We start from the raw sequence: 57671 nt of genomic DNA, 5'->3' as shown, positions 1-57671 counted from the left end.
GGGACAGGTCGAGAGAGAAATACTGGTTTTCCAGACGCAGCGGAATAGCCGCAGGCACATGACGAAGCGCCCTGAGCGGGATCCCTTGCCGGGACTGGTTCACCAGGCTGGTGACAAAATCCGGGCTGCCCACCCGGCACTGGAGCGGGAACTGCTCCTGCAGCTGGGCCACCGGGATCGACGAGCGGACCGAGAGGTAGTAATCGGCCCCTTCGCGCAGGCGGGGATCCTGCAGACGGGCCAGCCACTGACGCAGACGTTTGTCATGCGTAAGATCAATGGCGACCACCCGCGACGGCAGGCTGGCTTCCAGAAGGTCACTCAGCAGTTCAAACAGCGGTGGGAACACTGCGTTAAGCTGGTGATGCTGGTACGCCGGGATGTCGCTGACAAGATGGTCAAGGGAGAACGTCAGGAGACTGCCCGCCAGGCGCGCCAGCTCCGGATACAGGCGTTCTACCGGACTCTGCAACTGACGCTCAAACTGTCCAAGCAGCGGTTCTGCGCTGTTCAGCGCATTCAGCAGCCAGAACAGGGAGACATCCGCCACCGCAAAATCGGCCATCCGTTCGTTGCTCTCACGGCGCATGGCCATCAGGCGCGTCAGGCGGGCGCGAAGCTGAATCATCAGCTGTTCCAGCTGGGTCACCAGCCAGCGACTGCTTTGCACAGTCAGCAGTGGGGGAAGAAACGTCTCATCCAGCGTCCAGGCACCCTGCGAGTCCTGCTGCAGCCGCGCAACCGGACAGGTCAGGTAATCGCTGTTGTCCTGATGTGCAAAGCGCAGGCTCAGCTCTGACTGCAACACGGCGATTTGGCGGGTGTCATCGCCAAACTGATTACGCACGTCATGCCAGCGCTGACGGTAACGCACCGGACGTTCCGCCACCGCATCCGGTGCCAGGCAGTTACCCCCGTTGGCGCGCAGCAGCGGCAGGGCCAGAAGCACTACCGTTTCACGGGATTCGCCGTCCAGCAACAGTGCGGACGGCAGCGCATCAGCATTGTGGGTATCAACCAGCGTGCCGTCCTGAAACCGCAGATGCAGCTTGCGGGCATGCAGGCGGCCCAGCTTCAGCGCATCCGGTTCAAAGGTGGCCTCAATGACTCCCCAGGGATGATTGAGGCCCATCTGCGCAATGCATTCCGCAGACCAGGCCGCATACGCGGCCTGTTGCTGGAAGTGCTGGGGCGAGATCATGATCCCCCTGCCCCATAACGGTTGTTCCGTTTTCATCGGCTTCCTGCCTTAATTACGATTTCGCCTTCGGCATCTGCGAGACCAGAGACAGATTCACGTCCATGCCTTCCACCTGGAAGTGAGGGATCGCGAAGAGTCTGACGCGGAAGAAGCCCGGGTTATCTTCGATATCCTCGACCACCACTTTCGCATCACGCAGCGGATGGGAGGCCTGCAGCTCGTCGCCCGGATCGGTCATTTCGGTGACCAGGCTGCGCACCCAGGTGTTGAGCTCCAGCTCCAGCAGTCGGCGGTCTTTGGTGGTACCGATGTTTTCCCGCTGGATGAGTTTCAGGTAATGCGCAATGCGGGACAGGAGGAAGATGTAAGGCAGACGGGTATTAATCCGGCTGTTGGCGGTGGCATCCGCGGTTTCATACAGCGCCGGTTTCTGGGTGGAGTTCGCCGAGAAGAAGCAGGCGTAATCGCGGTTTTTGTAGTACGACAGCGGGATAAAACCGAGGTTAGCGAACTCAAATTCGCGGGTTTCCGGGATCATCACCTCCGACGGGATTTTCACCTGATTGCCGGTGCCGAGGTCGTAAAGGTGGATCGGCAGATCCTGTACCGCGCCACCGGCCTGTGGGCCGCGGATCTGGACGCACCAGCCGTTATTGATAAAGCTACGCACCATATTGGCCGCGAAGGCAAACGAGGCGTTAGTCCACAGATATTTGTCGTGTTCCGGGCCTTTAACCTCTTCGACATAGTTAAAGCTGCGCACCGGCACCGTGTCCGGGCCATATGGCAGACGTCCGAGCACGCGGGGCATCACCAGGCCGATATAGCGGGAGTCATCGGTATCGCGGAAGGATTTCCATTTGATGTATTCGGCGCGGTCAAAGTAATTGCCGATATCTTTGATGGCAGCGACCTCTTCCATCGACTCTTTGAGGAAGAATTTGGGTCCGGCAGAACCGATAAACGGCATGTGGGCCGCCGCGGCGACTTTGGAGACATTGCGCAGCAGCGCCACGTCCTGCGCCGAGGCATCAAACTCATACGCGGAGATCAGCGCCCCAATCGGCTCGCCGCCCGGGGTGTCGTATTCATCAATATAGGTGTGTTTATACAGACCGCTTTGGATTATCTCTGGCGCGTCTTCAAAGTCCTGGCGCAGGGCCTCTTTGGACAGATCCAGCAGCTCAATTTTGACGTTCTGGCGAAAATCGGTTTTATCCACCAGCGACTTCACGCCGCGCCACAGGGACTCGACGGCCTGGAAATCGTCGTGGTGCATGACGGCATCCAGCTGGCGGCTAATCTGGAAATCCAGCTCCGCGATATGGTGATCAATCAGATTTTTGTCAAGCTTATCGACTTTAGCGCCCGCTTTACTCAGGCATTCCAGGAACACCTGCATTCCGGCGGTCAGACGCTCATCGGCCGTCGCATCCGACATCGCCTGCGCATCCTGCCAGATATCCAGCGCGCTCAGGGACGAGACCGGGTTCAGATTGATTTTCTCAAACAGGGAGGCATACACACCGCCTGCTTCAGGACGTTCCAGCACTACGCTTTCGCCGCCAGCGGCATTTTCATTTTGTACAGACATCAGCATCTTCTCTCGTTAATCCGTTAAATATCGCAACCGTCAGGGATGTTTTGGCGCAAGGGCAGAGAGCTCGCTGCGCAGTTCAGCGCTCAGCGCCGGGTCGAGGAGGATTTTTTCCAGCTCTTTACGGAAGGCCTGGTTATCCAGCAGGTTGGCCTTCAGATCGCGGAGCAGGTTGCGCATGGCAAGCATGGCTTTAAGCTGGGGAATTTGGCGGGCGACCTGTTCCGGGGTGAAATCCTGCATGTCGCGGAAGGTCAGATTCACGGCCTCTTCGCTACCGTCATTGGCAAGGGTGTTGTCGACAGACAGTTTTAAGGAAGGAGAGAAGTCGGCCAGCACACTGTTAAAGTTATGCTTATTAACGTTGACCTTTTCACGCTCTGACACCGGGCGTTGTTCAGCACCATTGCTGTAATCCCCGACCATCACCAGCTTGAGGGGCAATTCAATTTTCTTCTGTGCGCCGCCCGTATGCAGACTGAGCTGAATATTAACGCGGGCTTTGGGGATCTCGGACTGATAGGAGTTAGACATGGCTGTCCCTGTTCTATGGAATAGAGAAAAACGGTCAGTACCCGCGAGAAATTAATAAGAATGGCTTGGTTGCCAGAACAACATCCCTGCTTACGCCATACGGCGTAAATCACTATCCGGGGTCAAAAGCGAGCGCATTCCATTTATCAGCAAGCATGACGTAGTATTTATAGGCCCCTATATAATTTCGAATAAGAGCCTGATAAAACGAGTATAAAAATGTCACAAAGGCGGAAGGAAATAAAAATATGTAACATAAATTTACAACAACATATTTTACGTCGTTGCTGTTACGTTTTTACCCATAAGATATTCCTTATATTATTGTGTGTAACCCTTACAGAGACAGGCGGGAGGGGATATTTATTTTCTTGCGCGGAAGAAAGATTACAGCATAAAAAACACTTCAAATTATTTAGTCCGAATTTGGACACTGGATGTAATTGATAATTGTATTTTAATAACAAATGAAAAATACCCAATCAATTTAAAAAAAGAATATTAGAACGTAATAAAAATTATTCTGCGTTTGCCTACACATACGCCCTTGTAAAAAAAAGCCCCCTATACCGTGGGTAAAGGGGGCTTCGTAAGCAGAATTTACGATGCCGCAATAAACAGATCGCGCAGCTGATGCAGCTGGTCGCGGATCTGCGCCGCCTCCTCGAACTCCAGATTCTGGGCATGCTGCATCATCTGTCCTTCCAGTTCGTGGATTTTCTGCTGCAGCGCTTTTGGCGTCAGCACAATGGTATCGGCCTCAACCGGTGAGCGTGATTTGCCGCGACCTTTCGCCTTGGTTTTGGCGATGTTCTGCCCCAGCGCCAGGATATCCACCACCTTCTTGTTCAGACCCTGCGGTGTGATGCCGTGCTCTTCGTTGTACTGCTGTTGCTTCTCACGACGCCGCTCGGTCTCACCGATCGCTTTGGCCATTGAGGCAGTAATTCTGTCGCCGTAGAGAATCGCTTTGCCGTTGATGTTTCGCGCGGCACGCCCAATGGTCTGAATAAGCGAACGCTCAGAGCGCAGGAAGCCCTCTTTATCGGCATCCAGAATCGCCACCAGCGAGACTTCCGGCATATCCAGCCCTTCACGCAGCAGGTTGATGCCCACCAGCACGTCGAACTCGCCAAGGCGCAAATCGCGGATGATCTCCATGCGCTCGACGGTATCGATATCCGAGTGCAGGTAACGCACCCGCTCACCGTGCTCTTCGAGGTACTCGGTCAGGTCTTCAGCCATGCGTTTGGTGAGAGTGGTAACCAGCACACGCTCGTTGATCGCCGCCCGAATGCGGATCTCCGAGAGCAGGTCGTCCACCTGCGTCGCCACCGGGCGCACCTCAATAATCGGATCCAGCAGACCGGTCGGACGCACTACCTGGTCCACCACGTCGTCGCCCGATTTCTCCAGCTCGTAGTTGCCCGGCGTCGCCGACACATAGATGGTTTGCGGCACCAGCGCCTCAAACTCTTCAAACTTCATCGGTCGGTTATCCAGCGCGGACGGCAGGCGGAAGCCGTACTCCACCAGCGTCTCTTTGCGCGCGCGGTCGCCACGGTACATGCCGCCGATTTGCGGCACGGTGACGTGCGATTCGTCGATCACCAGCAGGCCGTCGGCCGGAAGGTAGTCAAACAGCGTCGGAGGTGCCTCGCCGGGACCGCGGCCCGAGAGATAGCGGGAGTAGTTTTCGATACCCGAGCAGTAGCCCAGCTCGTTCATCATCTCGAGATCAAACTGGGTGCGCTGACTGAGGCGCTGCTCTTCCAGCAGCTTGTTATTTTCCAGCAGATTCTTACGTCGATCCGCCAGTTCGACCTTGATATCTTCCATCGCCTGCACGATGCGCTCGCGCGGAGTGACGTAGTGCGTTTTCGGGTAGATGGTGTAGCGCTGAATGGTCGACTCGATATGACCCGTCAGCGGATCGAACAGCGACAGCCGCTCCACCTCTTCGTCAAACAGTTCGATGCGCAGCGCGACGTCATCGGATTCGGCCGGGAAGACGTCGATCACTTCGCCGCGCACGCGGAACGTCCCGCGCTGGAACGCCTGATCGTTGCGGGTGTACTGCAGCTCGGCCAGCCGACGCACGATGGCGCGCTGATCGATAATCATCCCCTGAGTCAGGTGCAGCATCATCTTCAGGTAGAGGTCAGGATCGCCCAGCCCGTAGATAGCTGAAACGGAGGCTACCACCACCACGTCGCGACGTTCCAGCAGCGCTTTGGTCGCCGACAGACGCATCTGCTCGATATGCTCGTTCACCGAGGCGTCTTTTTCGATAAAGGTATCGGAGCTGGGAACGTAGGCTTCCGGCTGATAGTAGTCGTAGTAGGAGACAAAGTACTCCACCGCGTTATCCGGGAAAAACTCTTTCATCTCGCCGTAGAGCTGCGCCGCCAGCGTTTTATTAGGTGCCAGCACCATGGTCGGCCGTTGCAAATCGGCGATAACGTTGGCGACGGTAAAGGTTTTACCCGAACCGGTCACCCCCAGCAGTGTCTGGTGTGCGAGTCCATCCTCCAGCCCTTCTTTCAGGCGGCGAATCGCTTCAGGCTGATCGCCGGAAGGACGGAAAGCGGAATTCAGTTTGAACGGTTTACTCATGAACGACGACCTGATGATGGTTTATACGGCAGGTGAGTAATTTTACTCTCGATGGCTATTTTTGCCAGTAATTTATACTGGATGAAATTACAGTATCATACACCCATATTACTGCGGCTTACGGCATGAAACGCGCAAAGCTGCGCAAAATTTCGGCGGTGACCAGATAAAATTCCACAGCGGTACGGTTATCCCCAGAACTTTTCCATTTTTAACATTTGTCAAGCCGTTCCGCTTCACTTTTGCCGGTCCACTTGACAGTTTGATGACAGTGATTGATTTTATTTAACGCATTGATATTTAATAAGTATTTTCAAAAGACGCGTTTCGCAGCAATTCAGGCGCAGGCCGCGTCTTCTCTCGCTTACCTTGTGTTTTCTAACTCTAATGCACATGGTTATCCACAGGAATAGTGGATAACTGCTTCCAGCCCATGCCACTCGTGACTCGGCTAATTCCCGGTTTTTCCGCACAGCGCGACGGTAAAAAATATTTATTAGCTATTTTTGGCATTTGACCGCTGTAATGAGGATAACAAAGTGATGCGATCTTAGTCACATTTTCCTGTTGAGAGAGCTGCACCAAACCCGCCCGTCTGGCACTGACACAGTGCATTATTCTGTTAACCCTCCCCCTGACTTTCAGGTGTATTCCGAAAAAACAGCCTTTAACTGCCACTTTCAGGACGGTGGCAAGGGTCTTGCAACACAGGATGTCTGTTACCCGAAAAGGAGCAACACCATGCTGAGCCTGCGCGCTATTAACCAGTATTACGGAAATCAACACACGCTGTGGAATGTTGACCTCGACCTTCCTCCCGGCGTCTGCACCGGCATCGTCGGTCTGCCCGGAATGGGGAAAACCACGCTGATGAACTGCATCGCGGGCCTGCTGCCTATTGCCAGCGGCACCATGGTCTGGCACGAAGCCGGGGCATCGCCCTTCCCTCTGCTGTCCGGCGGCTCAGAGGCGCGCACAGGCCCGGGAATTGGCTATGTTTCACAGGATCGGCGGATCTTTTCTCAACTCACCGTAGAGGAGAATCTGCACATCGCGAGGCGGGCAAAAGGCGAGACGAGTGGGTCGATGAACAGCGATATTTTTGAGTTCTTTCCTGAGCTTTACCCGCTGCGCCAGCGGCGCGCGTCGGGCATCAGCGATGACCTGCAGTATCAGCTGGCGCTGGCTAACGCGCTGGTCACCCGCCCGCGCCTGCTGATTCTGGACGAGCCCAGCCGCGGCCCCGACCCGCTGTTGACCGCCAGGCTGGCAATGCTGCTGGCCAGGCTTACCCGCGAGCTGGGGCTGTCGGTGCTACTGGCCGAGCAGCAGCTGGGGTTGATTCGCCGGGTGGCGGAGCGCTTTTGCCTGCTCTGGCGCGGGCGTAGCGTGGCCCAGGGCCATGTAAGCGAGCTTAACGATCCGCTTATTGAACACTGGATGGGGACGGCGTCACCAGCGGGTTAAGCGTGAGGTAGCGCCCCACCGCCGTGGTATCGGCATCGTCGCCCAGCCACGGAATTTCACCCAGCAGCGGTGCCGCCAGCACGCGTCTGAGCGTCGCCATGTATTCTGCGTGGCGTTTGCCAGGCGCCACCACGACATTCGCCACCCAGCCCACCAGCGGCAGCCCCGCCTGGCGGATCGCCTGCGCGGTCAGCATTGCATGATTGATACAGCCCAGCTTCACCCCCACCACCAGGATCACCGGCAGGTGCTCGGCAATCGCCCAGTCGGCGAAGGTCAGCTCCTCTGACAGCGGCGTAAACCAGCCGCCCGCGCCCTCTACCAGCACCCAGTCAGCACGGCTTTCCAGCGCCCGCAGCCCTGCGGAAAGGGTGCTAAACGCAATCGGGCGCTGCTCGTCGGCGCTGATGATATGCGGCGAGGTCGGCTCGGCGAAGGTGTAGGGATTCACCGCCTGATAGCTCAGCGCCACGCTGCTGTTGCGCAGGAGCGCCAGCGCGTCGCTGTTGCGTAGCCCCTCGGGCGTCATTTCACTGCCCGAGGCCACCGGCTTGTAGCCCGCGGTTTTCAGACCCAGAGCATTTGCTGCCTGCAGCAGTGCGCTGCTGGCGACGGTTTTACCGACCTCGGTGTCGGTGCCGGTCACAAAATAACGTTCAGTCACGTTCAATTATCCCATGAAAGAGTTGGTAAGAGAGCGGGAATTGCCCCGCCTGCTGCGGCCAGGCCAGCGCCAGCTGCTGTAGCTGGCCGCGCGTTAACGGCTTATCGCCCCGCCCGCCATGCAGATGGGTGGCGCCAATGCCTTTCAACGAACGCATCGCGCTCAGCGCATCGTCGAACAGCAGGGTCACGGTCTGAATAACACAGCGGTAGCGCCAGCCGGACAAGGCATCGGTCACCTGCTGCCCGGTCAGAAAACGGTTCACATGCGGCTGGGTATCGACTGCTCGCCAGGCCTGATTCAGCTCCGGCAGCGAGCCGCTCAGCAGCGTGGTAAATGCGACCTTACCGCCCGGCTGCGCTACCCGGTACAGCTCCGCCAGCGCCTGCGGCAGGCTGGCGCACCACTGCACCGCCAGATGACTCCAGACCAGGTCGAACTGGCTGTCGGCCAGCGGAATGGCTTCGATATCCGCCAGCAGGTAATCATCCGCCACCTGGTGATTGCGCGCCTGATCCAGCATCTGGGCAGAGATATCCATCGCCACCACATGGCTCCCGGCGTTACGCCACGCGAGGCTGTTGCCACCCGGCCCGCAGCCCGCATCCAGCACGCGGGCAAAATCATCCTCAGCCAACAGCGACCGCAGTCCTTCGGCGCTTTGCCGCTGCAGCCCGTCGTGGCGAGAATAGCTTTGCGCCGCCCGGCCAAATGCGGCGGCAATGGCCTGTTTATTCACTTGCGGCATGCAGCGCCTCCAGTAACGCGGTGATATCGGCCGGTTGATGCGCCGCAGTCAGGGTCAGGCGCAGGCGGGCGGTGCCCATCGGAACGGTTGGCGGACGAATGGCGGTCACCCAGATCCCCTGCTGTCTGAGGGTATTCGCCATCTGCAGAGCGCGATCGTTTTCACCGACGATCAGCGGCTGAATGGCGCTCTGCGAGGCGGTGATTTGCAGCGGCAGTCCGCTGACGCCCGCGCGGAACTGGCCGATGAGGGAGGCCAGCCGCTGACGCCGGTCGTCGCCGTCATCGCTGCGAATCACGTTAAACGCCGCCAGCAAGGCCACTGCCTGGGCAGGCGGCATGCTGGTGCTGTAGATCAGATGGCGGGCAAACTGCAGCAGGTAGTCAGCAACCGACGCGCTGCACAGCACCGCAGCCCCGCTGACGCCCACCCCTTTGCCAAAAGTCACCACCAGCATCTCGGGTTTTACCCCCAGGCTGGCGGCGGTGCCGCGCCCCTCTGGCCCGGTGACGCCGATCCCGTGAGCATCGTCCACCAGCAGCCAGCTGGCGTTACGCTGCGCCGCCGTATGAAGTTCCCCCAGCGGGGCGCTGTCGCCGTCCATGCTGAAAATCCCTTCGGTGACCACCAGCTGCTGTCCTTCGCAGGGTTTATCCAGCAGTGCGGCAAGCTGGGCGGCATCGTTATGGGCAAAGCGCCTGAGCTGAGCCGGGCTATGACTGGCGGCTTCCAGCAGCGAAGCATGGCTTAAGCGGTCAGCGACGATGCGATCGTCTTTGCCGGTCAGCGCGGCAATCAGGGCCTGGTTGGCGGCAAAGCCGGAGATAAACAGCAGCGCGCGATCATAGCCGAGCCAGCCCGCCAGATGGTCTTCCAGCGCCTGATGGGCGGTGGTGTAGCCGCTGACGTGGCCGGAGCCGCCGCTGCCCACGCCATACTGCTCCGCGCCCTGCTGCCAGGCGCGGACAACGTCGGGATGCTGGCTTAAGCCCAGATAGTCATTGCTGGAGAAATTCGCGTAACGCTGCTGCCCACGGGTCAGAAAGCGCCCGGCACCGTTCGCCACCGTGGTGCGCACGCGCAGGGCATCTGCCGCCCGGCGCGCGTCGAGGGCGGCATCAATGCGTTGCTGCCAGGTCATACCGTCGCCGCGTTGTAGAACTGGTCGGTATCGGCGTTAAAAAGCTGCTGTTCGAGCTGGTGCTGCTGCTCGTTATCACCGGTCTGCACCGCCGTCTGCTGCGGGTTAAGCCCCAGCTTGCGGAACAGCTGGACGTCTTTGTCCTCTTCCGGGTTCGGGGTGGTCAGCAGTTTGCAGCCATAGAAAATAGAGTTGGCCCCGGCCATAAAGCACATCGCCTGAGTCTGCTCGTTCATCTGCTCACGCCCGGCGGAGAGGCGCACGAAAGAGGTCGGCATCATCACGCGTGCCACCGCAATGGTGCGGATAAAATCAAAGGCGTCGACGTCGTCGTTGTCCGCCAGCGGAGTGCCCTTCACCTTCACCAGCATGTTGATCGGCACACTCTCCGGTGGGGTGGGCAAGTTTGCCAGCTGCAGCAGCAGGCCCGCGCGATCGGTGACCGTTTCGCCTAAGCCCACAATCCCACCCGAGCATACTTTGATGCCCGCATCGCGCACTTTACCCAGCGTATCCAGACGCTCCTGATAGGTACGGGTGGTGATAATGTTGCCGTAGAATTCCGGCGAGGTGTCGAGGTTGTGGTTGTAGTAGTCCAGACCCGCCGAGGCCAGGCGCTGGGCCTGATCGTCGTCCAGCGTGCCGAGGGTCATACAGGCTTCGAGGCCCATAGCTTTAACGCCCTGCACCATCTGCTCAAGATACGGCATGTCGCGCTCGTGCGGGTTTTTCCACGCCGCACCCATGCAGAAACGGGTCGATCCGGCATTTTTCGCCTGGCGGGCCGAGTCGAGCACCTGCTCCACTTCCATCAGACGCTCGGATTCGAGGCCGGTTTTGTAGCGCGCGCTCTGCGGGCAATATTTGCAGTCTTCCGGGCAGGCCCCGGTCTTGATTGACAGCAAGGTGCTGACCTGGACGTGCTGCGGATCGAAGTGCTGACGGTGCACCTGCTGGGCTTCAAACAGCAGTTCCAGCAGAGGTTTTTCGAATAATGCAGTGACTTGCGACATTGACCAGCGTGTCTGGTGAGCCATGGGGCGTCTCCAAAAGGGTTTAGTTCAGGATGGGTTCGGTTTATACTCGTAAACCTAAATGTTTTCAAAATGGTTTACAAGTCGATTATGACAACGGACGATCTCGCTTTCGATCAGCGCCACATCTGGCACCCTTACACCTCCATGAGCCAGCCCCTGCCCGTTTATCCGGTCACCGGGGCGCAGGGCTGCGAGCTGACGTTGGCCAGCGGCGAACAGCTGGTGGACGGTATGTCCTCGTGGTGGGCGACCATTCACGGCTACAACCATCCGCGGCTCAACGCAGCGATGAAAGCGCAGATTGACCGCATGTCGCACGTGATGTTTGGCGGGATCACCCATCCTCCTGCGGTGGATCTCTGCCGTCGTCTGGTGGCCATGACCCCCGAGGCGCTGGAGTGCGTATTCCTTGCCGATTCCGGCTCGGTGGCGGTAGAAGTGGCGATGAAAATGGCGCTGCAGTACTGGCACGCCAAGGGTGAGAGCCGCCAGCGTTTTCTCACCTTCCGCAACGGCTACCACGGCGACACCTTTGGCGCGATGTCGGTGTGCGATCCCGACAACTCAATGCACAGCCTGTGGAAGGGCTACCTGCCGGAAAACCTGTTTGCCCCGACCCCGCTGAGCCGCTTCGACGGCGCGTGGGATGAAACGGATATGGTCGGCTTCGCCCGCCTGATGGCCGCCCATCGTCACGAGATTGCGGCAGTGATCCTCGAACCCATCGTGCAGGGTGCGGGCGGCATGCGAATGTACCATCCTGAGTGGCTCAAGCGCATCCGTAAGATGTGCGACCGGGAAGGGATCCTGTTGATTGCCGACGAGATTGCCACCGGCTTTGGCCGTACCGGCAAGCTGTTCGCCTGCGAGCATGCGGGCATCACCCCGGACATTCTGTGCCTCGGTAAAGCCCTGACCGGCGGCACCATGACGCTGTCCGCGACCCTCACCACCCGCCGGGTAGCAGAGACCATCAGCAACGGCGAGGCGGGCTGCTTTATGCACGGCCCAACGTTTATGGGCAACCCGCTGGCCTGTGCGGTGGCCAGCGAAAGCCTGGCCATCCTCGAAAGCGGCGAGTGGCAGACTCAGGTTGCCGCCATCGAAGCCCAGCTGACGCAGGATCTGGCGGCAGCGCGTGAATCTGAGTATGTCGCGGACGTGCGGGTGCTGGGAGCCATCGGGGTGGTTGAAACCCGTCATCCGGTGAATATGGCCGCGCTGCAGCGCTTCTTTGTGGCACGCGGCGTATGGGTGCGTCCGTTTGGTAAGCTGATCTATCTGATGCCGCCGTATCTGATAAGCCCCGAGCAGCTCAGCAAGCTGACCGCCGCGGTTGTAAACGCGGTGAATCATCCTGAACACTTTGTGATTTAAGCCCGCGTCTTCCGTTATGGAGTACACTTTTTGCAGGACTTATTACGGAGAAACAGTATGCGACTCTTCAGTCAGGATCTGCGCGACGGGGATAAACTCCCGGCGCGCCACGTGTTCAACGGCATGGGGTACGAGGGGGATAACATCTCTCCGCATCTGGCGTGGGACGAGGTGCCCTCCGGCACCAAAAGCTTTGTTGTGACCTGCTACGACCCGGACGCGCCTACCGGCTCCGGCTGGTGGCACTGGATTGTCGCCAACCTGCCCGCCGATACCCGCGTGCTGCCGCAGGGCTCGGGTTCATCGCTGGTCGAACTGCCGGATGGCGCGGTACAAACCCGAACCGATTTTGGCAAAGCGGGCTATGGCGGCGCGGCACCACCGAAAGGCGATACCCACCGTTATATCTTCACAGTGCACGCGCTGGACGTTGACAGAATTGAGGTCGATGAAGGGGCGAGCGGCGCGATGGTGGGTTTTAACGTCCATTTCCACACCCTGGGCAGCGCGTCGATAACCGCGTTGTACAGCTAGAAACAGACCCGGCAAGCCGCGCTCGCCGGGTATTTTTTTACAGGAAGGCCGGTAACAATCCCACCAGGCTGCCCTGATCCAGCAAGCCGATTGCCGCATCGATATCCGGGGCAAAGAAGCGGTCATCATCATAATGCGCCACCTGTTCGCGCAGCGTATGACGCGCCTGCTCCAGCAGCGGGCTTGAGGTCAGACCGTCGCGCAGATCCGCGCCCTGACACGCCGCCAGCCACTCGACCGCCAGCACGCCACGGGTATTGCCCGCCATCTCCCACAGGCGACGGCCCGCCGCGGGTGCCATCGAGACATGGTCTTCCTGGTTCGCCGATGTTGGCAGGCTGTCGACGCTGTGCGGATGCGACAGGGCTTTATTCTCGCTTGCCAGCGCGGCTGCGGTCACCTGGGCAATCATAAAGCCGGAGTTCACCCCGCCGTTGCGCACCAGGAACGGCGGCAGCTGCGACATGTGTTTATCCATCATCAACGCAATGCGCCGTTCGGACAGAGCACCGATTTCAGCAATCGCCAGCGCCAGATTATCCGCCGCCATCGCCACCGGCTCAGCATGGAAGTTGCCCCCGGAAACCACTTCATTTTCTGCCGCAAACACCAGCGGGTTATCAGAAACCGCATTGGATTCCACCAGCAGCACGTCTGCTGCCTGGCGCAGCTGCGTCAGGCAGGCCCCCATCACCTGCGGCTGACAGCGCAGGGAGTACGGATCCTGCACTTTGTCGCAGTTGTGATGTGATTCAGCAATGGCGCTGGTTTCGGTCAGGACATGGCGGTACAGCGCCGCGGCGTCGATCTGCCCGCGCTGCCCGCGCACTTCATGAATACGGGCATCGAACGGACGACGGGAGCCAAGCACCGCTTCGGTCGTGAGCGCCCCGCAGACCACCGCCGAGGCAAACAGATCTTCGGCTTCAAACAGACCGCGCAGCGCAAACGCCGTTGACGCCTGAGTGCCATTCAGCAGCGCCAGCCCCTCTTTCGCTGCCAGCGTCACCGGCGAGAGACCGGCTTTTTGCAATGCGGTTTCCGCCGGGAGCCATTCGCCGCGATAGCGGGCTTTACCTTCGCCGAGCAGGGTCAGGGACATATGCGCCAGCGGGGCCAGATCGCCGGATGCGCCGACCGAACCTTTGGCGGGGATCCACGGGTATACGCCCGCATTGACCAGCGCGATCAGCGCCTGAATCACGCTCAGGCGGATCCCGGAGAAACCGCGCGCCAGGCTGTTGATTTTCAGCACCATCATCAGGCGTACGATGTCGTCGTCCAGCGGCTGGCCGACGCCCGCAGCATGGGACAGCACCAGCGAGCGCTGCAGGTTTTCCAGATCGTGCGTGGCGATACGCGTTTGCGCCAGCAGGCCAAACCCGGTGTTGATCCCGTAGGCGGTGCGACCTTCGGCGACAATCGCTTCGACGCAGGCAACGCTTGCGTTAATCGCCCCGTGGGCCGCGTCATCGAGCGTAATCTGCAGCGGATGGCGCCATACCTGACGGAGCTGCGCCAGCGTCAGGGTACCGGGGGTAAGGGTTAAGGCATTCATCAGTGCTTTCCTTGTGTGGCGGCGATCATCGGCAGGTTCAGGCCCTGCTCTTTCGCACAGTCGATAGCGATGTCATATCCGGCGTCCGCATGGCGCATCACGCCTGTTGCCGGGTCGTTGTGCAGCACGCGGGCAATGCGCGCGGCGGCTTCATCGGTGCCGTCGCAGACAATCACCATCCCGGCATGCTGGGAGAAGCCCATCCCGACGCCGCCGCCGTGGTGCAGCGAGACCCAGGTCGCGCCGCTGGCGGTATTCAACAGGGCATTGAGCAACGGCCAGTCAGAGACCGCGTCAGAGCCGTCACGCATCGCTTCGGTTTCGCGGTTGGGGCTGGCCACTGAGCCAGAATCAAGGTGATCGCGACCGATGACAATCGGCGCGGACACTTCGCCGCGGCGCACCATTTCGTTAAAGGCCAGGCCCAGCTTCTGCCGCCACTCCAGCCCCACCCAGCAGATACGCGCCGGTAAGCCCTGGAAGTTAATGCGCTCGCGGGCCATGTCCAGCCAGTGATGCAGGTGTTCATCATCGGCGACAATCTCTTTCACTTTGGCGTCGGTTTTATAGATATCTTCCGGGTCGCCGGAGAGCGCCACCCAGCGGAATGGGCCGATACCGCGACAGAACAGCGGCCGGATATAGGCGGGTACAAAACCCGGGAAATCAAAAGCGTTGGCAACGCCCATCTCTTTCGCCATCTGGCGAATGTTGTTGCCGTAGTCAAAGGTCGGCACGCCAAGCTTGCTGAACGCCAGCATCGCGCTGACGTGGTCGGCCATGGAACGTTTAGCCGCCAGCACGGTGCCTTCAGGATCCTGCTGCGCTTTCTGCTGATACTCTTCCCAGCTCCAGCCTTTTGGCAGATAGCCGTGAAGCGGATCGTGAGCGCTGGTCTGGTCGGTGACCAGATCAGGGCGCACGCCGCGCGCCACCAGTTCCGGGACGATATCCGCCGCGTTACCGCACAGGGCAATCGAGACCGCTTTGCCTTCAGCGGTGTATTTTTGAATTCTGGCCAGCGCGTCGTCCAGGCTGTCGGCCTGCTCATCCACGTAGCGGGTGCGCAGACGGAAATCGATCCGGCTCTGCTGGCATTCAATATTCAGGGAGCAGGCGCCCGCGAGGGTGGCCGCCAGCGGCTGCGCGCCGCCCATCCCACCTAAGCCCGCGGTGAGCACCCAACGCCCCTTCAGGGAGCCCTTATAGTGCTGACGCCCGGCTTCGACGAAGGTTTCGTAGGTGCCCTGCACGATGCCCTGGCTACCGATGTAGATCCAGCTCCCGGCCGTCATCTGGCCGTACATCGCCAGCCCCTTCGCATCCAGCTCGTTAAAGTGTTCCCAGGTTGCCCAGTGCGGCACCAGGTTGGAGTTGGCGATCAGCACGCGCGGGGCATTTTTATGGGTTTTAAACACGCCGACAGGCTTACCGGATTGCACCAGCAGGGTCTCGTCGTTTTCCAGTTCAGTGAGCGCGGCAACCATCGCGTCATAGCACTCCCAGTTGCGCGCCGCCCGGCCAATGCCGCCGTACACCACCAGCTCGTGAGGATTCTCCGCCACGTCGGGATCGAGGTTGTTCATTAACATCCGCAGCGGCGCTTCGGTCAGCCAACTTTTGGCGTTAAGCGTGGTGCCGCGAGGGGCGCGGATCTCTTGCTGGCGATACTTACCTGACGACATGGTGTGCTCCTGAGAGGGGACAGAATATACAGTAAGATATACTTGTATAGACAAGTGCACACAAGGCTGAATTTAACAATTAAGATACATTTTTATTATATTGCGTCAGCAATCACGCTTTTGACTTATGACATGAAGTGGCCCTGTAGCCGGTAGCGATTGCCAGGGAACAGCAGTCTGGCGTGGGAAACAATGTACGAAGCTGACCAGGTACGGCGATGGATCAGCAGGCAGGGATCGTGCTCTTTAATGCGCAGCAGCTCGCACTCCTGCGGGGTGGCACGTACAGCCTCGACGATGTGCTCCCCTTCTGTGAGCGGCGCAACCAGCGACAGCCAGGCATGCGGGGTGGTGACGGTGTAGTCCTGGAGTAGGTAATCCGGCACCAGCGCGGCATTGACGCAGCGATCCTCTATCTGCACCGGGATGTCGTTTTCAAAGTGCAACATCAGGGAGTGGAAGATCAGCGTGCCCTCTTTAACATTCAGCGCCACCGCCTGCGCCGGGCTGGCCTGCGTCTCCTCGAGGAGCAGCACCTCGCAGCGGTGTTGATGGTTGCGGGAGGCGATCTCATCAGCGATGCTGCGAATTTCAAACAGCGCCGACTGCCCCTTCGGCTCGGCGACAAAAGTGCCGACCCCCTGCAGACGCACCAGCAGCCCTTCATCGGTGAGTTCACGCAGCGCGCGGTTGATGGTCATCCGGCTAAAGCCAAACTGCGCCACCAGCTCCGCCTCGGACGGGATACGATCGTGGGCACGCCAGACGCCGGTGGCAATCTGATGACTGATCGCCTGCTTCACCTTTTCATAAAAAGGCGCGGGCGTGTTGGCCTGCTGCTGTGGCGTGCGTGAGAACATAGCAATTCCTTAAGCCGAAAAAAAGTCGATTATATACCCTAAATAATTCGAGTTGCAGGAAGGCGGCGACGCAGCGAATCCCCAGGAGCTTACTTCAGTAAGTGACTGGGGTGAGTGAGGAAAGCCAACGCGCATGCAACTTGAAGTATGACGGGTATATAGGGATTACGCCCACCAGTGAGCTATTTGCCACGCCAGCCGCGCGGCGAGCTTCGCCCCCTGGCCGTCACGGTCGAAGCGGGGGTTAAACTCCACCAGATCCACCGCCTGCAGTTTGCCGCTGCGACAGACCTGTTCGATCGCTTGCAGCAGCTCCCGGGCGGGCACGCCCAGCGCGGCAGGGGCCGAGACGGCGGGCATTTCAGCAGCGGGCAGCACGTCAAGGTCAAGGGTCAGATAGACCCGATCCGCGCTTTCCAGCAGCGCCTCAAGCGTTGCCCGCGCCTGCTGGTGGAAATCGAGGTCTTCCACTATCGTCACCCGCAGACGGGCGGCTTCATCCCACAACGCCTGGGTATTCGCCGCGCGGCTGACACCCAGACAGGCATAGTGAAAATCACGCTGCAGCGCCGCGCAGTAGTGGGACAGCTGGCGAAACGGCGTACCGGATGTCGCCCGACTGGCGCTACGCAGGTCAAGATGCGCATCAAGATTAATGATTACCACCTGCTCGCCGGGGAAAGCGTCCAGCACACCGCGCCCGTGTGCCCAGGCGGTTTCATGCCCGCCCCCGAGAACCAGACTCTGCATCCCCGCCTGCAGACAGGCAGTGACCGTCTCGCTCAGCGCCTGCTGCGCCGCTTCCAGTGCATCACCTTCTACGCTGATGTTACCCATATCCAGCAGACGTTCATGCCCTTGATGGCTCGCCATATTTGCCAGCGCGCCACGTATAACATCGGGGGCTTGCGCCGCCCCCGGTCGGCCCTGATTGCGCTTGACCCCTTCATCGCTGGCAAAGCCAATCAGGGCGATCCCGCTGCTGGCAGGACGTTGCGTGTCACGTTGTTCCACGGTCTGAAACAGACGCAGGGCATTACTGGCCTCTGCGCGATCGTCCCGCCCCTGCCAGATATCCGCTGAAACCGGCTGCCATAAACTCATTGAATGCGTCCTCTGAATACGCGCTGATAAAGCGGGTTACGGCCCGGCTCATACACCATCTCGACCGGGCTTCTGGCATCCCAGACAGCAAGGTCGGCGACAAATCCGGCTTTCAGCTGCCCGTGCGTCTCGCCGCGCCCCAGCGCCTTCGCCGCATGTCGCGTGACCCCCGCCCAGGCCTCTTCCGGGGTTAAGCCAAACTGCACGCAGGCCATGTTCATCGCCAGATGCAAACTGGCAAACGGGCTGGTGCCGGGGTTGTAATCGGTGGCGACCGCCATCGGCACGCCCTGTTGACGCAGTCTGTCGACCGGCGGGCGCTGACGCTCCTGTAAAAAATAGAATGCGCCGGGAAGTAATACGGCAACGGTGCCGCTGTGCGCCATTGCCGCGACGCCCGCGTCATCGAGATACTCAATATGATCCGCCGACAGCCCGCGATAGCGACTGACCAGCGCGGTGCCGCCGAGGTTGGACAGCTGTTCGACATGGCCCTTAATGGGGATCCCCAGTGCCTGCGCAGCCTGGAAGACCCGCTCGCTTTGCGCGAGGGTAAATCCGACGTTTTCGCAGAACACGTCAACGGCCTCGAACAGCCGCTTTTCCCACAGCGCTGGCAGCATGTGCTGGCAAACATGATCGACATACGCATCGGGATCGTTACGGTACTCGCGCGGCACGGCATGCGCGGCCAGCAGCGTCGGGCTGATTTCCACCGGGTTGGTCTGGGCCAGACGCTGCGCCACGCGCAGCATCTTTTCTTCTGCCTCGTCGTTCAGACCGTAGCCCGATTTGATTTCAACCGTGGTCACCCCTTCACGCATCAGGCGTTCAAGCCGCCGCTGCGCCAGCTGTTCAAGCTGGTCAGCGGTGCTGTCCCGGGTGGCGCTGACGGTGGCGTTAATCCCGCCACCCTGGGCGCTGATTGTCTGATAAGAAACCCCTTTCAGCCGCTGCTCCCATTCGGCCGCGCGATCGCCACCGAACACCAGATGGGTGTGACAGTCGATTAAACCCGGCGTCACCAGGCGCCCTTCCAGATCGATTGCGCGCGGCAGGTCTGCGGTCAGATCGGGTTCGGGGACAATCGCCAGAATCGTCTCGCCGCGCACAATTAAGGCCCTGTTTTCCAGCAGGCCATACGGTGTGCCGTGGCTGGGATCGAGGGTCGCGAGGCGCAGGTTACGCCAGATTACGTCATCGGGATGAAGTTGCAGCATCGGGCTTTCACTTGTCATGGGTTGTATAGACATTTATTTTGATTCTCTGCGCCCTGTCAATCGCCTTTACCAAAAATGTTAGTTATTTGTGACAACTTTCCCGCTAAGCGTGGGAATAAAAAGTAACTTTTTGCCTTTATCATCTTCCCGTTTCGCTCAACTTAGTATAAAAAAGCAGGCTATTTCAGTTCTCCCCCTATTGATTTGCTTAGCAGGAGCTTTCCCTTGAATACTTCCAGGATTTCCCGTCTGGCGCTGGCACTCGCTTTTGGCGTGACGTTGTCGGCGTGCAGCTCTACTCCGCCGGATCAACTGCCTTCTGAGCAAGTTGCACCAGGCACAGCCTCACGACCAATCCTGACTGCCGATGAAGCTAAAAACTTCCAGCAGGCGCGCTACTTTACGGCGATGGATCCGAACGCAACGCCGTGGAGCCCCTATGCCATTCGTCTGCCTGCCCAGCCTGACTTCGTGGTCGGCGCGGCCGGGGGCCAGGGCGTAACCCATACCTCCATTCAGGCGGCGGTTGACGCTGCCATTGCGAAGCACAGCAGCACTCGCCAGTACATCGCCATTTTACCGGGCGAATATCAGGGTACTGTATATGTGCCTGCCGCATCCGGCAGCGTGACGCTGTACGGCACGGGCGAAAAACCGCTGGACGTTAAAATTGGCCTGGCGCTTGATTCCGAAATGGACACCGCCACCTGGCGTCGCCTGGTTAACCCGGCAGGCCGCTACATGCCTGGCAAACCGGCCTGGTACATGTTCGATCGCTGCCAGAGCAAACACAGCGCCACCGTTGGCGTGATGTGCTCTGCCGTCGTCTGGTCCCAGAACAACGGTCTGCAGCTGCAGAACCTGACCATTGAAAACAACCTCGGCGACAGCGTGGACGCGGGCAACCACCAGGCAGTGGCACTGCGCAGCGATGGCGACCAGGTGCAGATCGACAAGGTCAATATTCTGGGCCGTCAGAACACCTTCTTCGTGACCAACAGCGGCGTAGAGAACGCCCTGAAAACCAACCGCATCACCCGTACGCTGGTGACTAACAGCTACATTGAAGGCGATGTGGATATCGTTTCCGGGCGCGGCGCGGTGGTATTTGATAATACCGACTTCCGCGTGATGAATTCCCGCACCCAGCAGGAAGGCTACGTATTCGCCCCGGCAACGCTGTCGAACATGTTCTACGGCTTCCTGGCCGTGAACAGTCGCTTCACCGCTGCAGGTGACGGCGTGGCGCAATTGGGCCGCTCGCTGGATGCAGACCCGGCCTCTAACGGCCAGGTGGTGATCCGCGACAGTGTGATCAATGAAGGCTTTAACATGGCGAAACCCTGGGGCAATGCGGCGATTTCTCAACGTCCGTATGCGGGGAATACCGGTGCGGTAGATGATAAAGGCAACGTGCAGCGCAACCTGAACGACGCTAAATTCAACCGCATGTGGGAATACAACAACCGCGGTGTGGGCAGCAAAGTGATCGCGGAACCGAAGCAGTAAGAATGCGTTTCGTAAGCCGGGTAAGCCAACACCACCCGGCATAAAAAAACCTCGCATTTGCGAGGTTTTTTATTTCATCTGCCTTAGAGCGCGTTAACCACAACCCACATTGGCCCCTGGCCGACAGCGTAACGGCCCTTCTCTTCCAGCAGTCCCTGCTCGCCGTTAATCTCGTAGAGCGCGATATGATGGGATTTTTGCCCCGCCGCAATCAGGAATTTACCGCTGTGATCGATGTTAAAGCCGCGCGGCTGCGTCTCGGTCGGCTGGAAGCCTTCAATCGCCAGCACGCTACCGTCTTCGGAGATGCTAAACACCGTGATCAGGCTGGAAGTGCGGTCACAGGCATACAGATGACGCCCGTAAGGGGTGATATGAATATCCGCCCCCCAGCGCGTGTCGGCGAAATCAGCCGGCATCATATCCAGCGTCTGTACGCACTCAATCTTGCCGTTCGGCGCTTTCAGCGCCCAGACGTCCACCGAGCAGTTCAGCTCGTTCACCACGTAGGCGTACTGCTGATTCGGGTGGAAGACCATATGACGCGGGCCTGCGCCTTCAACGGTGGTGATTTCTGCCGGGTTTTGCGCCTCCAGCTTGCCGTCATCGCCGAGGGTGAACAGGCAGATACGATCCTGCTTCAGCGCCGGAACCCACAGGGTGCGGTTGTCCGGGGAGATGTTCGCCGAGTGGCACCCTTCCAGACCTTCAACTACGTCAACGGTCTCAACCGGAATGCCCTCTTCCAGACGGGTAACGCTCACGCAGCCAGAATTGTAAGAGCCGCTAAAGATAAAGCGCCCCTGCAGGTCGGTGGAGATATGGGTCGGGCTGCCAGGCAGCGCCGCTTCGGCGGTAAAGGTCAGCGCGCCATCTTCAGGGGAGATACGGTAAGCCAGCACGCGGAAGTCCGGACGCACACCCACGTACAGGAAACGTTTATCCGGGCTGATTACCATCGGCTGAACCTGGCCGGGCACATCGACGGCCTGAACCAGGGTGAGTGTACCTTCGGGATTCAGACGCCAGACGTGGATCTGCTGGCTTTCAGGACTGGCGGTATAAACGGTTTGTTTCATGAATGCTCCTTTCCTTACTGCGCGTAAAAGTAATGTACCAGGATAGTCTGATTTAACGGTGAATGCTGAATTATAACCCGGTATTTTGCAGCGACTGCCTCGCGGTGTACCATCTGTCATCCCCGAAATATCAACATTAACCGGAATATCAAATGACCTCGCGTGTGATCGCTCTGGATTTAGACGGTACGCTGTTAACCCCGCAAAAAACCTTGCTCCCCTCTTCGCTTGCTGCACTGAAACGTGCCCAGGAAGCGGGATATCAACTCCTCATCGTAACGGGTCGACATCACGTTGCTATTCATCCTTTTTATCAGGCACTGGCGTTAGATACACCTGCAATTTGTTGTAATGGCACCTATTTGTATGATTATGCAGCAAAAAAGGTTCTGCAGGCCGACCCTTTACCGGTACCCCAGGCGCTGCAGCTGATTGAGTTGCTCGATCAACACGCGATCCACGGTCTGATGTACGTTGATGACGCCATGGTGTACGAGCGCCCGACCGGCCACGTTATCCGCACCAGCAACTGGGCACAATCATTGCCCGAAGCACAGCGTCCGGTGTTTACCCAGGTGCCTTCGCTGGCGCAGGCGGCTCAGGAGGTTAACGCCATCTGGAAATTTGCGCTGACTGACGAAGACACCGTGAAGCTAAACGACTTCGCAAAACACGTTGAGCAGACGCTGGGCCTGGCGTGCGAATGGTCATGGCACGATCAGGTGGATATCGCCCGCACCGGCAACAGCAAAGGCAAACGCCTGATGCAGTATGTGGAATCCATTGGCGGGTCGATGAAGGATGTGATTGCTTTTGGCGATAACTTTAACGATATCAGCATGCTCGAAGCCGCCGGAACCGGCGTGGCAATGGGCAATGCGGATGACGCCGTCAAAGCCCGCGCCAACCTGGTGATTGGCGACAACACCACGGACAGTATTGCCCAGTACATCTATACCCATCTGCTGTAATCAGGTGGTGATCGACACGCTCTTGATCTGCGCATAGAGCCACAGGCCAGGTTTGATCCCAAGTTCATCCCTGGCCCACGGGCTGATGCGCGCCCACAGCGTGCGGCTGCCAATTTCCAGCTGGACTTCAACCTGGCCGTTATCGTCGTAGCACTGGGCCACTTTGGCGCGCAGAATATTACGGATGCTGCTTTGCAGCGGCGGCTGTAGCACCAGCGACACGTCCGAGGCCTGAATACGAATACGCAAGCCAGCCTGCAGCGGTTTATCCAGCTTGTTGACCCAGACGTGCTGATCGCCAATGGCCAGCGCGGTCATCGCGTAGTGCGGATGGTGCTCCAGCACGCTCACTTTCAGAATGCTGCTCTGCTGCTCCTGCGGGAGCCACGGATGCATTACGCTGCTGCCCCACACCTCTTCCAGATCGCCAAACGCTTTTACGCTGCCGTTTTCCAGCACCAGCACTTTATCGGCCAGATGCAAAATCTCATCCAGCGAGTGGCTGACGTACAGCATCGGGATATTGATCTCGCGTGCCAGTCGCTGCAGATAGGGCAGCAGTTCGCGCTTGCGCGGAATATCGAGGGAGGCCAACGGCTCATCCAACAGCAGCAGTTCTGGCGCGGTCAGCAGCGCTCGCCCAATTGCCACGCGCTGCTTTTCACCACCCGAGAGCGACGACGGCAGCCGGTTCAGCAGCGGTTCAATGCCCAGCAGCGCAATCAGCTTATCAAACTGCCCGGCCATGCTTTTTGCCATGCCGTAACGCAGGTTGCCCAGCACCTTATAGTGCGGGAACAGCCTGGCATCCTGGAACACATAGCCAATTCGGCGTTTTTCCGGTGCCAGGCAGGTGCGTTTTTCAACATCGTTCAGCACCCGGCCATTGAGCACGATTCGCCCTGACTGCGGTTTGGTCAACCCGCTGATGGCGTTGATCAACGAGGTTTTGCCCGCGCCGGAGACGCCAAAAATGGCGGTGATACCGCTGGCGGGTAGCGTTTCGTTGATGGTCAGGCTGTGATCGCCTAACGTCTGGGTAAAATTCAGCTCCAGCATGGTCAGTTCCCCATCCGTTCACGGCTAATACGCGCCAGCCATTCGGATATCAGCAGCGAGACCAGCGCCAGCACAATGGAAATAATACACAAGCGCGCCGCCGCCCCTTCGCCGCCCGGGGTCTGGATCAGGGTATACATCGCCGACGGGATGGTGCGGGTTTCGCCAGGGATATTGGACACAAACGTGATGGTCGCGCCAAACTCGCCCAGCGAGCGGGCAAACGCCAGCACCGTGCCAACGATAATGCCCGGCAGTGTCAGGGGAAGGGTGATGGTGAGAAAGACGCGCCAGCGCCCGGCCCCTAACGTGCGGGCCGCCTGCTCAAGCTTGAGGTCAACCGCCTCCAGCGCCAGGCGGATCGCCCGCACCATCAGCGGGAACGACATCACTGCCGCCGCCAGCACCGCACCGCGCCAGCTAAAGGCAAAACTCAGCCCGAACCACTCATACAGCTTTTCGCCGATAAAGCCGCGTCGCCCCATGGCGATCAGCAGCAAATAGCCGACCACCACCGGCGGTAACACCAGCGGCAGATGCAGCACACTGTCGAGGAGGGCTTTACCTGGAAACTTACAGCGAACCAGTAGCCAGGCGAAGAAGATCCCAAAGGGCAAACTACACGCAACCGCGAGGGAAGAGACTTTCAGGCTCAGCAGCACGGCCTGCCATTCGGGATCGGTCAATATCATTCGTGAGTCGTAAATCCATAACGTTTAAAGATGGCAGACGCCTGCGGCCCCTTCAGATAATCGTAAAAGGCGCTGACGGTTGCGTTTTTATGTCCATCAATGATGGCAACAGGGTATTCCACTTTCTTATGCGAGTCTTCAGGGAAGGTACTCACCACTTTGACCGCTTTATCGGCAACCGCATCGGAGCCGTAGACGATCCCAAGCGGTGCTTCACTGCGCGCCACCAGCGCCAGGGCACCGCGCACGTCTTCCGCCGGGGCCAGTTTCGGCGACAGCGTTTCCCACGCCCCCAGTTTTTGCAGCGCTTCTTTTGCATAAATCCCGGCCGGGACATGATCCGGGTCACCCACCGCCAGACGCCCGTCTTTCAGCAGGCGGGTCCAGTCAGTTTTATTCGTAATGACAAATTCAGCTTGTGCGCTGGCCTTTGGCGCCACCACCACCAGGCTATTGCCGAGCAGGGTTTTACGGCTTGTGGTGTCGATCGCTTTTTTATCGATGGCGTAATCCATCCACTTCTGATCGGCAGAGATAAACAGGTCGGCAGGTGCCCCGGCTTCAATCTGACGCGCCAGCGTAGAGGAAGACGCAAACGACGACACCACGTCGACGTTCTTCTCTTTCTTATACACTGCCGCAATATCCTGCATCGCGTTGGTCAGAGAGGCTGCCGCAAAAACGGTGATTTTGCCTTCATCCGCCAGTGCCTGCCCGGTCAGGCTGAGCATCAGCGTTGCGCCTGCAATCAGCTTTAATCCTGTACGTGTCATCTGTAACTCCTGTGAGTGTCGTTATATACGAAGGAATATAACGACAACTGTAGGGTTTTCCCAGCGTTAAATCGTACCGATTAATGAGTAAATCTGTTTGATGCCGTAAATAATATCGGCGAGAAGGCGGGAAACTTGAGAGCAAAACGCCCGGTCAGACCGGGCGTTTTTTCAGGAAATCAATGCTGCTTTTTCGGCTGTTTTCTGTGGCCAATATTGGAAAAGATGTTGAACACCTCACCCAGGCCGTAAATGGCACCGAGGATGATAGCCATCACCACTGGCACCATGATCACGGCGAATACCAGACTTTTCAGCAACTCTAACATGGCTTTCTCCAGACAATGTGAATTCATTATTCTAACCGGAAAAGCGAGAAATACATCCCCTTTTGTGCGGTACAGTTTGCGCATATAACGAATTACGTCACAATAAGCCTTTTGCCAGGACATTGTTATGCAGGCCGAAATTCTCCTCACCCTTCGTCTTCAGCAAAAATTGTTCGCCGATCCTCGCCGCATCGCCCTGCTCAAACAGATCGCGCAAACCGGCTCCATTAGCCAGGGGGCGAAAAACGCGGGCATTAGCTATAAAAGCGCGTGGGATGCCATCAACGAGATGAACATCCTGAGCGAACAGCCGCTGGTCGATCGCGCCACCGGCGGCAAAGGCGGCGGCGGTGCCGTGCTGACGCGCTACGGGCAGCGACTGATCCAGCTGTACGACCTGCTGGGACAAATCCAGCAAAAAGCGTTTGATGTCTTAAGCGATGACGACGCCCTGCCGCTGGACAGCCTGCTGGCCGCGATCTCCCGCTTCTCATTACAAACCAGCGCCCGCAACCAGTGGTTCGGCACCGTCACCGCCCGGGACGGAAACCTGGTGCAGCAGCATGTGGATATTCTGCTCGCCGACGGCGAAACGCGCCTGAAAGCGGCGATTACCGCCCAGAGCGGCGAACGTCTGGGGTTAGATGAAGGCAAAGAGGTACTGGTGCTGCTGAAAGCGCCGTGGGTCAGTATCACCCGGGATGCTGAAGCGGCCCAGCAGGCCGATAACCAGCTGCGCGGCGTGATCAACCATATTGGCCACGGCGAGGAGCAGTGCGAAGTGCTGATGACCCTGCCCGACGGCCAGACGCTCTGCGCCACCGTTCCGCTCTCGCAGGCGGCGGGCTTAGAAGAAGGTGCTGATGCAACCGCATATTTTAATGCCGACCGGGTGATTATCGCCACGTTATGCTAAGCGGATTGACATTGGCGCTGACAGTGCGTATCCCTGAGGCTTATCGCTGCAAAATATGGGATACGTTATGTCATCATTGCAAATTTCGCAAGGCACGTTTCGTCTTAGCGACACCCGAACCCTTTCTCTTGCCGATTTCACCCTCAATGCGGGCGAAAGCTGGGCTTTCGTTGGCAGCAACGGCAGCGGCAAATCCGCGCTGGCACGCGCCCTGGCCGGCGAGCTGACCCTGCTGAAGGGTGAACGCCGCAGCACCTTTGCCCGTCTGACCCGCCTCTCCTTTGAACAGCTGCAAAAGCTGGTCAGCGATGAGTGGCAGCGCAATAACACCGATCTGCTCAGCCCGGGTGAAGAGGATACGGGCCGCACCGCATCAGAGATTATCCAGGACGAGATCAAAGACGAGGCCCGCTGCCGCCAGCTGGCAGAGCAGTTTGGCATCACCAGCCTGCTGGACAGACGTTTCAAATATCTTTCGACGGGCGAAACCCGCAAAACCCTGCTCTGCCAGGCGCTGATGAGCGCACCGGAGCTGCTGATCCTCGATGAACCCTTTGATGGCCTCGACGTAAAATCACGCGGACAGCTGGCTGACCTGTTGGCCTCGCTCAACCAGCAGGGTTATACCCTGGTGCTGGTGCTCAACCGCTTTGATGAAATTCCGGATTTTGTTCAGCATGCTGGCGTGCTTGTGGACTGCGCCCTGACGGCGGTCGGCGAAAAAACAGCCCTGCTAAAGCAGGCTTTAATTGCCCAGCTGGCACACAGCGAAAAACTGCACGGCGTCGCCCTGCCGGAACCGGATGCCCCCTCTGCGCGGCACGGTTTGCCGGAAGGTGCGCCGCGGATTGTGCTCAACAATGGCGTGGTGTCGTATAACGATCGTCCGATCCTCGACGACTTAAGCTGGACGGTCAATCCCGGTGAGCACTGGCAGATTGTCGGCCCGAACGGGGCCGGGAAATCCACCCTGCTCAGCCTGATAACCGGCGATCACCCCCAGGGTTACAGCAACGATTTGACCCTGTTTGGCCGCCGACGCGGCAGCGGTGAAACCATCTGGGACATCAAAAAACATATCGGCTATGTCAGCAGCAGCCTGCACCTCGACTACCGGGTCAGCACCACCCTGCGCAACGTGATCCTCTCGGGCTACTTCGACTCGATTGGTATTTATCAGGCGGTGTCGGATAAGCAGCACAAGCTGGCACAGCAGTGGCTGGATATTCTCGGGATGGATAACCGGGTCGCTGATGCACCGTTCAGCAGCCTGTCCTGGGGCCAGCAGCGGCTGGCACTGATCGTCCGCGCGCTGGTCAAACACCCCACGCTATTGATCCTCGACGAGCCGTTGCAGGGGCTGGATCCGCTCAATCGCCAGCTGATCCGCCGCTTTGTCGACATCCTGATCAGCGAGGGGGAAACACAGCTGCTGTTTGTCTCCCATCATGCGGAAGATGCCCCCGCCTGTATCACCCACCGGCTGGAATTTATCGCCGACGGCGAGACCTACCGCTACCAGACAGGCCCCTTGTAAACCGCGCCGAGGGTAATGCCCTCGCGCTTTTCAGATAACCTGCAACAGCGCACCGCTATCCGTTTGATTTACAATCCTTCATAACCCGCTGGAATGCGCTTTTGCGCGCAGTGTAAGCGATTCCACTAATTTATCCCATGTCACACTTTTTCGCTCTCTGGTATGCTAGGATTATCTCATACCACAAGCCCAATGGAGCGAAATATGCGAGTTCTGGTAACAGGTGGTAGCGGTTACATAGGAAGTCATACCTGTGTGCAACTGCTGCAAAACGGTCACGACGTCATCATTCTCGATAATCTGTGCAACAGTAAACGTAGCGTGCTGCCGGTCATGGAGCGCCTTGCCGGTAAGCAACCCACCTTTATCGAAGGCGATATTCGTAACGAAGCGCTGATGGCGGAGATCCTTCACGATCACGCGATCGACACGGTGATCCACTTTGCCGGACTGAAAGCGGTCGGTGAATCGGTCGCCAAACCGCTGGAATATTACGACAACAACGTTAACGGCACGCTGCGCTTAATCTCCGCCATGCGCGCGGCGGGCGTGAAGAACTTTATCTTCAGCTCCTCTGCAACCGTGTACGGCGACCAGCCGCAAATTCCGTATGCCGAAAGCTTCCCGACCGGCACGCCGCAAAGTCCGTATGGCAAAAGCAAACTGATGGTGGAACAGATTCTGGCAGACCTGCAAAAAGCGCAGCCAGACTGGAGCATCGCCCTGCTGCGTTACTTCAATCCGGTAGGCGCACATCCATCAGGCGACATGGGTGAAGATCCGCAGGGCATCCCGAACAACCTGATGCCGTACATCGCCCAGGTGGCCGTGGGTCGTCGCGACTCGCTGGCGGTATTCGGTAATGACTATCCGACCCCGGACGGCACCGGCGTGCGCGACTATATTCATGTGATGGATCTCGCTGAAGGCCACGTGGCGGCGATGCAGCAGCTGGCGGATAAACCGGGCGTCCATATTTACAACCTCGGCGCGGGCGTTGGCAGCAGCGTGCTGGATGTGGTCAAGGCGTTCAGTACCGCCTGCGGCAAACCGGTGGCGTATCACTTTGCCCCACGCCGCGACGGCGACCTGCCCGCCTACTGGGCCGACGCCAGCAAAGCCGAGAAAGAGCTGAACTGGCGCGTCTCCCGCACGCTGGATGAAATGGCACAGGACACCTGGCGCTGGCAGTCACGCCACCCGCAGGGCTACCCGGATTAAGGATCTGTGATGACTCAATTTAACCCCGTCGATCACCCGCATCGTCGTTTTAACCCGTTAACCGGGCAATGGATCCTGGTCTCTCCGCACCGGGCCAAACGTCCGTGGCAAGGGGCGCAGGAGACACCGGCAAAACAGACCCTGCCGCAGCACGATCCGGACTGCTTCCTCTGTCCGGGCAATACCCGCGTCACCGGGGATATCAATCCCGATTACAAAGGCACGTACGTTTTCACCAACGACTTTGCCGCGCTGATGACCGATACCCCCGACGCACCCCAAAGCGGCGATCCGTTGATGCGCTGCGAAAGCGCGCGCGGCACCAGCCGGGTGATCTGTTTTTCGCCGGACCACAGTAAAACGCTGCCGGAACTGAGCGTCGAGGCCCTGACCGAGGTGGTTAAAACCTGGCAGGAGCAGACCGCCGAACTCGGGCAAACCTACCCGTGGATCCAGGTGTTTGAAAACAAAGGTGCAGCGATGGGCTGTTCCAACCCGCATCCGCACGGGCAGGTGTGGGCCAACAGCTTCCTGCCGAATGAAGCCGAGCGCGAAGATCGCCTCCAGCAGGCGCATTACGCCGAGCACGGTACGCCGCTGCTGGTGGATTATGCCCAGCGCGAGCTGGCGGACGGCAGCCGCACCGTAGTGGAAACCGAGCACTGGCTCGCGGTAGTGCCTTACTGGGCGGCGTGGCCGTTCGAAACCCTGCTGCTGCCGAAAGCCCACGTGCTGCGCATCACCGATCTGAGTGAGGCCCAGCGAAGCGATTTGGCGCTGGCGCTGAAAAAACTGACCAGTCGTTACGACAACCTGTTCCAGTGCTCTTTCCCCTATTCCATGGGCTGGCACGGCGCACCGTTTAACGGCGAAGAGAATCAGCACTGGCAGCTGCATGCCCACTTTTATCCGCCGCTGCTGCGCTCTGCGACCGTACGCAAGTTTATGGTCGGCTATGAGATGCTGGCAGAGACCCAGCGCGACCTGACGGCAGAACAGGCCGCTGAGCGCCTGCGTGCAGTGAGCGATGTTCATTTTCGCGAATCCGGAGAATAACAATGAGTCTGAAAGATAAAACCCACGCCCTGTTTGCTGAAAAATTCGGCTACCCTGCCACTCACGCCATTCAGGCTCCCGGCCGCGTGAACCTGATCGGGGAACACACCGACTACAACGACGGTTTTGTCCTGCCCTGCGCCATCGATTACCAGACGGTGATAGGCTGTGCGAAGCGCGATGACCGCAAGGTCCGGGTGATCGCCGCCGATTACGACAACCAGATCGATGAATTTTCGCTGGATGCGCCGATTGTTGCTCACGATTCTCAGCAGTGGTCAAACTACGTGCGCGGCGTGGTGAAGCATCTGCAGAAGCGTAATAAAAACTTTGGCGGCGCGGATCTGGTGATCAGCGGTAACGTCCCACAAGGCGCGGGTTTAAGCTCGTCCGCCTCGCTGGAAGTGGCGGTCGGTACCGTCTTCCAGCAGCTGTATCATCTGCCGCTGGACGGGGCGCAAATCGCCCTCAATGGCCAGGAAGCAGAAAACCAGTTCGTCGGCTGTAACTGCGGCATTATGGATCAGCTGATCTCCGCGCTCGGTAAAAAAGGCCATGCGCTGCTGATCGACTGCCGCTCGCTGGGCACCAAAGCGGTTTCCCTGCCTAAAGGCGCTGCGGTTATTATTATCAACAGTAATTTCAAACGTACGCTGGTGGGCAGTGAGTACAACACCCGCCGCGAGCAGTGCGAAACCGGGGCGCGCTTCTTCCAGCAAACCGCCCTGCGCGACGTGTCGCTCAACGAGTTCAATAAAGTCGCCCATGAGCTGGATCCGGTGGTGGCAAAACGCGTGCGTCACGTCCTGACCGAGAACGCCCGTACCGTTGAAGCCGCTGCGGCGCTGGAAAAAGGCGATCTGCTGCGAATGGGTGAACTGATGGCGCAGTCCCATGCCTCGATGCGGGATGACTTCGAAATTACCGTGCCACAGATCGACACCCTGGTAGAGATTGTGAAAGCCGCAATTGGCGAGCAGGGCGGCGTGCGCATGACCGGCGGCGGCTTCGGTGGCTGCATCGTCGCGCTGGTGCCGGAAGCGTTAGTCCCGGTTGTTCAGCAGGCTGTTGAACAGCAGTACGAAGCCAAAACCGGCATCAAAGAGACGTTCTACGTCTGCAATGCCTCACAAGGAGCGGGCCAGTGCTAAGAGAAACCCCCACCCTCGCCCCGGATGGTCTGCCGTATCGCCTGTTAACCCTGCGCAACCGCGCGGGGATGGTGGTCACGGTGATGGACTGGGGCGCCACGCTGCTTTCAGCACGCGTCCCGATGAATGACGGCAGCGTGCGCGAAACGCTGCTCGGCTGCGCTTCCCCGGAACAGTACGTTGAGCAAACGGCATTCCTGGGGGCCTCTGTGGGTCGCTACGCCAACCGGATCGCCAAAAGCTGTTTCGAGCTGGATGGCGTGCGTTACCCCCTGCTGCCAAGCCAGGGCGAAAACCAGCTCCATGGCGGGCCAGAAGGCTTTGATAAACGCCGCTGGCGCATCGTGCAGCAAAACAATGGCGAAGCGCTGCTGGCGCTCGACTCACCCGACGGCGATCAGGGTTTTCCGGGCAACTGCGCAGTGAGCGTGCATTACCGTTTAACGGAAGACAACCGCGTCGCCATTGAGTATCGCGCCACGGTGGACAAGCCTTGCCCGGTCAACCTGACCAATCACGCCTACTTCAACCTCGACGGCGACTGCAGCGACGTTCGCAATCACAAGCTGCAACTGCTGGCACAAGCCTATTTACCTGTCGATGAGATGGGGATCCCGCAGGATGGACTGAAGGCAGTTGCCGATACCAGCTTTGATTTCCGCACCCCCAAAGTTATCGCCCAGGATTTCCTGGCTGATGCCGATCAGCGCAAAGTGAAAGGTTACGATCATGCCTTCCTGCTCGACGCGCAGGGCGACGTGAGTCAGCCTGCTGCGCATCTGTGGTCGGCCGATGACAAGCTGCAGATGACGGTGTATACCACCGCCCCTGCTCTGCAATTCTATTCAGGTAACTACCTTGGCGGCACCCCGGCGCGTGAGCAAGGGGAATACAGTGAATGGCAGGGTCTGGCGCTGGAAAGTGAGTTTTTACCGGACAGCCCGAACCATGCCGAGTGGCCGCAGCCGGACTGCGTTTTACGCCCGGGGGAAGTCTACGTGAGCGTTACGGAATACCACTTTATTGCGCAATAAAATCGGGCCCTCCATCTGGAGGGCTTTTTTTACCCATCTTGCTGAAAATAGCGCCATTCACGGACAAAATCACAACCCCTCATTCACAAGCATCTTACACTGCGACACTATTTTCGCTATGGTTAGGGTTAAGCGTTGCCCGCGGCACGGCTGCGGCAATATAATGAGAATTGTTATCATTCAAATAATGCTTGATTTGGAGGAGTAAGATATGGCTGTAACTAAGCTGGTTCTGGTGCGTCATGGCGAAAGCCAGTGGAACAACGAAAACCGTTTTACCGGTTGGTATGATGTTGACCTGTCCGAGAAAGGCGTAGGTGAAGCGAAAGCAGCAGGCAAACTGCTGAAAGATGAAGGCTTCAGCTTCGATTTTGCTTATACCTCCGTGCTGAAACGTGCCATCCACACCCTGTGGAACGTTCTTGACGAACTGGATCAGGCCTGGCTGCCGGTTGAGAAATCCTGGAAACTGAACGAGCGTCACTACGGTGCACTGCAGGGTCTGAACAAAGCCGAAACTGCAGAGAAATACGGTGACGAGCAGGTTAAGCAGTGGCGTCGTGGTTTTGCGATCACCCCACCAGAGCTGACCAAAGATGACGAGCGTTTCCCAGGCCACGACCCGCGTTACGCATCACTGACTGACGCAGAGCTGCCAACCACTGAGAGCCTGGCGCTGACTATCGATCGCGTTGTGCCTTACTGGGAAGAAACCATTCTGCCACGCCTGAAAAGCGGTGAGCGCGTGATCATCGCTGCTCACGGTAACTCCCTGCGTGCGCTGGTGAAGTACCTGGACAAAATGGGCGAAGACGAAATCCTCGAGCTGAACATCCCAACCGGCGTACCGCTGGTGTATGAGTTCGACGAAAACTTCAACCCAATCAAGCGCTACTATCTGGGTAACGCGGACGAGATCGCGGCGAAAGCGGCGGCCGTTGCAAACCAGGGTAAAGCCAAGTAATAAAAAAGCCCGGTCGCGATGACCGGGCCTTAAGTACGCGATGCCGGATAACCTCCGGCATTTTTTTAGCCGCGACGGGCTTTTACCGCGCTCGCCAGCTGACGCAGTACCGTTTCAGTATCGTCCCAGCCGATGCAGGCATCGGTCACGCTTTTACCGTAAACCAGCGGCTCGCTGCCTTCCAGATTCTGATTACCTTCCACCAGATGGCTTTCGATCATCACGCCGATAATCGCCTTTTCGCCGCCCGCAATCTGCTGGCAAACGTCAGACCCAACGTCCATCTGCTTTTTGTACTGCTTGCTGGAGTTGGCGTGGCTGAAGTCGATCATCACCTGCGGAGCAAGACCGGCGTTATCCAGACCCGCCTTCACTTCTGCGACGTGTGCTGCACTGTAGTTCGGCTCTTTACCGCCGCGCAGGATGATATGGCAATCGCCATTCCCGCTGGTGTTCACAATCGCGGAGTGACCCCATTTGGTCACGGAGAGGAAGCAGTGCGGCGCCCCGGCGGCGTTAATGGCGTCGATAGCCACTTTGATGGTGCCGTCGGTACCGTTCTTGAAGCCAACCGGACAGGAAAGGCCGGACGCCAGCTCGCGGTGCACCTGGGATTCAGTGGTACGCGCGCCAATGGCACCCCAGCTCATCAGGTCTGCCATGTACTGCGGGGTGATCATGTCGAGGAACTCACCCGCCGCCGGCAGGCCGCTGTCGTTAATATCCAGCAGCAGCTTACGCGCGATACGCAGGCCATCGTTGATCTGGAAGCTGTTATCCATATGCGGATCGTTAATCAGCCCTTTCCAGCCCACGGTGGTGCGCGGCTTTTCAAAGTAGACGCGCATGACAATTTCCAGCTCATCCTTCAGCGTCTCACGCAGCGTCAGCAAGCGCGTCGCGTACTCTTTTGCCGCAAGTGGATCGTGAATCGAGCACGGACCGATCACCACTAACAGACGATCGTCATTTCCTTTCAGGATCTTGTGGATCGCTTTACGGGCATGGGACACGGTGTTAGCAGCATTTTCGGTGGCGGGAAACTTCTCAAGGAGCGCTACAGGGGGTAATAACTCATTGATCTCTTTGATACGTAAATCGTCATTCTGATAATTCATCTTCTTTCCAGCGTTGGCATACTTTTATAGTTGAATGCAATGCTTTCAATCTAACTGCTCAGTCAGGAAGTGTAAACGCCCTTTTACACTGCAGGCAGATAAATCCTGGAATTCACTTAAAAAACCCCACAAAGTAGCGAAAAACGAGATCCGCCCTAAACTTTTTAACTGTATACACTGCATTTATTTATTTTATCGCGATTCCATACTGACCTAAGTTTGGATCGCGGCATCTTTGACCACTGAGCAGCATGTCGATTTCGCATATGCACTGTGGAAACAAGTTATCCAGAACATAACGACCAGAACAGGAGCAGCATGATGAAAATGACTAAACTCACCACCCTTTTCCTGACAGCAACCCTTACCCTGGCGAGCGGCGCTGCGCTGGCGGCCGATCAGACACAAGGTTCTGAAAACGGCAATGGTCAGGCTAATGCCGCCGCAGATGCCGGCGCATTAGCACCTGATGCACACCAGAACCTCGCCCCGAACAATGTTGATAACAGCCAGATCAACACCGGCAGCGGTACGGGGACCGGCACGAGCACTGGCGGGACCATGCTTCATCCGAATGGCACCAACTCCACCATGGATAACCATGACGGCATGACCAAAGATGAAGTGCATAAAAACTCGATGTGTAAGGACGGTAAATGTCCGGACATGAACAACAAAGTCGATAACACCAGTACCGATGCCGAACGTAAAACGGATGGCACCTCCCAGTAATGACGGGTGAATAAGTGACAAAGGAGAGCGCTGGCTCTCCTTTCTTTTTTGTGCAAAATGTTAAAAACTCTACACTTACAATAATAATGCATCAGGACATTTTTCATGGCGCACACCCACTCACACGCTCCTTCTTCGCAGGATCAAAATGCTAAGCGGTTAATGCTGGCATTCGGCATCACCGCCTCCTTTATGGTTATCGAGGTGATTGGCGGGCTGATTTCCGGCTCACTGGCGCTGCTGGCCGACGCCGGACATATGCTGACGGATGCCGCTGCGCTGCTGTTTGCCCTACTGGCGGTCATCTTTTCCCGCAAGCCGCCGAGCGGGGGCCGTACCTTTGGCTGGCTGCGCCTGACCACCCTCGCCGCCTTCGTTAACGCCATTGCGCTGGTGGTGATCACCGTTATCATCGTCTGGGAGGCCATTCAGCGCTTCCTGCAACCCCAGCCAGTCGCTGGCGTCACCATGATGGTGGTAGCCGTTGCCGGACTCATTGCCAATATCGCGGCCTTCTGGATTTTGCACCGGGGCAGTGAAGAGAAAAACCTCAACGTGCGCGCTGCGGCGTTACATGTACTCGGGGATCTGCTGGGCTCGGTGGGGGCGATTATTGCCGCGCTGGTGATCCTCTGGACGGGCTGGACGCCGGTGGACCCGATCCTCTCAGTGCTGGTGTCGTGTCTGGTGTTACGCAGCGCCTGGCGCTTGCTGAAGGAGAGCGTGAATGAGTTGCTGGAAGGGGCGCCCTCATCGCTTGATATTGCGGCGCTAAAGCGCAATTTGAATCGCTCCATTCCTGAAGTACGCGACGTACATCATGTCCACGTCTGGATGGTCGGGGAGAAACCGGTGATGACCCTGCATGTACAGGTGATCCCGCCGCACGACCATGATGCATTACTGGGACGTATCCAGCACTTTCTTGAGGATCAGTACGCGATTTCGCACGTCACAATCCAGATGGAATATACCCCCTGTCAGGGACCAGACTGCCACCTCAACGAGGCGCAGGCCGGTCACGCCCATCATCACCACCATTAGCTGGAAAGCGCGTGAGAACCCCGTTCCCGCGCGCTGTTAATCCACATCCGACTGCCGTTAAGCGCGATAAAGGTGAGGATCAGATACTCCAGCGACATGGCATAGACGCCCTGCAGAGCGAAGATCACGACGCTTATCACATTGATGATCACCCATAGCAGCCAGTTTTCGACGTATTTGCGGGTCATCAGGATCATCGCTGCAATCGACAGCACCATCATGCAGGAATCCCAGAACGGGAAGGCGTCAGGCTGCAGCTGCGGCATAGTGACGTTCAGCCCGAGGCTGGTCATTACCGTGACCGCCACCCGCGTCAGGAACGCGAATACCGGGTTGATAAAGACGGTCATCAGGCCGATGGCCACCACGCAGGCAGCCAGCCACGCCATCGCCTTTGGCAACGGTAGCCAGCGGATCTGCAGTTCGGCCTCCTGCTGACTGTTCTGCCGTGACCAGGCGTACCAGCCATAAATATTGGCGACAAAGAAGAAAAGCTGCAGCAACAGGCTGGCGTACAGCTGAATCTGAAAGAAGATAATCGCAAAGAGCGTAACGTTCACCAGGCCAAACGCGTAGTTGACGATCTTCTCCAGACTGGCAAGCCAGATGCAGAGCAGACCCGCGATCGTCCCTACGGCTTCAATCCATGATAAATCATAGCCGCCAGCGCCAATCGGTATATGAACCAGAATGTTTTGCGTGCTAAAAAAATCCATCTCTTCTCCTGAGCGTAACGTTACGCATTAGCGTTGCTTAAGGACGTAGTGTAGCCGCAAAATCCAGCATCCGGTTAAGCGGAATTAACGCCCCTTCTCGCAGCGCGGCGTCGACCTGTATCTCATGCGCTGCCCCGCCTGACTCCAGCCCCTCAGCAATCGCTTTAAGACCGTTCATGGCCATCCACGGGCAGTGCGCACAGCTGCGACAGGTCGCCCCCTCGCCTGCGGTCGGCGCTTCCAGCAGCTCTTTATCCGGCACCGCCTGCTGCATCTTGTAGAAGATCCCACGATCGGTGGCGACGATCAGCTGACGATGGGGCAGCGTTTTCGCCGCGCTGATCAACTGGCTGGTTGAACCTACCGCATCGGCCATGTTGACGATCGCCTGTGGTGATTCAGGGTGAACCAGAATGGCGGCATTCGGATAAAGCCCCTTCATGCGCTCCAGCGCCTGGGTTTTGAACTCGTCATGCACGATACAGGCCCCCTGCCAGCAGAGGATATCCGCGCCGGTTTGCTTCTGAACATAGTTGCCCAGATGCTTGTCCGGGGCCCAGATGATTTTCTCGCCCAGACTGTCGAGGTGTTCAATCAGCTCGACGGCGATGCTCGAGGTCACGACCCAGTCGGCGCGGGCTTTCACTGCCGCTGAGGTATTGGCATACACCACCACCGTTCTGTCCGGATGGGCATCGCAGAAGGCGGTGAATTCGTCAATCGGGCAGCCCAGATCGAGGGAACACTCCGCGTTGAGGGTCGGCATCAGGATGGTTTTTTCCGGACTGAGGATTTTTGCCGTCTCGCCCATAAAACGCACCCCGGCAACCAGCAGCGTCGAGGCCGGATGCCGCGCGCCAAAGCGCGCCATTTCCAGTGAATCTGAAATACAGCCGCCGGTCTCTTCCGCCAGCTGCTGAATCTCAGGATCGGTGTAGTAATGCGCGACCATCACCGCATCACGCTCTTTGAGCAGGCGCTTGATCTTCTCACGGTAAAACTGCTTTTCGTCGTGGCTCAACACAGCGGGCTTCGGCGGGAAGGGATAGATTGCGGCTTCAGGATCAAACATCACACTCATTATGGCTTCTCGTTTTACTGGCTTAACAAGTTTGCCGTTATTTTTGGGTGGAAACCAAAGTAATGGCAATTGTGTTTTATATACTAAACAAGATAGCGAATGTGAGGGTGAAAGTCACTCCAAATGCGTGCGGGTAGCATTTGCCGACGTGATGAGACAGAAATAACAAATAGCAAAAAGGCGCCTTTAGGGCGCCTTTTTACATTGGTGGGTCGTGCAGGATGACTCGGCTTCGCCTCGCCCTTCGGGTCGTTGCTAAAGCAACGCTATCCTTCACGTTTAACATCCGAATACGATATTAAATTGGTGGGTCGTGCAGGATTCGAACCTGCGACCAATTGATTAAAAGTCAACTGCTCTACCAACTGAGCTAACGACCCCTTGCGGGATTTACTGCTTTTACTTTTCAGGCTGGTGGGTCGTGCAGGATTCGAACCTGCGACCAATTGATTAAAAGTCAACTGCTCTACCAACTGAGCTAACGACCCATTCGGGTGTTGCCTGAAATTTTACTCGGTACCAATCTAATGATTGGTGGGTCGTGCAGGATGACTCGGCTTCGCCTCGCCCTACGGGCCGTTGCTAAAGCAACGTTATCCTTCACGCTTAATACCTGAGTCAGATATTAAAATTGGTGGGTCGTGCAGGATTCGAACCTGCGACCAATTGATTAAAAGTCAACTGCTCTACCAACTGAGCTAACGACCCAATGGTGGGTGATGACGGGCTCGAACCGCCGACCCCCTCCGTGTAAAGGAGGTGCTCTACCAACTGAGCTAATCACCCTTTGAAGCTTTTAGTGGTGGGTCGTGCAGGATTCGAACCTGCGACCAATTGATTAAAAGTCAACTGCTCTACCAACTGAGCTAACGACCCACTATTTTTGCCGCTTTTGGGCTGTTCGATATCCCTTGGCAACGGCGGCATATATTACTGATTTCAGAATTCAGCGCAACTAAAATTTTGAGGAAGATCACCTAACTGCTTATGAATTATGCGGCAAGACCAGAAAAAAGACGATTTCTGGTCATCCGGCAATCATCCCATCGCAGAAAGGCGTTTTTGCGCCTGTTTTGCACCTTCGGTACCTGGGAACTTACTGACGACCTGCTGGAACACGGCTTTCGCTTTCGCGGTGTCGCCTTTGTCCTGCATGATCACCCCAACCTTAAACATCGCATCAGGGGCTTTAGGCGATTTCGGGTAATTTTTTACCACCGAGGCAAAATAAAACGCGGCATCGTCTTTTTTACCCTTGTTGTAATTCAACTGTCCCAGCCAGTAATTGGCATTGGGCTGATAGGTTGAATCAGGGTATTTCTTCACGAACGCCTGGAACGCCGCCATAGCATCGTCCTGGCGCGATTTATCCTGCACCAGGGCAATAGCTGCGTTGTAGTCAGTATTCGCATCACCGCTCTGTACAGGCGCACCTGTAGAGGCTGATGCGTCAGCCGGTGGCGTTGCTGTTGCCCCAGCAGCGCCGCTTTGATCCCCTGTTGCCGGTTGCGCTGATGCGCCGCCACTGTTCAGGTTATCAATTTGCAGCATGATCTGCTTCTGACGCTCCACAACCTGATTGAGCTGATACTGACTTTCCTGGATCTGTCCACGAAGAGAGTCGATATCGGTCTGATTATCAGAGAGTTGTTGCTGGAGTTGGGTTAAAAGCTGACTGTGAGCGTTAGAAATACGCTCAAGTTGGGTGACGCGGTCTTCGACCGAGCCGGAGCCGACACTACTGATTGGTGCCTGAGCAAAAGCGGCCCAGGGGGCCGCTATACCAACCAGTAACGACAGACTCATAAGATGATGTCTGAAGTTACTGTTCATGCGATTCTCTTAGTAAACCAGTACAGCGCGACGGTTTTTAGAGTAAGCCGCTTCGTCGTGGCCCAGAACTGCTGGTTTCTCTTTACCGTAAGAAACGATGGAGATCTGGTCAGCAGAAACGCCTTTACCCTGCAGGTACATTTTAACCGCGTTAGCACGACGCTCGCCCAGGGAGATGTTGTACTCAGGGGTACCGCGTTCGTCCGCGTGACCTTCTACGGTCACTTTGTAAGACGGGTTGCTACGCAGGAAGTTAGCGTGAGCATCCAGCATCGCAGCGAAGTCAGAACGGATGTCGAACTTGTCCAGATCGAAGTAAACAATGTTGTTCTGCTGCAGCTGTTGCATCTGAAGACGCGCTTGCTCTTCAGAAGACATATTGCCATTGGCGTTAGCGTCCATACCGGTGCCGGCACCCATCATGCCTTCGCCGCTCTGGTCGTTGCTTGCGTTCTTGTTAGAAGAACACGCTGCGATTGCCATAACAGGCAGAGCGATCATCAGCCCTTTCAGCACTTTGTTCAGTTGCATTTCTATGATTCCTTTATTATTCAATTAATTATTATTACAGGTACGGCGACCAGGCAGGTGATTTTACCTGTCCATCAGTTGCCGGAATACGCGCTTTGAAACGCCCATCGGTAGAAACCAGATTCAGCACGGATCCCATCCCCTGAGAAGAGCTGTAGATAACCATAGTGCCGTTAGGTGCCAGACTTGGCGTTTCATCCAGGAAGGTTGACGATAAAACTTGCACGCCACCACCCCCCAGATCTTGTTTGGCAATGTGCTGCTGACCACCGGCCGAGCTGACCATTACCATAAATTTACCGTCAGCACTGACGTCAGCATCCTGGTTCTGTGAACCTTCCCAGGTGATACGCTGCGGAGCACCGCCGTTAACATTAACTTTATACACTTGCGGACGACCGGCCTGGTCAGAGGTAAACGCCAGGTTCTGGCTGTCCGGGAACCAGGTTGGTTCGGTGTTGTTGCTGCGACCATCAGTGACCTGGCGGATCTGGCCGGAGCCGATATCCATCACGTACAGGTTCAGGCTACCGGTTTTCGACAGGGCAAACGCCAGTTTGGAACCGTCAGGCGAGAACGCCGGTGCGCCGTTGTGACGTGGGAATGAAGCAACCTGACGCACTGCGCCATTCGCCAGTGTCTGGATAACCAGCGCAGAACGCCCGCTTTCGAAGGTAACGTAAGCCAGTTTAGAGCCGTCCGGAGACCAGGACGGTGACATCAGCGGCTGTGGTGAACGGTGAACGGTGAACTGGTTGTAACCATCGTAGTCAGACACGCGCAGTTCATACGGGAACTGACCACCGTTGGTCTGCACAACGTAAGCGATACGGGTACGGAAAGCGCCTTTAATGCTGGTCAGCTTCTCGAACACTTCATCACTGGCGGTGTGACCGGCATAGCGCAGCCACTGCTTGTTCACTTTGTAGCTGTTCTGCGCCAGTACGGTACCCGGTGCGCCACCGGTGTCTACCAGCTGGTAGGCCACGGTGTAACCGCCGTCCGCGTTCGGGGTAACCTGACCCACGACCACGGCATCAATACCCAGCGCAGACCATGCTGCAGGCTGCAACTCGGCGGCAGTGCCCGGCTGCTGCGGCAGACGAGAACGGTCTAACGGATTAAATTTACCGCTGTTACGCAGGTCAGCAGCAACGATGCCACCCACGTCTTCAGGTGCTGCACCAGGGCCTGCCCACTGGAACGGAACCACGCCAATCGGACGCGCCGAGTCCACCCCTTGGGTGATCTCGATACGCACTTCTGCGTGCAGCACGGCTGCCCACAGCATAAAGAAACTTACTGCAACACGTAATGCCTGCTTCATCATGTCTCCCATACCCGGGTAACCTTACCCGCGATAATTTAGCAGAATGTTAACAAACTCAATTCGACAAAACTACCAGAACTCTGTGACTCTAACCGGGTCTATTTTCCCCGTTTGCACGGGGAAAATATAACTTATGGCTTGAAGTCCAGTGGTGCGTTTTTGAACGTTTCAAACACAGCCTGAGAAGGCGGTTTCGGGAACTTAGTCATCCTGCTGGTTGCAGACAGCATCTGCTGACAGAATGCCGGATCGCCACCCTCTTGCTTGACGCTAAGGATAGTCCCATCCGCGCTCAGATTGACGCGTAACGTACAGGTTTTCCCCTGGAAGCTATCCCAGTCGTACAGATGCCCACGAATGGCGGCCTGAACCTGTGCAATATACGAGGCAATCTCCGCCTGAGATGCACCGCCCTGCCCCGGCTTACTTCCTTTAGCAGGAGAAGCACCCCCTGCGCTACCGCTGTTGCTGCCTTTCGGCGCATTCTTACCTGAACTTAAATCACCGAACAGGTCGTCAACGTCCGACGCGGCCGCTTTTTCAGCAGCCGCTTTCTTGGCTGCGGCGGCTTTACCGGCAGCGGCTTTTTCAGCAGCAGCCTTGTCAGCAGCGGCTTTCTTGTCGGCGGCAGCTTTTTCTGCAGCAGCGGCTTTTTTATCAGCAGCTGCTTTTTCTGCTGCAGCGGCCTTTTTATCAGCCGCGGCTTGTTCAGCAGCCGCTTTGTCCGCAGCGGCTTTTTCTGCTGCTGCAGCCTTTTTAGCCGCCTCGGCAGTGGCTTTCTTCTCAGCCTCCTGAGCCGCTTTTTTGGCGGCGTCAGCTTCGGCTTTTTTCTGCGCGTCAGCAGCGGCTTTTTTAGCAGCCTCTGCTTCTACTTTCTTCTGTGCATCAGCAGCGGCTTTCGCGGCTGCAGCTTCCGCGACTTTTTGCGCATCGGCGGCCGCTTTTTTCGCAGCTTCAGCGGCTTGCTTCGCAGCATCGGCTGCTTGCTTCGCCTGCGCATCAGCCTGCGCTTTTGCGTCCGCTGCCGCTTTCGCTGCAGCTTCTTCCGCCTGCTTTTGCTGCTCCTGCGCTTTCTTCGCCGCGGTTTCAGCCTGCTTCTGCTGCTCCGCCTGCTCTTTCGCCGCTTCCTGGGCCTGCAAACGATCTTTCTCGAGCTGCTTCAGACGTTCCTGCTCGGCGGCCTGCTTTTCACGCAGCTCTTCCGCTTGCTGTTGCGCCTGTTTTTCGCGTTGCTCTTCAGCACGTTTTGCACTCGCCTGCTGTTGCTGCTGACGGTTATAGTTCTGCACCACCGCACCGGGATCGACCATCACGGCATCGATGGATGAACCGCCTCCTCCGCCCGCAGCAGCATCCATATGCTCATCGAACGAACTCCAGATCAGTGCCGCAAAAAGAATGATATGCAGCACGGCAGAGACAATTATCGCCCGTTTAAGCTTATCGTTTTGTTCGGTTGCCTTTGACACTATGGGTTCCCAAAAACTCTGTTGTGTACGCAGATGATCAAATAGGCTGCGTCATCAAGCCAACTGACTTGACGCCTGCGCTATGCAACAGGTTCAGCGCTTTAATGATTTCATCGTAAGGCACGTCTTTAGCACCACCGATCAAGAAGACCGTTTTCGGATCCGCCTGCAGACGTCGTTGCGCTTCGGCAATGACCTGCTCCGGCGGCAGTTGATCCAGACGATCTTTTTCAACCACCACGCTGTACTGCCCTACTCCGGAAACTTCAATGATAACCGGTGGGTTGTCATTGCTGCTTACGGCCTGGGATTCTGTCGCATCCGGCAGATCAACCTCAACGCTCTGCGTAATGATTGGCGCTGTTGCCATGAAAATCAGCAGCAACACCAGCAAAACGTCCAGCAGCGGTACAATGTTGATTTCGGACTTTAGTTCACGACGACCCCGTCCACGCTGTCTGGCCATGGTTTACCCCTTGTTGCTCTCGGTGCTGGTAAACGCCTGGCGGTGCAGAATCGCGGTGAACTCTTCCATAAAGTTGTCGTAATTCAGTTCCAGTTTGTTCACACGCTGGTTCAGGCGGTTATACGCCATAACCGCTGGAATGGCGGCGAACAGACCAATAGCGGTCGCGATCAGCGCTTCTGCGATACCCGGTGCCACCATTTGCAGCGTCGCCTGTTTTACCGCACCCAGGGCGATAAAGGCATGCATGATCCCCCAGACGGTACCAAACAGACCGATGTACGGACTGATGGAACCCACGGTGCCGAGGAACGGAATATGCGTTTCCAGCGTTTCCAGCTCACGGTTCATTGAGATGCGCATGGCACGTGCCGCCCCTTCAACGACCGCTTCAGGCGCATGGTTGTTGGCACGGTGCAAACGGGCGAACTCTTTAAAGCCGCTATAGAACATTTGCTCGGAGCCGGAAAGGTTCTCACGGCGTCCCTGGCTCTCCTGGTACAAACGTGAAAGTTCGATACCAGACCAGAACTTATCTTCAAAGGCTTCCGCTTCACGGGTTGCCGCATTGAGGATACGGGTTCTCTGGATGATGATGGCCCAGGATGCGATTGAAAAGCCAATCAAAATGAACATGATAAGTTTAACCAGAAGGCTAGCCTTCAGGAACAAATCAAGGATATTCATGTCAGTCACTGCTTAAACTCCGCGACAATAGACTTAGGAAGCGCACGAGGCTTCATGATGAGTGGATCAACACAAACAATCAGGACTTCAGCTTCGTTCAGTACCTGGTTCTCTGCATTGACGATCCGCTGCGTGAAAACCAGTGAGGTTCCGCGCATTGATGTTATTTCCGTTTGGACTTCGAGCATATCGTCGAGTCTGGCAGGTGCAAAATACTCCAGCGTCATCTTGCGTACCACGAAGGCAACGCGCTCCGCCAACAAAACCTGCTGGCTGAAGTGATGATGGCGCAGCATCTCAGTGCGTGCCCGTTCATAAAAAGCAACGTAGCTGGCGTGATAAACCACACCACCGGCATCAGTGTCTTCGTAGTAGACACGAACCGGCCATCGAAACAGCGTTGTATTCACTTTACATCCCGGTAATGCAACAAAAGTTAGCGCTTTTAAACGTCGTTACTATACGCGCGGGAAAGGTGGTTTGGAATGGGAGAAGGTAAACGGAGAGTAAATATTTATGGGCCAGGGTAAGCCCATAATTTTAACGGATGATTCTTATTCAGTTGAAAAAGAAAATCAGACCGACCAGTAAAATGATATCGGCAATCAGCGGACAGAAGATGCCCTGCCAGTGAACGGCTTTCGGACGAAAACCTACGCCGTGGATCACCCCGGCACAGACCGCCCACATCATGAGGAAGCCGTGCCAGATTTCCAGCTCGCTGGTCTTCGCCGCAAAGCGCGACGGATCCCAGAAGATACAACCCGCCAGCAGTAAGGCCATCACTAAGGAAAGCGCCCTTAACGGGCGCTTGTCCATTACCGCATACAACGTTGCGATAATATTCATCAGTGTTTTTCTTCACCTGCTTTAGCCGCTTCCACGTGCTCAAGCGCCAGGGCGGTAATCACTCCAAATGCACAGGCCAGAAGCGTTCCTAAAATCCATGCGAAATACCACATATTCAGCTCCTTCCTTAATACATAGAGTGGGTATTGCTTTCGATATGTTCTTTCGTGATACGACCGAACATTTTCCAGTAACACCAGGCGGTGTAGGCCAGAATAATCGGTACGAACACGGCCGCCACGAAGGTCATCAGATTCAGCGTCATCTGGCTAGAGGTGGCATCCCACATGGTCAGGCTCGCATTCATCATGGTGCTGGAAGGCATCACGAACGGGAACATCGCGATACCGGACGTCAGGATGATGCACGCCAGCGTCAATGAAGAGAAGACGAACGCCCATGCGCCTTTTTCCATGCGAGAGGTCAGCAGGGTCAGCAGCGGCAGCACAACGCCCAGTGCAGGGATAGCCCACAGCGCTGGCATGTTATTGAAGTTCACCAGCCATGCACCAGCCTGACGCGCCACTTCTTTGGTCAGCGGGTTCGACGGCGCAGCGTGGTTAATCGCCGAGGTCACGACATAACCGTCGATGCCGAACATCACCCAGACGCCAGCCAGTGCGAAGCCCACCAAGGTAACCAGCGCCGCAACCTGAGAAACCGCACGAGAGCGCAGATGAAGTTCGCCCACGGTACGCATCTGCAAATAGGTCGCGCCCTGGGTCAGGATCATCGCCACGCTGACGACACCTGCCAGCAGACCAAACGGGTTCAGCAGCTGGAAGAAGTTGCCGGTGTAGTACAGGCGCATATATTCATCGAGGTGGAACGGCACGCCCTGCAGCAGGTTGCCGAACGCCACGCCAATCACCAGCGGCGGCACGAAGCTGCCGATGAAGATGCCCCAGTCCCACATGTTGCGCCAGCGTGGATCTTCAATCTTCGAGCGGTAGTCAAAGCCTACCGGACGGAAGAACAACGCGGCCAGCACCAGAATCATCGCCACGTAGAAACCAGAGAATGCCGCGGCATAAACCATTGGCCAGGCCGCGAACAGCGCGCCGCCAGCGGTGATCAGCCACACCTGGTTACCGTCCCAGTGCGGGGCGATGGAGTTAATCATAATTCGACGCTCGGTATCATTACGACCGAGGAAGCGGGTGAGCATGCCCACCCCCATGTCGAAACCGTCAGTGACCGCAAAACCAATCAGCAGAATACCGATCAGTAGCCACCAGATAAAACGCAATACTTCATAATCGATCATTTGACGACTCCTGTCTTAGCGTGCCGGCTGAGAAGCCACGGTGGACTGCTCGTAGTGGTAGCGACCGGTTTTCAGGCTGCTTGGACCAAGGCGTGCGAATTTGAACATCAGGAACAATTCAGCCACCAGGAACAGGGTGTACAGACCGCAAATCAGCAACATCGAGAAAATCAGATCGCCGGCTGTCAGAGACGAGTTCGCCACAGCGGTTGGTAGTACCTCACCGATCGCCCATGGCTGACGGCCATACTCTGCAACAAACCAGCCGGACTCGATGGCGATCCACGGTAATGGCATACCATACAGCGCCGCACGCAGCAGCCACTTACGCTGGCCGATACGGTTACGAATCACCGACCAGAAGGAGGCGCCAATGATCAACAGCATGATGATGCCGCAGCCAACCATGATACGGAAAGCAAAGTACAACGGCGCCACGCGTGGAATCGAGTCTTTGGTTGCCATTTGAATTTGCGCTTCCGTCGCGTCAGAGACGTTCGGGGTATAGCGTTTCAGCAGCAGACCGTAACCCAGGTCCTTCTTCACGTCGTTAAACTGATCGCGTACGGACGGGTCGGTGGTACCTGAACGCAGTTGCTCCAGCAGGGAATAAGCTTTCATCCCGTTACGGATACGTTCTTCATGCTGCACCAGCAGATCTTTCAGTCCGATAACCGGCGTGTCCACAGAGCGGGTGGCAATGATGCCCAGCGCGTAAGGGATCTGAATCGCAAAGTGGTTTTCCTGCGCATCCTGGTCAGGAATACCAAACAGGGTGAACGCCGCCGGAGCCGGTTGGGTTTCCCATTCGGCTTCGATAGCGGCCAGTTTGGTTTTCTGCACGTCACCCATTTCGTAACCGGATTCATCACCCAGCACGATAACGGAGAGGATTGCCGCCATACCAAAGCTTGCAGCGATGGCGAAAGAGCGTTTTGCAAAGGCGAAGTCACGGCCACGCAGCATGTAGTAGGCGCTGATGCCCAGCACGAACATCGCGCCGCAGACATAGCCAGACGCCACAGTGTGAACGAATTTCACCTGGGCGACCGGGTTCAGCACCAGTTCGGAGAAGCTGACCATCTCCATACGCATGGTTTCGAAGTTGAAGTCAGACGCGATCGGGTTCTGCATCCAGCCGTTGGCCACCAGGATCCACAGTGCGGACAGGTTGGAGCCCAACGCGACCAGCCAGGTCACCGCCATGTGCTGAACTTTACTCAGACGATCCCAGCCGAAGAAGAACAGACCTACAAAGGTGGATTCGAGGAAGAAGGCCATCAGACCTTCAATGGCCAGCGGCGCACCGAAGATATCCCCGACGTAGTGGGAATAGTAGGACCAGTTAGTTCCGAACTGGAACTCCATGGTCAGGCCGGTTGCCACACCCAGAGCGAAGTTGATACCAAACAACTTGCCCCAGAATTTGGTCATATCTTTATAAATCTGTTTGCCGGAAAGGACGTACACCGTTTCCATGATGGCCAGCAGGAACGCCATACCGAGCGTCAGTGGCACAAACAGGAAGTGGTACATCGCGGTCAAGGCAAACTGTAAGCGCGACAGTTCGACTACATCTAACATCATGACTCCTTGCTCATCGCATGAAGACTCCGAGAATGAACCCCGTTAGAAAGGATTCACACACATGCCCCAATACAAAAGTTATCAGCACCCTTTCTTCTTTACTTCATCTTCGCAGGAGGAAAAAGCCATGATGAAAGGTTACAGATGCGTTAATAAAAAACTCAAATTGATCCCGCAAATATATTACGCTGCAAAGCCCTTACAATAAACAGGTTTTTATTGAAAGAGATTGACGTTTTACGACGGTGATCAACATATAGCGAATTTATCACTTTTCGACCAGTTTGATCGGGAACAATTTAACGTCTTTTGAAGCCCTTTTCCAGGCATTAAATATTGATATAAATCAATCTTGAGCCGTGGTGTTAAAGGTGTTTCTTGATGGTAAATCTGATGATTTTTTTGTTAACTTTATGTTGGCGTTATGCGCCAATGGTTATTGAATCAGCTCTGAAATATAAATAAAGGTGATTTAAATTAACGTGAGGTGGGCGAAGTATTTTAATAAAAGGCAAACCATTAAGCGTAGTAACTTACCAGCAAGTTTCCAGTTTGCTTATATCTGAAGTTTTAATAACAAATATTTTACTTTTAATTCCATTAGACTTAACACCGCACTGTTATCATTTTGTTAGCGGGCAAAAATAAAAAAAGGCCACCTTACGATGGCCAACCATGTCGAAACAGACATTATTATGTCAAAGCTCCCCGCACGGGGAGCAGAGAGGATTTACTTAATGATGGATTTCAGCGCTTCGCCGATATCCGCCAGGCTGCGAACGGTTTTCACGCCTGCTGCTTCCAGCGCTGCGAACTTCTCGTCCGCAGTGCCTTTGCCGCCCGCGATGATAGCGCCCGCGTGGCCCATACGTTTGCCTTTCGGCGCCGTTACACCGGCGATGTAGCCTACAACCGGTTTGGTAACGTGATCTTTAATGTACGCAGCCGCTTCTTCTTCTGCGCTACCGCCGATTTCACCGATCATCACGATGGCTTCAGTCTGCGGATCTTCCTGGAACAGCTTCAGGATGTCGATGAAGTTAGAGCCCGGGATCGGGTCGCCGCCGATGCCCACACAGGTGGACTGGCCGAAACCGTAGTCGGTGGTCTGCTTAACCGCTTCATAGGTCAGCGTACCGGAGCGGGAAACAATGCCCACTTTGCCCGGCTTGTGAATGTGACCCGGCATGATGCCGATTTTACATTCGCCTGGGGTGATCACACCTGGGCAGTTCGGGCCAATCATGCGTACGCCTGCTTCATCCAGCTTCACTTTCACGGTCAGCATATCCAGCGTCGGGATGCCTTCGGTGATGGTGATGATCAGTTTGATGCCTGCGTCGATCGCTTCCAGAATGGAGTCTTTACAGAACGGAGCCGGAACGTAGATAACGGTCGCGGTAGCGCCTGTCGCTTCTACAGCTTCACGCACGGTGTTGAACACCGGCAGGCCCAGATGCGTGGTGCCGCCTTTGCCTGGGGTGACGCCGCCAACCATTTGCGTACCGTATGCAATCGCCTGCTCAGAGTGGAATGAACCCTGGCTGCCGGTAAAGCCCTGGCAGATGACCTTCGTGTCTTTATTAATTAAAACGGACATTATTTCCCCTCCACTGCGGCAACTACCTGCTGAGCGGCATCCGTCAGACTTTTCGCTGCAATAATATTCAGGCCGCTGTCAGCCAGTTTTTTCGCGCCGAGTTCAGCGTTGTTACCTTCCAGACGCACCACCACCGGGACGTTAACGCCCACTTCTTCTACCGCACCGATGATACCGTCAGCGATCAGGTCGCAACGCACGATGCCGCCGAAGATGTTAACCAGAACGGCTTTGACGTTGTCATCGGAGAGAATGATTTTGAAGGCTTCGGTTACGCGCTCTTTGGTTGCGCCACCGCCTACGTCGAGGAAGTTGGCCGGCTCACCGCCGTGCAGCTTAACGATGTCCATGGTGCCCATTGCCAGGCCCGCACCGTTAACCATGCAACCGATGTTGCCATCGAGTGCCACGTAGTTCAGTTCCCACTGTGCAGCCTGCGCTTCACGTGGATCTTCCTGAGACTGGTCGCGCATTTCGCGCAGATCCGCCTGGCGGAACAGCGCATTGCCGTCAGCGCCCAGCTTGCCGTCGAGGCAGATCAGATCGCCCTGCTTAGTGATCACCAGCGGGTTGATTTCGATCAGCGCCAGGTCGCGCTCCAGGAAGATGTTTGCCAGACCCATGAAGATCTTAGTGAACTGCTGAACCAGCTTGCCTTCCAGACCCAGTTTGAATGCCAGCTCGCGTCCCTGGTAAGGCATTGGGCCTGCCAGCGGATCGATAGCCACTTTGTGGATCAGGTGCGGGGTCTCTTCCGCCACTTTTTCGATTTCCACGCCGCCTTCGGTAGAGGCCATAAACACCACGCGACGGGAGCTACGGTCTACCACTGCGCCGAGGTACAGTTCTTTTGCAATGTCGGTCGCCGCTTCAACCAGGATCTGGTTAACCGGCTGGCCGCTTGCGTCTGTCTGGTAGGTCACCAGACGTTTGCCCAGCCAATGCTCAGCAAATGCGCGGATCTCTTCTTTACTGTTAACGACCTTCACACCACCCGCTTTACCGCGGCCACCAGCGTGAACCTGACATTTAACAACCCAAGGACCCGCGCCGATTTTTGATGCGGCTTCTTCTGCTTCACGTGGGGTATTGCAGGCATAACCCACCGGAGCCGGTAAGCCATACCGGGCAAACAGCTGTTTAGCCTGATATTCATGTAAGTTCATGTGTTCTATCCATCCTTCAGGGTAATCGTGAGGTCATGCTTTTATAGGCCCGGCTGACAACGCGCCGCCGGGCAAGACTACGAAAACTATACGTCCAGCAGCAGACGGGTCGGATCTTCCAGCAGCTCTTTAATTGCCACCAGGAAGCCCACGGACTCGCGGCCATCGATCAGACGGTGATCGTAAGAGAGCGCCAGATACATCATCGGCAGGATCTCGACTTTACCGTCAACCGCCATCGGACGATCTTTGATGGCGTGCATGCCCAGGATGGCGCTCTGCGGTGGGTTGATGATCGGGGTAGACATCAGCGAACCGAATACGCCGCCGTTGGTAATGGTGAAGTTACCGCCGGTCAGATCTTCAACGGTCAGCTTGCCGTCGCGGCCTTTCAGTGCCAGCTCTTTAATGCCTTTCTCAACGTCCGCCATGCCCAGGGTATCCACGTCACGCAGAACCGGGGTCACCAGGCCGCGCGGGGTAGATACCGCCATGCTGACGTCGAAGTAGTTGTGATACACCACATCTTCGCCATCGATAGAGGCGTTAACTTCCGGGTAGCGTTTCAGCGCTTCAACAACCGCTTTGACGTAGAAGGACATAAAGCCCAGACGGATACCGTGACGTTTCTCAAACGCGTCACCGTACTGCTTACGCAGGTCCATGATTGGCTTCATGTTGACTTCGTTGAAGGTGGTCAGCATCGCGGTGGAGTTTTTCGCTTCCAGCAGACGCTCAGCCACACGCTTACGCAGACGAGTCATCGGAACGCGTTTTTCGCTGCGCGCGCCCAGAGCAGGCTGTGCAGTCGGAGCTGCTGCAGCCGGGGCTTTAGCTTCGGCTTGCGCCGGGGCTTTAGCCAGATGTTTATCCACATCTTCACGGGTCAGACGGCCGCCAACGCCGGTGCCTTTAATGGCCGCCGCGTCAAGGTTGTGCTCTGCCAGCAGGCGACGGATCGCCGGGCTCAGGGCATCGTTGTTCTGCTCGGACAAAGAAGCCTGCTGGCGCTGGGCCGGCGTAGACGCTTTCTCTTCAGTTTTTGCGCTGGACTCTTTGCCCGCGCTGTTGCCTTCACGCAGGCGACCGAGGATCTGGCGAGAGGTCACGGTAGTGCCTTCATCTTCCAGGACTGCATCCAGAATGCCATCCGCCGAAGCCGGTACTTCCAGTACCACTTTGTCAGTTTCGATTTCTACCAGCACTTCGTCACGCTTGACGACATCGCCCGGTTTTTTGTGCCAGGTCGCAACGGTTGCATCGGCAACGGACTCAGGCAGGTCGGGAACAAGAATATCTACGCTACTCATTATTTATCCTTTAATTAATCGACGTTCAGCGCGTCATTGACCAGATCTTGCTGCTGCTTCTGGTGAACGGACATATATCCTACCGCCGGAGAGGCAGAGGCCGGGCGACCTGCGTAACGCAGAGCGGACCCAAATGGAATCACTTCACGGAAATGATGCTGGCTACAGTACCATGCGCCCTGGTTGAGGGGCTCTTCCTGGCACCAGACAAAATCATGCACGTGAGCATAAGGTTTTAACGCTTCCTGCATCGCCTGATGCGGGAACGGATACAGCTGCTCGATACGCACAATAGCGACATCTTTCTGGCCATTCTTGCGACGCTGCTCCAGCAGATCGTAATAAACCTTACCAGAACACATCACCACGCGTTTCACCGCCTGCGGATCCAGGTCATCAATCTCGCCAATCGCTGGCATGAAGGTGCCGTTTGCCAGCTCATCCAGCGTAGACACGGCTAACGGATGACGCAGCAGTGATTTCGGAGACATCACCACCAGCGGACGGCGCATCCCGCGCAGCGCCTGACGACGCAGCATGTGATAAACCTGTGCCGGGGTAGACGGAACACAAACCTGCATGTTCTGCTCGGCGCACAGTTGCAGATATCGCTCGAGACGGGCGGAGGAGTGCTCCGGGCCCTGCCCTTCATAGCCGTGCGGCAGCAGCATCGCCAGGCCACACATACGGCCCCACTTCTGCTCGCCGGAGCTGATGAACTGGTCGATAACCACCTGCGCACCGTTGGCAAAGTCACCGAACTGCGCTTCCCAGATGGTCAGGGTGCGCGGTTCTGCGGTGGCGTAACCGTATTCGAATGCCAGCACCGCTTCTTCAGACAGCACGGAGTCCCAGACCTTGAACTGGCCCTGACCGTTATGCACGTGCTGCAGCGGGGTGTAGGTTGAACCGTTGGTCTGGTTGTGCACCACGGCGTGACGGTGGAAGAAGGTGCCGCGGCCCGCATCTTCGCCCGACAGACGCACCGGAATGCCTTCGTCAACCAGTGTTGCGTAGGCCAGGTTTTCTGCACCGCCCCAGTCAAACAGCTTCTCGCCAGCCGCCATCGACTGACGGTCAGTGTAGATTTTCTGCACACGGGACTGCATTTCGATAGCTTCTGGTACGGTGCTGATGCGTTTCGCCAGCTCCTGCAGACGCTTCATCTCGACCTTGTTCGGGTAGCTCTCATCCCAGTCGTGGTTGAGGTACGGCGACCAGGTAAAGGAGTGCATGTTCATCGGTCGCAGCTCTTTCACCACACATTCGCCTGCATCCAGCGCGTCACGGTACAGATTGACCATCTCGGTCGCATCTTCCAGCGTGACGATCTTGTCCGCTTCCAGCTTGTCAGCATAGATTTTGCGCGGAGTCGGATGCTTTTTGATTTTCTGGTACATCAGTGGCTGAGTTGCACTTGGCTCGTCCGCTTCGTTATGGCCATGACGGCGGTAGCAGAAGAGATCGATAAGCACATCACGCTTAAAGGTGTTACGGAAGTCCAGCGCCAGACGGGTAACAAATGCGACCGCTTCCGGGTCATCCGCATTCACGTGGAAGATCGGCGCCTGCACCATTTTACCAATGTCGGTGCAGTACGGGGTGGAACGCGCATCCAGCGGATTCGAGGTGGTGAAGCCCACCTGGTTGTTGATCACGATGCGAACGGTACCGCCCACTTCGTAACCCCGCGCTTTGGACATGTTCAGCGTTTCCTGAACCACGCCCTGACCGGTGATCGCCGCATCACCGTGAATGGTGATTGGCAGCACTTTATTGCTGCTTGGCTCGTCCAGACGGTCCAGACGCGCGCGCACGGAGCCGATAACGACCGGGCTGACGATCTCAAGGTGCGACGGGTTAAACGCCAGCGCCATGTGAACCAGGCCGCCTTTAGTTTCGATATCCGATGAGAAGCCCATGTGGTACTTCACGTCACCGGTACCGAGGTGTTCTTTATGTTTGCCCGCGAACTCGTCGAACAGATCCTGCGGCTTTTTACCCAGCACGTTGATCAGTACGTTCAGACGACCACGGTGCGCCATACCCAGCACCACTTCACGGGTGCCGCTGTTGCCCGCATGGCGGATCAGCTCTTTCAGCATCGGCACCAGCGCATCGCCGCCTTCCAGCGAGAAGCGTTTTGCCCCCGGGAATTTGGCGCCAAGGTAGCGCTCCAGCCCTTCAGCTGCGGTCAGTTCGTTGAGGAAGCGTTTCTTCTCATCGGCATTGAAGGTGGATTTACCGGCAACCGACTCGATGCGCTGTTGGATCCAGCGTTTCTCTTCGGTTGAGGTGATGTGCATGTATTCCGCACCTATCGACCCGCAGTAGGTTTGCTTCAGCGCTTCCAGCAGTTCGCCCAGCTTCATCGTGTCTTTGCCGATAGCGAAAGAACCCACGTTGTAGCTGTCCTGGAAATCAGCTTCGGTCAGATCGTGATAAGCCGGGTCTAAATCCGCCACGCGCTCCTGCTGCCACAATCCCAGTGGATCGAGGTTCGCATGCTGATGGCCGCGGAAACGATAGGCGTTGATCAGCTGCAGGACTTTAACCTGCTTCGCGTTGGTGTCAGGGTCAGAAATGGCGGAAGAGTAACGTGAGGCATCCTTCGCCAGACGACGGAAATAATCACGTGTTTTGGAATGGAATTGATCCGGTTTGACTCCCGTTCCAGGTAACTGCTGGAACATGGAACGCCAGTTAGCGTCCACTGAGTCAGGATCGGTTAAGAAGTCTTCATAGAGCTGCTCAATCCAGCTTTGGTTCGCACCAGAGAGGAAAGAAGAGTCCAGCCAGGCTTTCATTGCGCCGTTCTGCATCGTGATCCCTTAAGCATGTTTATGCTTATTTCGCCGTAGAAACTACCACGTACACCGCGTGTACGTGCCGGGGTTCACCTGCGAGCTCTTGTGCGGCCCGCGAAGGAACCTTTAGAAACTGTCTGGACTTCAGAGTAGTTCAGGGCAGTTTTTAAAGGTTTCTGCAATCTATCCCCTCTCCCCTGTGGGGAGAGGGTCTGGGTGAGGGGAAACGCGCTCCCCTCTTGTTACTCAGGCACTGCGCTGCAACAGCATCGACTTAATGTGGCCGATGGCGCGCGTCGGGTTCAGCCCCTTCGGACATACACTGACGCAGTTCATGATGCTATGGCAGCGGAATACGCTGAAAGCATCACTCAGCCCTTCAAGACGGCTGTCGGTTTCGGTATCGCGGCTGTCAATCAGGAAGCGATACGCGGCCAGCAGACCAGCCGGGCCGACAAACTTGTCCGGGTTCCACCAGAATGACGGGCAGGACGTCGAACAACATGCACAGAGAATACACTCATACAGGCCATCGAGTTTTTCACGCTGCTCGGGCGACTGCAAATGCTCACGAGCGGGTGGATTTTGCCCATTATTCAACAAGTAAGGCTTAATCTTCTCATATTGTGCATAGAATTGCCCCATGTCCACCACCAAATCGCGCACCACTGGCAGGCCAGGCAGCGGGCGAATGACGATTTTCTGACCGGCACGCTGGAGCGCGGAGATCGGGGTGATACAGGCCAGACCGTTTTTGCCATTCATGTTCAGACCGTCGGAGCCACACACCCCTTCACGGCAGGAACGACGAAATGACAGTGTCGGATCTTTTTCTTTCAGCTGCATTAAGGCATCCAGCAGCATCATGTCACGGCCTTCTTCCGCTTCCAGGGTGTAATCCTGCATATGCGGAGCGTCATCTACATCCGGGTTATAACGATAAACTGAGAATTCGAGTTTCATTATCCTGTCTCCGCATTAGTAAGTACGAATCTTCGGCGGGAACGCCGGACGCAGTTTCGGTTCCATGTTGACTTCACGTCGCGTCATGGATTCCGACTCTGGCAGATACAGGGAATGACACAGCCAGTTTTCATCGTCCCTTTCCGGGAAGTCGAAGCGGCTATGCGCGCCACGGCTTTCGGTACGGAAGTTTGCAGAGACCGCTGTTGCAAAGGCGGTTTCCATCAGGTTATCCAGCTCCAGGCACTCGACGCGTTGGGTGTTGAATTCGCTGGAGGTGTCGTCCAGACGGGCATTTTTCAGACGCTCGCGGATCACTTTCAGTTCTTCAAGCCCTTTCGCCATCGCATCACCTTCGCGGAATACCGAGAAGTTGTTCTGCATGCACGCCTGCAACGCTTTGCGGATTTCCACCGGATCTTCGCCGTTACGGTTACCGTTCCAGCGATTAAGACGTTCAAGAGAGGCCTCAATATTGGCTTCCGTGGCATCACGCAGGTCGCCCTGTTCGGCGATGGATTCCTGCAGATGCAGACCGACTGCACGACCAAACACCACCAGGTCGAGCAGCGAGTTACCGCCCAGACGGTTGGCACCGTGAACCGATACGCAGGCAATTTCACCTACCGCGAACAGGCCCGGGATCACCACGTCTTCGCCCTGCTCGTTCACGGTCAGCGCCTGGCCGCTCACTTTGGTCGGAATTCCGCCCATCATGTAGTGGCAGGTTGGGATAACCGGAATCGGCTCTTTCACCGGGTCAACGTGAGCAAAGGTACGGGACAGCTCCAGGATGCCCGGCAGGCGGGATTCCAGAACCTCTTTACCCAGATGGTCGAGCTTCAGTTTGGCATGCGGGCCCCACGGACCGTCGCAGCCGCGACCTTCACGGATTTCGATCATGATGGAACGTGCCACCACGTCACGACCCGCCAGGTCTTTCGCATTCGGGGCATAACGCTCCATAAAGCGCTCGCCGTGTTTGTTCAGCAGGTAGCCACCTTCCCCGCGACAGCCTTCTGTCACCAGCACGCCCGCACCGGCGATACCGGTTGGGTGGAACTGCCACATCTCCATATCCTGCACCGGCACACCAGCGCGGATCGCCATACCGACGCCGTCACCGGTGTTGATGTGGGCGTTAGTGGTGGACTGGTAAATACGGCCTGCGCCGCCGGTCGCCAGCACGGTGGCGCGGGCTTTGAAGTAAACCACTTCACCGGTTTCGATACACAGGGCGGTACACCCGACCACTGCGCCATCTTCGTTTTTAACCAGATCCAGCGCATACCACTCGGAGAAGATGGTGGTGTGGTTTTTCAGGTTCTGCTGGTACAGCGTGTGCAACAGCGCATGACCGGTACGGTCTGCCGCTGCCGCAGTACGTGCCGCTTGCTCACCGCCGAAGTTCTTCGACTGGCCGCCAAACGGACGTTGATAAATTGTGCCATTGTCGAGGCGAGAGAACGGCAGCCCCATGT

52 protein-coding genes and 5 tRNA genes (1 of these 57 running past the window's edge) are annotated in these 57671 nt (G+C 56.9%); 14 read left to right on the top strand and 43 right to left on the bottom strand.

Going from position 1 to position 57671, the window contains the following annotated elements; genetic code table 11:
• The 4 genes from tssK to uvrB all read right to left on the bottom strand — a co-directional run.
• On the bottom strand, positions 1-1237 hold the 5' portion of the coding sequence (gene tssK / locus ACRDD5_RS07385) for a type VI secretion system baseplate subunit TssK (protein ID WP_438676348.1). Its footprint begins 104 nt before the window's first position; the window shows 1237 of its 1341 coding nt (coding positions 1-1237); it begins with the start codon at positions 1235-1237; its stop codon lies off the left edge, out of view.
• 16 nt (positions 1238-1253) lie between these two features.
• A complete protein-coding gene (gene tssC / locus ACRDD5_RS07380) occupies positions 1254-2801 on the bottom strand; it encodes a type VI secretion system contractile sheath large subunit (protein WP_438676347.1) in 1548 nt (515 codons plus the stop codon).
• Positions 2802-2834: 33 nt separating this feature from the next.
• Positions 2835-3332, bottom strand: coding sequence for a type VI secretion system contractile sheath small subunit (gene tssB / locus ACRDD5_RS07375; protein ID WP_271281529.1), 498 nt, complete (start codon positions 3330-3332; stop codon positions 2835-2837).
• A 600-nt stretch (positions 3333-3932) separates the two neighbouring features.
• Entirely contained in the window at positions 3933-5948 is a 2016-nt protein-coding gene (gene uvrB, locus ACRDD5_RS07370) for an excinuclease ABC subunit UvrB (protein ID WP_438676346.1), read from the bottom strand.
• Between the two features lie 741 nt (positions 5949-6689).
• On the opposite strand from uvrB, the gene ACRDD5_RS07365 reads away from it, so the two are divergent.
• Positions 6690-7415 carry an ABC transporter ATP-binding protein gene (locus ACRDD5_RS07365; RefSeq protein WP_271281527.1) on the top strand — a complete coding sequence of 242 codons (726 nt, stop codon included), beginning with the start codon at positions 6690-6692 and terminating at the stop codon, positions 7413-7415.
• Here ACRDD5_RS07365 and bioD read toward each other — a convergent pair.
• Genes bioD through bioB form a run of 4 tightly spaced genes read right to left on the bottom strand, consistent with a single transcriptional unit; the run spans position 7375 to position 11005 of the window.
• A complete protein-coding gene (bioD, locus tag ACRDD5_RS07360) occupies positions 7375-8079 on the bottom strand; it encodes a dethiobiotin synthase (RefSeq protein WP_271281526.1) in 705 nt (234 codons plus the stop codon). The two genes, ACRDD5_RS07365 and bioD, sit on opposite strands and share 41 nt — an antisense overlap.
• On the bottom strand, positions 8072-8827 hold the full coding sequence (gene bioC, locus ACRDD5_RS07355) for a malonyl-ACP O-methyltransferase BioC (protein ID WP_438676345.1): 756 nt from the start codon (positions 8825-8827) through the stop codon (positions 8072-8074). Before bioC ends, bioD begins: the two co-directional genes overlap by 8 nt.
• Complete coding sequence (gene bioF, locus ACRDD5_RS07350) at positions 8811-9968, bottom strand: 8-amino-7-oxononanoate synthase (RefSeq protein WP_438676344.1); 1158 nt, start codon at positions 9966-9968, stop codon at positions 8811-8813. The genes bioC and bioF overlap by 17 nt, the downstream gene beginning before the upstream one ends.
• Entirely contained in the window at positions 9965-11005 is a 1041-nt protein-coding gene (gene bioB / locus ACRDD5_RS07345; RefSeq protein ID WP_271281523.1) for a biotin synthase BioB, read from the bottom strand. Before bioB ends, bioF begins: the two co-directional genes overlap by 4 nt.
• A gap of 69 nt (positions 11006-11074) precedes the next feature.
• On the opposite strand from bioB, the gene bioA reads away from it, so the two are divergent.
• Together bioA and ACRDD5_RS07335 are read left to right on the top strand one after the other, a co-directional pair.
• The gene (gene bioA, locus ACRDD5_RS07340) at positions 11075-12382 is read left to right on the top strand and encodes an adenosylmethionine--8-amino-7-oxononanoate transaminase (protein WP_438676343.1); all 1308 of its coding nucleotides are present in this window, start codon (positions 11075-11077) and stop codon (positions 12380-12382) included.
• A 57-nt stretch (positions 12383-12439) separates the two neighbouring features.
• Positions 12440-12916, top strand: a complete 477-nt coding sequence (locus ACRDD5_RS07335) for a kinase inhibitor (protein WP_438676342.1) — start codon at positions 12440-12442, stop codon at positions 12914-12916.
• A gap of 37 nt (positions 12917-12953) precedes the next feature.
• On the opposite strand, the gene hutH is transcribed toward ACRDD5_RS07335, so the two are convergent.
• From hutH to hutI, 5 genes are all read right to left on the bottom strand, one after another.
• Positions 12954-14474 (bottom strand): histidine ammonia-lyase, encoded by a 1521-nt coding sequence (hutH, locus tag ACRDD5_RS07330; RefSeq protein WP_438676341.1) that lies wholly within the window; start codon positions 14472-14474, stop codon positions 12954-12956.
• Entirely contained in the window at positions 14474-16159 is a 1686-nt protein-coding gene (gene hutU, locus ACRDD5_RS07325) for a urocanate hydratase (RefSeq protein WP_438676340.1), read from the bottom strand. The genes hutH and hutU overlap by 1 nt, the downstream gene beginning before the upstream one ends.
• A 125-nt stretch (positions 16160-16284) precedes the next feature.
• Positions 16285-17019 (bottom strand): histidine utilization repressor, encoded by a 735-nt coding sequence (locus tag ACRDD5_RS07320; protein WP_438676339.1) that lies wholly within the window; start codon positions 17017-17019, stop codon positions 16285-16287.
• 165 nt (positions 17020-17184) lie between these two features.
• A complete protein-coding gene (gene hutG / locus ACRDD5_RS07315; protein WP_438676338.1) occupies positions 17185-18123 on the bottom strand; it encodes a formimidoylglutamase in 939 nt (312 codons plus the stop codon).
• Complete coding sequence (gene hutI / locus ACRDD5_RS07310; RefSeq protein ID WP_438676354.1) at positions 18120-19343, bottom strand: imidazolonepropionase; 1224 nt, start codon at positions 19341-19343, stop codon at positions 18120-18122. The genes hutG and hutI overlap by 4 nt, the downstream gene beginning before the upstream one ends.
• Positions 19344-19568: 225 nt before the next feature.
• Between hutI and ACRDD5_RS07305 the strand changes: the two genes are divergently transcribed.
• Positions 19569-20852, top strand: coding sequence for a putative acyl-CoA thioester hydrolase (locus tag ACRDD5_RS07305; RefSeq protein WP_438676337.1), 1284 nt, complete (start codon positions 19569-19571; stop codon positions 20850-20852).
• Positions 20853-20935: 83 nt separating this feature from the next.
• Here ACRDD5_RS07305 and pgl read toward each other — a convergent pair whose 3' ends face one another.
• Positions 20936-21931: a 6-phosphogluconolactonase gene (pgl, locus tag ACRDD5_RS07300; protein ID WP_438676336.1), complete on the bottom strand. Its 996-nt coding sequence runs from the start codon at positions 21929-21931 to the stop codon at positions 20936-20938.
• A 152-nt stretch (positions 21932-22083) separates the two neighbouring features.
• Between pgl and ACRDD5_RS07295 the strand changes: the two genes are divergently transcribed.
• Complete coding sequence (locus ACRDD5_RS07295; RefSeq protein WP_438676335.1) at positions 22084-22902, top strand: pyridoxal phosphatase; 819 nt, start codon at positions 22084-22086, stop codon at positions 22900-22902.
• Here the strand turns inward: ACRDD5_RS07295 and modC are convergent, their stop codons facing one another.
• From modC to ACRDD5_RS07275, 4 genes are all read right to left on the bottom strand, one after another.
• The gene (gene modC, locus ACRDD5_RS07290; RefSeq protein WP_271281513.1) at positions 22903-23961 is read right to left on the bottom strand and encodes a molybdenum ABC transporter ATP-binding protein ModC; all 1059 of its coding nucleotides are present in this window, start codon (positions 23959-23961) and stop codon (positions 22903-22905) included.
• 2 nt (positions 23962-23963) lie between these two features.
• Entirely contained in the window at positions 23964-24653 is a 690-nt protein-coding gene (gene modB, locus ACRDD5_RS07285) for a molybdate ABC transporter permease subunit (protein WP_271281512.1), read from the bottom strand.
• A complete protein-coding gene (gene modA, locus ACRDD5_RS07280) occupies positions 24650-25426 on the bottom strand; it encodes a molybdate ABC transporter substrate-binding protein (protein WP_438676334.1) in 777 nt (258 codons plus the stop codon). The genes modB and modA overlap by 4 nt, the downstream gene beginning before the upstream one ends.
• A gap of 179 nt (positions 25427-25605) precedes the next feature.
• Positions 25606-25755, bottom strand: coding sequence for an AcrZ family multidrug efflux pump-associated protein (locus tag ACRDD5_RS07275; protein WP_039029358.1), 150 nt, complete (start codon positions 25753-25755; stop codon positions 25606-25608).
• 127 nt (positions 25756-25882) lie between these two features.
• Between ACRDD5_RS07275 and modE the strand changes: the two genes are divergently transcribed.
• From modE to gpmA, 7 genes are all read left to right on the top strand, one after another.
• Complete coding sequence (gene modE, locus ACRDD5_RS07270) at positions 25883-26671, top strand: molybdenum-dependent transcriptional regulator (protein WP_271281509.1); 789 nt, start codon at positions 25883-25885, stop codon at positions 26669-26671.
• A 67-nt stretch (positions 26672-26738) separates the two neighbouring features.
• Complete coding sequence (modF, locus tag ACRDD5_RS07265; RefSeq protein ID WP_438676333.1) at positions 26739-28208, top strand: molybdate ABC transporter ATP-binding protein ModF; 1470 nt, start codon at positions 26739-26741, stop codon at positions 28206-28208.
• 204 nt (positions 28209-28412) lie between these two features.
• Entirely contained in the window at positions 28413-29429 is a 1017-nt protein-coding gene (gene galE, locus ACRDD5_RS07260; RefSeq protein WP_271281507.1) for a UDP-glucose 4-epimerase GalE, read from the top strand.
• A 9-nt stretch (positions 29430-29438) separates the two neighbouring features.
• A complete protein-coding gene (gene galT / locus ACRDD5_RS07255; RefSeq protein WP_438676332.1) occupies positions 29439-30485 on the top strand; it encodes a galactose-1-phosphate uridylyltransferase in 1047 nt (348 codons plus the stop codon).
• Between the two features lie 2 nt (positions 30486-30487).
• On the top strand, positions 30488-31636 hold the full coding sequence (galK, locus tag ACRDD5_RS07250) for a galactokinase (RefSeq protein WP_271281505.1): 1149 nt from the start codon (positions 30488-30490) through the stop codon (positions 31634-31636).
• A complete protein-coding gene (gene galM / locus ACRDD5_RS07245) occupies positions 31630-32670 on the top strand; it encodes a galactose-1-epimerase (protein WP_438676331.1) in 1041 nt (346 codons plus the stop codon). The genes galK and galM overlap by 7 nt, the downstream gene beginning before the upstream one ends.
• 211 nt (positions 32671-32881) lie before the next feature.
• Complete coding sequence (gene gpmA / locus ACRDD5_RS07240; protein WP_271281503.1) at positions 32882-33634, top strand: 2,3-diphosphoglycerate-dependent phosphoglycerate mutase; 753 nt, start codon at positions 32882-32884, stop codon at positions 33632-33634.
• A gap of 65 nt (positions 33635-33699) precedes the next feature.
• On the opposite strand, the gene aroG is transcribed toward gpmA, so the two are convergent.
• Positions 33700-34752: a 3-deoxy-7-phosphoheptulonate synthase AroG gene (gene aroG, locus ACRDD5_RS07235; protein WP_438676330.1), complete on the bottom strand. Its 1053-nt coding sequence runs from the start codon at positions 34750-34752 to the stop codon at positions 33700-33702.
• 321 nt (positions 34753-35073) lie between these two features.
• On the opposite strand from aroG, the gene ACRDD5_RS07230 reads away from it, so the two are divergent.
• Entirely contained in the window at positions 35074-35484 is a 411-nt protein-coding gene (locus tag ACRDD5_RS07230) for a protein YbgS (protein ID WP_271281607.1), read from the top strand.
• Positions 35485-35589: 105 nt separating this feature from the next.
• Positions 35590-36528, top strand: coding sequence for a CDF family zinc transporter ZitB (zitB, locus tag ACRDD5_RS07225; protein WP_438676329.1), 939 nt, complete (start codon positions 35590-35592; stop codon positions 36526-36528).
• Here the strand turns inward: zitB and pnuC are convergent.
• The 24 genes from pnuC to ACRDD5_RS07105 all read right to left on the bottom strand — a co-directional run.
• The gene (gene pnuC, locus ACRDD5_RS07220; RefSeq protein WP_438676328.1) at positions 36525-37244 is read right to left on the bottom strand and encodes a nicotinamide riboside transporter PnuC; all 720 of its coding nucleotides are present in this window, start codon (positions 37242-37244) and stop codon (positions 36525-36527) included. The genes zitB and pnuC overlap by 4 nt on opposite strands.
• A gap of 37 nt (positions 37245-37281) precedes the next feature.
• A complete protein-coding gene (gene nadA / locus ACRDD5_RS07215) occupies positions 37282-38325 on the bottom strand; it encodes a quinolinate synthase NadA (protein ID WP_271281499.1) in 1044 nt (347 codons plus the stop codon).
• 304 nt (positions 38326-38629) lie between these two features.
• A tRNA-Lys gene (locus ACRDD5_RS07210) sits at positions 38630-38705 on the bottom strand.
• Positions 38706-38737: 32 nt separating this feature from the next.
• Positions 38738-38813: transfer RNA gene (locus tag ACRDD5_RS07205), tRNA-Lys, on the bottom strand.
• 144 nt (positions 38814-38957) lie between these two features.
• A tRNA-Lys gene (locus ACRDD5_RS07200) sits at positions 38958-39033 on the bottom strand.
• A gap of 2 nt (positions 39034-39035) precedes the next feature.
• Positions 39036-39111, bottom strand: a tRNA-Val gene (locus tag ACRDD5_RS07195).
• Positions 39112-39125: 14 nt separating this feature from the next.
• Positions 39126-39201, bottom strand: a tRNA-Lys gene (locus ACRDD5_RS07190).
• 162 nt (positions 39202-39363) lie between these two features.
• On the bottom strand, positions 39364-40158 hold the full coding sequence (cpoB, locus tag ACRDD5_RS07185; RefSeq protein WP_271281498.1) for a cell division protein CpoB: 795 nt from the start codon (positions 40156-40158) through the stop codon (positions 39364-39366).
• A gap of 9 nt (positions 40159-40167) precedes the next feature.
• Positions 40168-40689, bottom strand: a complete 522-nt coding sequence (gene pal / locus ACRDD5_RS07180; RefSeq protein ID WP_106992384.1) for a peptidoglycan-associated lipoprotein Pal — start codon at positions 40687-40689, stop codon at positions 40168-40170.
• 34 nt (positions 40690-40723) lie between these two features.
• Complete coding sequence (tolB, locus tag ACRDD5_RS07175; RefSeq protein ID WP_438676353.1) at positions 40724-42016, bottom strand: Tol-Pal system beta propeller repeat protein TolB; 1293 nt, start codon at positions 42014-42016, stop codon at positions 40724-40726.
• Positions 42017-42150: 134 nt separating this feature from the next.
• Positions 42151-43488 (bottom strand): cell envelope integrity protein TolA, encoded by a 1338-nt coding sequence (tolA, locus tag ACRDD5_RS07170; protein ID WP_438676327.1) that lies wholly within the window; start codon positions 43486-43488, stop codon positions 42151-42153.
• Between the two features lie 37 nt (positions 43489-43525).
• Positions 43526-43954, bottom strand: coding sequence for a colicin uptake protein TolR (gene tolR / locus ACRDD5_RS07165; RefSeq protein ID WP_271281496.1), 429 nt, complete (start codon positions 43952-43954; stop codon positions 43526-43528).
• Positions 43955-43957: 3 nt separating this feature from the next.
• Entirely contained in the window at positions 43958-44650 is a 693-nt protein-coding gene (gene tolQ / locus ACRDD5_RS07160; protein WP_271281495.1) for a Tol-Pal system protein TolQ, read from the bottom strand.
• Complete coding sequence (ybgC, locus tag ACRDD5_RS07155; RefSeq protein WP_006819080.1) at positions 44647-45051, bottom strand: tol-pal system-associated acyl-CoA thioesterase; 405 nt, start codon at positions 45049-45051, stop codon at positions 44647-44649. The genes tolQ and ybgC overlap by 4 nt, the downstream gene beginning before the upstream one ends.
• 148 nt (positions 45052-45199) lie before the next feature.
• Positions 45200-45490, bottom strand: a complete 291-nt coding sequence (ybgE, locus tag ACRDD5_RS07150; protein WP_438676326.1) for a cyd operon protein YbgE — start codon at positions 45488-45490, stop codon at positions 45200-45202.
• On the bottom strand, positions 45490-45603 hold the full coding sequence (gene cydX / locus ACRDD5_RS07145) for a cytochrome bd-I oxidase subunit CydX (RefSeq protein WP_271281493.1): 114 nt from the start codon (positions 45601-45603) through the stop codon (positions 45490-45492). The genes ybgE and cydX overlap by 1 nt, the downstream gene beginning before the upstream one ends.
• A 14-nt stretch (positions 45604-45617) precedes the next feature.
• Positions 45618-46757, bottom strand: coding sequence for a cytochrome d ubiquinol oxidase subunit II (gene cydB / locus ACRDD5_RS07140; protein ID WP_271281492.1), 1140 nt, complete (start codon positions 46755-46757; stop codon positions 45618-45620).
• 15 nt (positions 46758-46772) lie between these two features.
• Positions 46773-48341 carry a cytochrome ubiquinol oxidase subunit I gene (gene cydA, locus ACRDD5_RS07135; protein ID WP_271281491.1) on the bottom strand — a complete coding sequence of 523 codons (1569 nt, stop codon included), beginning with the start codon at positions 48339-48341 and terminating at the stop codon, positions 46773-46775.
• Positions 48342-49074: 733 nt separating this feature from the next.
• Positions 49075-49944 carry a succinate--CoA ligase subunit alpha gene (sucD, locus tag ACRDD5_RS07130; RefSeq protein WP_032617085.1) on the bottom strand — a complete coding sequence of 290 codons (870 nt, stop codon included), beginning with the start codon at positions 49942-49944 and terminating at the stop codon, positions 49075-49077.
• Positions 49944-51110, bottom strand: coding sequence for an ADP-forming succinate--CoA ligase subunit beta (sucC, locus tag ACRDD5_RS07125; protein ID WP_142488718.1), 1167 nt, complete (start codon positions 51108-51110; stop codon positions 49944-49946). The genes sucD and sucC overlap by 1 nt, the downstream gene beginning before the upstream one ends.
• 86 nt (positions 51111-51196) lie before the next feature.
• Positions 51197-52420 (bottom strand): 2-oxoglutarate dehydrogenase complex dihydrolipoyllysine-residue succinyltransferase, encoded by a 1224-nt coding sequence (odhB, locus tag ACRDD5_RS07120; RefSeq protein ID WP_271281490.1) that lies wholly within the window; start codon positions 52418-52420, stop codon positions 51197-51199.
• Positions 52421-52434: 14 nt separating this feature from the next.
• Positions 52435-55242: a 2-oxoglutarate dehydrogenase E1 component gene (sucA, locus tag ACRDD5_RS07115; protein ID WP_271281489.1), complete on the bottom strand. Its 2808-nt coding sequence runs from the start codon at positions 55240-55242 to the stop codon at positions 52435-52437.
• 231 nt (positions 55243-55473) lie between these two features.
• Positions 55474-56190: a succinate dehydrogenase iron-sulfur subunit gene (locus ACRDD5_RS07110; protein ID WP_271281488.1), complete on the bottom strand. Its 717-nt coding sequence runs from the start codon at positions 56188-56190 to the stop codon at positions 55474-55476.
• Between the two features lie 15 nt (positions 56191-56205).
• On the bottom strand, positions 56206-57671 hold a 1466-nt coding region (locus ACRDD5_RS07105; RefSeq protein WP_438676325.1), incomplete at its 5' end, for an FAD-binding protein.

Source organism: Silvania sp. (assembly GCF_051656365.1).
Lineage (GTDB): Bacteria > Pseudomonadota > Gammaproteobacteria > Enterobacterales > Enterobacteriaceae > Enterobacter > Enterobacter hatchlandensis.
The sequence above is the reverse complement of the archived record's forward strand: the minus strand, read 5'-3'. Positions and strand labels throughout refer to the sequence as shown.

Excerpts from the sequence above, each read along its gene's own strand:
- bioB (WP_271281523.1), bottom strand. The coding sequence starts at position 11,005 with ATGGCTCACCAGACACGCTGGTCAATGTCGCAAGTCACTGCATTATTC.
- galK (WP_271281505.1), top strand. The coding sequence starts at position 30,488 with ATGAGTCTGAAAGATAAAACCCACGCCCTGTTTGCTGAAAAATTCGGC.
- zitB (WP_438676329.1), top strand. The coding sequence starts at position 35,590 with ATGGCGCACACCCACTCACACGCTCCTTCTTCGCAGGATCAAAATGCT.
- ACRDD5_RS07110 (WP_271281488.1), bottom strand. The coding sequence starts at position 56,190 with ATGAAACTCGAATTCTCAGTTTATCGTTATAACCCGGATGTAGATGAC.
- tssB (WP_271281529.1), bottom strand. The coding sequence starts at position 3,332 with ATGTCTAACTCCTATCAGTCCGAGATCCCCAAAGCCCGCGTTAATATT.
- pnuC (WP_438676328.1), bottom strand. The coding sequence starts at position 37,244 with ATGGATTTTTTTAGCACGCAAAACATTCTGGTTCATATACCGATTGGC.
- ACRDD5_RS07230 (WP_271281607.1), top strand. The coding sequence starts at position 35,074 with ATGAAAATGACTAAACTCACCACCCTTTTCCTGACAGCAACCCTTACC.
- modE (WP_271281509.1), top strand. The coding sequence starts at position 25,883 with ATGCAGGCCGAAATTCTCCTCACCCTTCGTCTTCAGCAAAAATTGTTC.
- galT (WP_438676332.1), top strand. The coding sequence starts at position 29,439 with ATGACTCAATTTAACCCCGTCGATCACCCGCATCGTCGTTTTAACCCG.
- tolR (WP_271281496.1), bottom strand. The coding sequence starts at position 43,954 with ATGGCCAGACAGCGTGGACGGGGTCGTCGTGAACTAAAGTCCGAAATC.
- cydX (WP_271281493.1), bottom strand. The coding sequence starts at position 45,603 with ATGTGGTATTTCGCATGGATTTTAGGAACGCTTCTGGCCTGTGCATTT.
- hutH (WP_438676341.1), bottom strand. The coding sequence starts at position 14,474 with ATGAATGCCTTAACCCTTACCCCCGGTACCCTGACGCTGGCGCAGCTC.
- galE (WP_271281507.1), top strand. The coding sequence starts at position 28,413 with ATGCGAGTTCTGGTAACAGGTGGTAGCGGTTACATAGGAAGTCATACC.
- sucD (WP_032617085.1), bottom strand. The coding sequence starts at position 49,944 with ATGTCCGTTTTAATTAATAAAGACACGAAGGTCATCTGCCAGGGCTTT.
- hutG (WP_438676338.1), bottom strand. The coding sequence starts at position 18,123 with ATGAGTTTATGGCAGCCGGTTTCAGCGGATATCTGGCAGGGGCGGGAC.
- hutI (WP_438676354.1), bottom strand. The coding sequence starts at position 19,343 with ATGCTGCAACTTCATCCCGATGACGTAATCTGGCGTAACCTGCGCCTC.
- modA (WP_438676334.1), bottom strand. The coding sequence starts at position 25,426 with ATGACACGTACAGGATTAAAGCTGATTGCAGGCGCAACGCTGATGCTC.
- ACRDD5_RS07320 (WP_438676339.1), bottom strand. The coding sequence starts at position 17,019 with ATGTTCTCACGCACGCCACAGCAGCAGGCCAACACGCCCGCGCCTTTT.
- pal (WP_106992384.1), bottom strand. The coding sequence starts at position 40,689 with ATGCAACTGAACAAAGTGCTGAAAGGGCTGATGATCGCTCTGCCTGTT.
- ACRDD5_RS07335 (WP_438676342.1), top strand. The coding sequence starts at position 12,440 with ATGCGACTCTTCAGTCAGGATCTGCGCGACGGGGATAAACTCCCGGCG.
- modF (WP_438676333.1), top strand. The coding sequence starts at position 26,739 with ATGTCATCATTGCAAATTTCGCAAGGCACGTTTCGTCTTAGCGACACC.
- bioC (WP_438676345.1), bottom strand. The coding sequence starts at position 8,827 with ATGCCGCAAGTGAATAAACAGGCCATTGCCGCCGCATTTGGCCGGGCG.
- ACRDD5_RS07295 (WP_438676335.1), top strand. The coding sequence starts at position 22,084 with ATGACCTCGCGTGTGATCGCTCTGGATTTAGACGGTACGCTGTTAACC.
- cpoB (WP_271281498.1), bottom strand. The coding sequence starts at position 40,158 with ATGAACAGTAACTTCAGACATCATCTTATGAGTCTGTCGTTACTGGTT.
- sucC (WP_142488718.1), bottom strand. The coding sequence starts at position 51,110 with ATGAACTTACATGAATATCAGGCTAAACAGCTGTTTGCCCGGTATGGC.
- aroG (WP_438676330.1), bottom strand. The coding sequence starts at position 34,752 with ATGAATTATCAGAATGACGATTTACGTATCAAAGAGATCAATGAGTTA.
- tssC (WP_438676347.1), bottom strand. The coding sequence starts at position 2,801 with ATGCTGATGTCTGTACAAAATGAAAATGCCGCTGGCGGCGAAAGCGTA.
- cydB (WP_271281492.1), bottom strand. The coding sequence starts at position 46,757 with ATGATCGATTATGAAGTATTGCGTTTTATCTGGTGGCTACTGATCGGT.
- bioA (WP_438676343.1), top strand. The coding sequence starts at position 11,075 with ATGGTTTACAAGTCGATTATGACAACGGACGATCTCGCTTTCGATCAG.
- pgl (WP_438676336.1), bottom strand. The coding sequence starts at position 21,931 with ATGAAACAAACCGTTTATACCGCCAGTCCTGAAAGCCAGCAGATCCAC.
- bioF (WP_438676344.1), bottom strand. The coding sequence starts at position 9,968 with ATGACCTGGCAGCAACGCATTGATGCCGCCCTCGACGCGCGCCGGGCG.
- odhB (WP_271281490.1), bottom strand. The coding sequence starts at position 52,420 with ATGAGTAGCGTAGATATTCTTGTTCCCGACCTGCCTGAGTCCGTTGCC.
- sucA (WP_271281489.1), bottom strand. The coding sequence starts at position 55,242 with ATGCAGAACGGCGCAATGAAAGCCTGGCTGGACTCTTCTTTCCTCTCT.
- ACRDD5_RS07365 (WP_271281527.1), top strand. The coding sequence starts at position 6,690 with ATGCTGAGCCTGCGCGCTATTAACCAGTATTACGGAAATCAACACACG.
- ybgE (WP_438676326.1), bottom strand. The coding sequence starts at position 45,490 with ATGAATATTATCGCAACGTTGTATGCGGTAATGGACAAGCGCCCGTTA.
- modB (WP_271281512.1), bottom strand. The coding sequence starts at position 24,653 with ATGATATTGACCGATCCCGAATGGCAGGCCGTGCTGCTGAGCCTGAAA.
- hutU (WP_438676340.1), bottom strand. The coding sequence starts at position 16,159 with ATGTCGTCAGGTAAGTATCGCCAGCAAGAGATCCGCGCCCCTCGCGGC.
- tolB (WP_438676353.1), bottom strand. The coding sequence starts at position 42,016 with ATGAAGCAGGCATTACGTGTTGCAGTAAGTTTCTTTATGCTGTGGGCA.
- uvrB (WP_438676346.1), bottom strand. The coding sequence starts at position 5,948 with ATGAGTAAACCGTTCAAACTGAATTCCGCTTTCCGTCCTTCCGGCGAT.
- nadA (WP_271281499.1), bottom strand. The coding sequence starts at position 38,325 with ATGAGTGTGATGTTTGATCCTGAAGCCGCAATCTATCCCTTCCCGCCG.
- modC (WP_271281513.1), bottom strand. The coding sequence starts at position 23,961 with ATGCTGGAGCTGAATTTTACCCAGACGTTAGGCGATCACAGCCTGACC.
- cydA (WP_271281491.1), bottom strand. The coding sequence starts at position 48,341 with ATGTTAGATGTAGTCGAACTGTCGCGCTTACAGTTTGCCTTGACCGCG.
- ACRDD5_RS07275 (WP_039029358.1), bottom strand. The coding sequence starts at position 25,755 with ATGTTAGAGTTGCTGAAAAGTCTGGTATTCGCCGTGATCATGGTGCCA.
- gpmA (WP_271281503.1), top strand. The coding sequence starts at position 32,882 with ATGGCTGTAACTAAGCTGGTTCTGGTGCGTCATGGCGAAAGCCAGTGG.